Annotated in this window: 50 protein-coding genes and 1 pseudogene (2 of these 51 cut by a window edge); 23 read left to right on the forward strand and 28 right to left on the reverse strand. The window is 73.2% G+C overall.

Annotation, left to right across the window (positions count from 1 at the left end; genetic code table 11):
• On the forward strand, positions 1-1600 hold the 3' portion of the coding sequence (locus ACFYZF_RS11550; RefSeq protein ID WP_387018629.1) for a CDP-glycerol glycerophosphotransferase family protein. It extends 149 nt beyond the left edge of the window; 1600 of the gene's 1749 nt are visible here — the last part of the coding sequence; its start codon lies beyond the left edge, outside the window; it ends in the stop codon at positions 1598-1600.
• 102 nt (positions 1601-1702) lie between these two features.
• On the opposite strand, the gene ACFYZF_RS11555 is transcribed toward ACFYZF_RS11550, so the two are convergent.
• Positions 1703-2242 carry an acyltransferase gene (locus ACFYZF_RS11555; protein WP_387018632.1) on the reverse strand — a complete coding sequence of 180 codons (540 nt, stop codon included), beginning with the start codon at positions 2240-2242 and terminating at the stop codon, positions 1703-1705.
• Between the two features lie 158 nt (positions 2243-2400).
• Positions 2401-2739: a DUF952 domain-containing protein gene (locus ACFYZF_RS11560; protein WP_387018634.1), complete on the reverse strand. Its 339-nt coding sequence runs from the start codon at positions 2737-2739 to the stop codon at positions 2401-2403.
• Between the two features lie 153 nt (positions 2740-2892).
• Here ACFYZF_RS11560 and ACFYZF_RS11565 point away from each other — a divergent pair, with 153 nt between their 5' ends.
• A complete protein-coding gene (locus tag ACFYZF_RS11565) occupies positions 2893-3549 on the forward strand; it encodes a response regulator transcription factor (protein ID WP_387018637.1) in 657 nt (218 codons plus the stop codon).
• A gap of 6 nt (positions 3550-3555) precedes the next feature.
• Positions 3556-5055, forward strand: coding sequence for an ATP-binding protein (locus ACFYZF_RS11570; RefSeq protein ID WP_387018640.1), 1500 nt, complete (start codon positions 3556-3558; stop codon positions 5053-5055).
• A 4-nt stretch (positions 5056-5059) separates the two neighbouring features.
• Here ACFYZF_RS11570 and ACFYZF_RS11575 read toward each other — a convergent pair whose 3' ends face one another.
• From ACFYZF_RS11575 to ACFYZF_RS11590, 4 genes are all read right to left on the reverse strand, one after another.
• On the reverse strand, positions 5060-6013 hold the full coding sequence (locus ACFYZF_RS11575; RefSeq protein WP_387018643.1) for a TAXI family TRAP transporter solute-binding subunit: 954 nt from the start codon (positions 6011-6013) through the stop codon (positions 5060-5062).
• Between the two features lie 99 nt (positions 6014-6112).
• Complete coding sequence (locus tag ACFYZF_RS11580; RefSeq protein ID WP_387018645.1) at positions 6113-6805, reverse strand: hypothetical protein; 693 nt, start codon at positions 6803-6805, stop codon at positions 6113-6115.
• Between the two features lie 131 nt (positions 6806-6936).
• Positions 6937-7734, reverse strand: a complete 798-nt coding sequence (gene yaaA, locus ACFYZF_RS11585; protein WP_387018648.1) for a peroxide stress protein YaaA — start codon at positions 7732-7734, stop codon at positions 6937-6939.
• Positions 7735-7802: 68 nt separating this feature from the next.
• Positions 7803-9416: a hypothetical protein gene (locus tag ACFYZF_RS11590; RefSeq protein ID WP_387018651.1), complete on the reverse strand. Its 1614-nt coding sequence runs from the start codon at positions 9414-9416 to the stop codon at positions 7803-7805.
• A 131-nt stretch (positions 9417-9547) separates the two neighbouring features.
• Between ACFYZF_RS11590 and ACFYZF_RS11595 the strand changes: the two genes are divergently transcribed.
• Positions 9548-10588: a phosphatase domain-containing protein gene (locus ACFYZF_RS11595; RefSeq protein WP_350888870.1), complete on the forward strand. Its 1041-nt coding sequence runs from the start codon at positions 9548-9550 to the stop codon at positions 10586-10588.
• A 38-nt stretch (positions 10589-10626) separates the two neighbouring features.
• Here the strand turns inward: ACFYZF_RS11595 and ACFYZF_RS11600 are convergent, their stop codons facing one another.
• Genes ACFYZF_RS11600 through ACFYZF_RS11610 form a run of 3 tightly spaced genes read right to left on the reverse strand, consistent with a single transcriptional unit; the run spans position 10627 to position 12763 of the window.
• Positions 10627-11955, reverse strand: a complete 1329-nt coding sequence (locus ACFYZF_RS11600; RefSeq protein WP_387018655.1) for an RNA polymerase sigma factor — start codon at positions 11953-11955, stop codon at positions 10627-10629.
• An 11-nt stretch (positions 11956-11966) separates the two neighbouring features.
• Positions 11967-12323 carry a YciI family protein gene (locus tag ACFYZF_RS11605; protein WP_387018658.1) on the reverse strand — a complete coding sequence of 119 codons (357 nt, stop codon included), beginning with the start codon at positions 12321-12323 and terminating at the stop codon, positions 11967-11969.
• Positions 12324-12349: 26 nt separating this feature from the next.
• Positions 12350-12763, reverse strand: coding sequence for a DUF6069 family protein (locus tag ACFYZF_RS11610; RefSeq protein WP_387018660.1), 414 nt, complete (start codon positions 12761-12763; stop codon positions 12350-12352).
• 238 nt (positions 12764-13001) lie between these two features.
• Between ACFYZF_RS11610 and ACFYZF_RS11615 the strand changes: the two genes are divergently transcribed.
• Positions 13002-15026 (forward strand): family 10 glycosylhydrolase, encoded by a 2025-nt coding sequence (locus ACFYZF_RS11615; RefSeq protein WP_387018663.1) that lies wholly within the window; start codon positions 13002-13004, stop codon positions 15024-15026.
• 532 nt (positions 15027-15558) lie between these two features.
• Here ACFYZF_RS11615 and glgB read toward each other — a convergent pair.
• From glgB to ACFYZF_RS11630, 3 genes are all read right to left on the reverse strand, one after another.
• On the reverse strand, positions 15559-17661 hold the full coding sequence (gene glgB / locus ACFYZF_RS11620; RefSeq protein WP_387018664.1) for a 1,4-alpha-glucan branching protein GlgB: 2103 nt from the start codon (positions 17659-17661) through the stop codon (positions 15559-15561).
• Positions 17649-19742 (reverse strand): maltotransferase domain-containing protein, encoded by a 2094-nt coding sequence (locus ACFYZF_RS11625; RefSeq protein WP_387018666.1) that lies wholly within the window; start codon positions 19740-19742, stop codon positions 17649-17651. The genes glgB and ACFYZF_RS11625 overlap by 13 nt, the downstream gene beginning before the upstream one ends.
• 684 nt (positions 19743-20426) lie before the next feature.
• Positions 20427-20738 (reverse strand): hypothetical protein, encoded by a 312-nt coding sequence (locus ACFYZF_RS11630; RefSeq protein WP_387018668.1) that lies wholly within the window; start codon positions 20736-20738, stop codon positions 20427-20429.
• Here ACFYZF_RS11630 and ACFYZF_RS11635 point away from each other — a divergent pair.
• Complete coding sequence (locus tag ACFYZF_RS11635; protein ID WP_387018671.1) at positions 20725-23640, forward strand: RHS repeat-associated core domain-containing protein; 2916 nt, start codon at positions 20725-20727, stop codon at positions 23638-23640. The genes ACFYZF_RS11630 and ACFYZF_RS11635 overlap by 14 nt on opposite strands.
• 42 nt (positions 23641-23682) lie before the next feature.
• On the forward strand, positions 23683-23874 hold the full coding sequence (locus ACFYZF_RS11640) for a hypothetical protein (RefSeq protein ID WP_387018673.1): 192 nt from the start codon (positions 23683-23685) through the stop codon (positions 23872-23874).
• 286 nt (positions 23875-24160) lie between these two features.
• Here ACFYZF_RS11640 and ACFYZF_RS11645 read toward each other — a convergent pair whose 3' ends face one another.
• Complete coding sequence (locus ACFYZF_RS11645) at positions 24161-24367, reverse strand: winged helix-turn-helix domain-containing protein (RefSeq protein ID WP_387019308.1); 207 nt, start codon at positions 24365-24367, stop codon at positions 24161-24163.
• Between the two features lie 426 nt (positions 24368-24793).
• Here ACFYZF_RS11645 and ACFYZF_RS11650 point away from each other — a divergent pair.
• Positions 24794-24895: pseudogene (locus tag ACFYZF_RS11650) on the forward strand (IS5/IS1182 family transposase); the annotation flags it as partial.
• Positions 24896-25058: 163 nt separating this feature from the next.
• On the opposite strand, the gene ACFYZF_RS11655 reads toward ACFYZF_RS11650, so the two are convergent.
• Positions 25059-25907, reverse strand: coding sequence for an SDR family oxidoreductase (locus ACFYZF_RS11655; RefSeq protein WP_387018676.1), 849 nt, complete (start codon positions 25905-25907; stop codon positions 25059-25061).
• Between the two features lie 268 nt (positions 25908-26175).
• On the opposite strand from ACFYZF_RS11655, the gene ACFYZF_RS11660 reads away from it, so the two are divergent.
• Positions 26176-26787: a dihydrofolate reductase family protein gene (locus ACFYZF_RS11660; RefSeq protein WP_387018679.1), complete on the forward strand. Its 612-nt coding sequence runs from the start codon at positions 26176-26178 to the stop codon at positions 26785-26787.
• Between the two features lie 115 nt (positions 26788-26902).
• On the opposite strand, the gene ACFYZF_RS11665 is transcribed toward ACFYZF_RS11660, so the two are convergent.
• The 3 genes from ACFYZF_RS11665 to ACFYZF_RS11675 all read right to left on the reverse strand — a co-directional run bounded on the left by ACFYZF_RS11665 (position 26903) and on the right by ACFYZF_RS11675 (position 28067).
• Positions 26903-27130 (reverse strand): winged helix-turn-helix domain-containing protein, encoded by a 228-nt coding sequence (locus tag ACFYZF_RS11665; protein WP_387018682.1) that lies wholly within the window; start codon positions 27128-27130, stop codon positions 26903-26905.
• 117 nt (positions 27131-27247) lie between these two features.
• Positions 27248-27475, reverse strand: a complete 228-nt coding sequence (locus tag ACFYZF_RS11670; protein ID WP_387018685.1) for a GntR family transcriptional regulator — start codon at positions 27473-27475, stop codon at positions 27248-27250.
• Positions 27476-27839: 364 nt separating this feature from the next.
• Positions 27840-28067 carry a winged helix-turn-helix domain-containing protein gene (locus ACFYZF_RS11675; RefSeq protein WP_387018687.1) on the reverse strand — a complete coding sequence of 76 codons (228 nt, stop codon included), beginning with the start codon at positions 28065-28067 and terminating at the stop codon, positions 27840-27842.
• 201 nt (positions 28068-28268) lie between these two features.
• On the opposite strand from ACFYZF_RS11675, the gene ACFYZF_RS11680 reads away from it, so the two are divergent.
• Both ACFYZF_RS11680 and ACFYZF_RS11685 read left to right on the forward strand, forming a co-directional pair.
• A complete protein-coding gene (locus ACFYZF_RS11680) occupies positions 28269-28466 on the forward strand; it encodes a hypothetical protein (RefSeq protein ID WP_387018690.1) in 198 nt (65 codons plus the stop codon).
• Positions 28467-28482: 16 nt separating this feature from the next.
• Positions 28483-29634, forward strand: a complete 1152-nt coding sequence (locus ACFYZF_RS11685; RefSeq protein WP_387018693.1) for a helix-turn-helix domain-containing protein — start codon at positions 28483-28485, stop codon at positions 29632-29634.
• A 13-nt stretch (positions 29635-29647) separates the two neighbouring features.
• Here ACFYZF_RS11685 and ACFYZF_RS11690 read toward each other — a convergent pair whose 3' ends face one another.
• Positions 29648-30142, reverse strand: a complete 495-nt coding sequence (locus ACFYZF_RS11690) for a DUF3592 domain-containing protein (protein WP_387018695.1) — start codon at positions 30140-30142, stop codon at positions 29648-29650.
• 62 nt (positions 30143-30204) lie between these two features.
• Positions 30205-31419 (reverse strand): glycogen synthase, encoded by a 1215-nt coding sequence (glgA, locus tag ACFYZF_RS11695; protein ID WP_387018697.1) that lies wholly within the window; start codon positions 31417-31419, stop codon positions 30205-30207.
• 62 nt (positions 31420-31481) lie between these two features.
• Between glgA and glgC the strand changes: the two genes are divergently transcribed.
• Together glgC and pgm are read left to right on the forward strand one after the other, a co-directional pair.
• Entirely contained in the window at positions 31482-32714 is a 1233-nt protein-coding gene (gene glgC, locus ACFYZF_RS11700) for a glucose-1-phosphate adenylyltransferase (protein WP_387018700.1), read from the forward strand.
• Between the two features lie 66 nt (positions 32715-32780).
• A complete protein-coding gene (pgm, locus tag ACFYZF_RS11705; protein ID WP_387018703.1) occupies positions 32781-34424 on the forward strand; it encodes a phosphoglucomutase (alpha-D-glucose-1,6-bisphosphate-dependent) in 1644 nt (547 codons plus the stop codon).
• Here pgm and ACFYZF_RS11710 read toward each other — a convergent pair.
• From ACFYZF_RS11710 to ACFYZF_RS11725, 4 genes are all read right to left on the reverse strand, one after another.
• A complete protein-coding gene (locus tag ACFYZF_RS11710) occupies positions 34411-35169 on the reverse strand; it encodes a GNAT family N-acetyltransferase (RefSeq protein ID WP_387018705.1) in 759 nt (252 codons plus the stop codon). The two genes, pgm and ACFYZF_RS11710, sit on opposite strands and share 14 nt — an antisense overlap.
• Positions 35154-35798 (reverse strand): sugar transferase, encoded by a 645-nt coding sequence (locus ACFYZF_RS11715; RefSeq protein WP_387018706.1) that lies wholly within the window; start codon positions 35796-35798, stop codon positions 35154-35156. The genes ACFYZF_RS11710 and ACFYZF_RS11715 overlap by 16 nt, the downstream gene beginning before the upstream one ends.
• A gap of 265 nt (positions 35799-36063) precedes the next feature.
• The gene (locus ACFYZF_RS11720) at positions 36064-39174 is read right to left on the reverse strand and encodes a M14 family zinc carboxypeptidase (protein ID WP_387018709.1); all 3111 of its coding nucleotides are present in this window, start codon (positions 39172-39174) and stop codon (positions 36064-36066) included.
• A gap of 107 nt (positions 39175-39281) precedes the next feature.
• The gene (locus tag ACFYZF_RS11725; protein WP_387018712.1) at positions 39282-40559 is read right to left on the reverse strand and encodes a glycosyltransferase; all 1278 of its coding nucleotides are present in this window, start codon (positions 40557-40559) and stop codon (positions 39282-39284) included.
• 108 nt (positions 40560-40667) lie between these two features.
• On the opposite strand from ACFYZF_RS11725, the gene ACFYZF_RS11730 reads away from it, so the two are divergent.
• From ACFYZF_RS11730 to ACFYZF_RS11750, 5 genes are all read left to right on the forward strand, one after another.
• A complete protein-coding gene (locus ACFYZF_RS11730) occupies positions 40668-41795 on the forward strand; it encodes a glycosyltransferase (protein ID WP_387018714.1) in 1128 nt (375 codons plus the stop codon).
• A 3-nt stretch (positions 41796-41798) separates the two neighbouring features.
• On the forward strand, positions 41799-43133 hold the full coding sequence (locus ACFYZF_RS11735) for a glycosyltransferase (RefSeq protein ID WP_387018717.1): 1335 nt from the start codon (positions 41799-41801) through the stop codon (positions 43131-43133).
• Positions 43134-43252: 119 nt separating this feature from the next.
• Positions 43253-44209, forward strand: coding sequence for an NAD-dependent epimerase/dehydratase family protein (locus tag ACFYZF_RS11740; protein ID WP_387018720.1), 957 nt, complete (start codon positions 43253-43255; stop codon positions 44207-44209).
• Positions 44209-45618: a lipopolysaccharide biosynthesis protein gene (locus ACFYZF_RS11745; RefSeq protein WP_387018723.1), complete on the forward strand. Its 1410-nt coding sequence runs from the start codon at positions 44209-44211 to the stop codon at positions 45616-45618. Before ACFYZF_RS11740 ends, ACFYZF_RS11745 begins: the two co-directional genes overlap by 1 nt.
• Positions 45599-46999: a glycosyltransferase gene (locus ACFYZF_RS11750; protein WP_387018726.1), complete on the forward strand. Its 1401-nt coding sequence runs from the start codon at positions 45599-45601 to the stop codon at positions 46997-46999. The genes ACFYZF_RS11745 and ACFYZF_RS11750 overlap by 20 nt, the downstream gene beginning before the upstream one ends.
• A gap of 160 nt (positions 47000-47159) precedes the next feature.
• Here ACFYZF_RS11750 and ACFYZF_RS11755 read toward each other — a convergent pair whose 3' ends face one another.
• A complete protein-coding gene (locus ACFYZF_RS11755; RefSeq protein WP_387018729.1) occupies positions 47160-48479 on the reverse strand; it encodes an O-antigen ligase family protein in 1320 nt (439 codons plus the stop codon).
• A 484-nt stretch (positions 48480-48963) separates the two neighbouring features.
• On the opposite strand from ACFYZF_RS11755, the gene ACFYZF_RS11760 reads away from it, so the two are divergent.
• From ACFYZF_RS11760 to wecB, 4 genes are read left to right on the forward strand one after another with little or no spacing between them, the layout of a single operon-like run.
• Positions 48964-50004 (forward strand): SDR family NAD(P)-dependent oxidoreductase, encoded by a 1041-nt coding sequence (locus tag ACFYZF_RS11760; protein ID WP_387018732.1) that lies wholly within the window; start codon positions 48964-48966, stop codon positions 50002-50004.
• Positions 49998-51125, forward strand: a complete 1128-nt coding sequence (locus tag ACFYZF_RS11765; protein ID WP_387018735.1) for an NAD-dependent epimerase/dehydratase family protein — start codon at positions 49998-50000, stop codon at positions 51123-51125. The genes ACFYZF_RS11760 and ACFYZF_RS11765 overlap by 7 nt, the downstream gene beginning before the upstream one ends.
• Positions 51122-52360 (forward strand): glycosyltransferase family 4 protein, encoded by a 1239-nt coding sequence (locus tag ACFYZF_RS11770; RefSeq protein ID WP_387018737.1) that lies wholly within the window; start codon positions 51122-51124, stop codon positions 52358-52360. The genes ACFYZF_RS11765 and ACFYZF_RS11770 overlap by 4 nt, the downstream gene beginning before the upstream one ends.
• Positions 52357-53481, forward strand: a complete 1125-nt coding sequence (gene wecB, locus ACFYZF_RS11775; RefSeq protein WP_387018739.1) for a non-hydrolyzing UDP-N-acetylglucosamine 2-epimerase — start codon at positions 52357-52359, stop codon at positions 53479-53481. The genes ACFYZF_RS11770 and wecB overlap by 4 nt, the downstream gene beginning before the upstream one ends.
• 75 nt (positions 53482-53556) lie before the next feature.
• Here wecB and ACFYZF_RS11780 read toward each other — a convergent pair whose 3' ends face one another.
• Positions 53557-54612: a GNAT family N-acetyltransferase gene (locus tag ACFYZF_RS11780; protein ID WP_387018741.1), complete on the reverse strand. Its 1056-nt coding sequence runs from the start codon at positions 54610-54612 to the stop codon at positions 53557-53559.
• The gene (locus tag ACFYZF_RS11785; RefSeq protein WP_387018744.1) at positions 54609-55742 is read right to left on the reverse strand and encodes a DegT/DnrJ/EryC1/StrS family aminotransferase; all 1134 of its coding nucleotides are present in this window, start codon (positions 55740-55742) and stop codon (positions 54609-54611) included. The genes ACFYZF_RS11780 and ACFYZF_RS11785 overlap by 4 nt, the downstream gene beginning before the upstream one ends.
• 308 nt (positions 55743-56050) lie before the next feature.
• Between ACFYZF_RS11785 and ACFYZF_RS11790 the strand changes: the two genes are divergently transcribed.
• Positions 56051-57016: a DUF389 domain-containing protein gene (locus tag ACFYZF_RS11790; protein WP_387018747.1), complete on the forward strand. Its 966-nt coding sequence runs from the start codon at positions 56051-56053 to the stop codon at positions 57014-57016.
• A 127-nt stretch (positions 57017-57143) separates the two neighbouring features.
• Here the strand turns inward: ACFYZF_RS11790 and ACFYZF_RS11795 are convergent, their stop codons facing one another.
• Positions 57144-57575, reverse strand: a complete 432-nt coding sequence (locus tag ACFYZF_RS11795) for a hypothetical protein (RefSeq protein WP_387018750.1) — start codon at positions 57573-57575, stop codon at positions 57144-57146.
• A 41-nt stretch (positions 57576-57616) separates the two neighbouring features.
• A protein-coding gene (locus ACFYZF_RS11800) for a Tex family protein (RefSeq protein ID WP_387018753.1) crosses the window boundary here: on the reverse strand, positions 57617-57671 show its 3' end. Its footprint extends 2387 nt past the window's final position; only the last 55 of its 2442 coding nucleotides appear in the window; the start codon falls outside the window, past its right edge; the stop codon is at positions 57617-57619.

Below are 57671 nucleotides of genomic sequence, written 5' to 3' on the forward strand. Positions count from 1 at the left end.
CGCCACCCGGTTCGCCGCAGCGGGCGAGCTGCTCCAGAAGGCCGGACTCGGACCGGTCTGGCGGTGGCTCGTCCGTGACCTGTCGGTCGTGCTGCTGATCGTCAGCGCGGTCGGTCCGGCAGCCGGCGGGACCGTCGCGGTCCTGTTGCTGCCGGCCGCCCTCTGGAGCGTTGCCGTCGGCAGCGCCGCCCTCAGCGCGGTCGGCGAGCACCGCGCTTCGACCCCGGCCCTCACCCGCAACACCGACCTCGCCCGTACCGCCGGGGTGCCGGGTCCGCCAGCCTGGGCGCAGCGGATCGCGGGCCTGCGACTGCCGTTGATCAACGTGCTCCTCGTCCCGGCGGCCGTGCTGGCCGTACTGGTCGACCGGGTCGCCCCCGTGGTGGTGACCGGGCTGGTCACCTTGGCGGTGGGACTGGTCACGGTAGCCGTGCTCGCGCTGGCCGGGCGGGGTGGGCGTGGCGGGGGGCAGGGGTCGCTGTCAGCCGTGCACGCCTGGCTGGCTCGGGAACGGCCCGAGGTGGCGCTCTACTTCGCCGGCCCCGCCAAGGACGTCTACCAGGCCAACATGTGGCTTGCCCCGGTCGAGGCGGCCGGGCGCCGCGCGGTGGTGCTGCTCCGTAACGACGAGGCGTTCCGCGAGCTGGCCGACACCCGGTTGCCGGTGATCTGCGTACCGGCCGGGGTCGACTTCATGAACCTCGACCTCAGCTCGATCCGGGTCGCCCTGTACGCGGCGAACGTCGGCGCCAACATCCACATGCTGCGTGAGCCGGGAACGAGGCACGTCTTCGTCGGCCACGGTGACAGCGACAAGCAGGCCAGCGTCAACCCGTACAGCAAGGTGTACGACGAGGTCTGGGTGGCCGGGGCGGCCGGTCGGGAGCGGTACGCCCGGGCCGGGGTGGGCGTCCTCGATCGCGACATCGTGGAGGTCGGCCGCCCGCAGCTCGCCGGGGTGCACACCTTCGGCGCGGAGTTCACCGACCGCCCGTTCACCGTGCTCTACGCCCCCACCTGGGAGGGGTGGCTGGACGACGACCCGTATCACACCTCGCTGGTGCTGATGGGGGAGCGGATCGTCGCCGGGCTGCTCGCCGCCGGCGGCGTCCGGGTGGTCTACAAGCCGCACCCGCTCACCGGCAACCGGTCGAAGAAGGCCCTGGCGGTGCACGAGCGGATCGTCGCCCGGCTCCGGGCCGTCGGCGGGCAGGTCGACCCGACCTCGCTGGGCGGCACCGCGCACCTGGTGGTCACCGGCCGCACGCCGGCCCTGTTCGACTGCTTCAACGCCACCGATCTGCTGATCAGTGACGTGTCGAGCGTGGTCTCCGACTTCGTGCAGAGCGAGCGGCCGTACGTGGTGGCCAACCCGGCAGGTCTGTCCGAGGACGAGTTCCGCCGGACGTTCCCCACCGCGCGGGCGGCGTACCTGCTCTCGCTCGACTGCGGGGAGTTGGAGAAGGTCCTCGCCCTCGCCCGGGGCGGGAACGACCCGATGGCCGAGGCGCGGCGGGAACTGAAGGAGTACCTGCTCGGACCGGCCGGGTCCAACCCGATGGACCGGTTCCGGCAGGAGATCGGCCGCCTCTGCGGTTGACCTGCTCGGGTCGGAGACGAGAGCCGGGGGGGGGGGGGGGGGGGGGGGGGGGGGGCCCCCCCCCCCCCCCCCCCCCCCCCCCCCCCCCGCCCGGTCATGTCGTCAGCCGCGCTGCGGCGGGTTGTCGGCGTCGCGGGAGACGACCTCGCCGCGCTCGTCGACCCAGCCCTTGGGCCGTGCCGGGTTGCCCGCCACCAACTGGTACGGCGCGACGTCCCGGGTGACCACCGAGCCGGCGGCGATCATCGCGTACTCGCCGACCTCGATCCCGCAGACCAGGGTGGCGTTCGCGCCGATCGAGGCGCCCCGGCGGACCAGGGTCGGGGTGATGGTCCAGTCCGGGTTCTGCGCCCGGGGGCGGAAGTCGTTGGTGAAAACGGCACACGGGCCGACGAAGACCTCGTCCTCGATGGTCACGCCCTGGTAGACCGAGACGTTGTTCTGGATCTTCACGAGGTCGCCGACGGTGACGCCGGCGTCGACGTACACGTTGCGACCGATCACGCAGCCGGCGCCGACCCGGGCGCTCGACCGGATGTGGGCCAGGTGCCAGACCTTGGTGCCGTCGCCCACCTGGGCGCCCTCCTCCACGTCGGCGCTCGGGTGGACGAAGACGTCGGGTCGGTCGGTGGTGTCAGTCATCGCTGCTCGCATCGCTCGGGGCGCGCCGTCGCGCCGGCGGGTGGACGCGTCGGGACGGCGACGGGTGCCGGCCGCCCGCGCGGATCGGACTGCCACGCCCGCCGGCGGGCTGCGGTCACCCCGGCCGGCGCGCGGACTCGGGTGAGCATAGCGATCCCTCAGCGGAGCAGCCGCGCCACCGCGTCGGCGGCCGGGACGTCCGCCGGCAGCGGGTGGGCCGCGGCCACGGCGGCCACCGGCAGCGTCCCGTACAGGTGCGGGAACGGCGCCCCGCCCCGGGACGGCTCCCAGCGCAGCGCCGCACCGAGCGCCGCCGGGTCCACCGCCAGCAGGGTGAGCCCGGTGGCGCCGGCGAAGTGCCGCCGGGCCGTCTCGACGAGCTGGTCGGCGGCGGAGAGGTGGATGAACCCGTCCTGGCGGTCCACCGCCGAGCCGGCGAAGTGCCCGGCGTCCCGGGCGGCGTCCCACTCGGTCGTGGCCAGCAGCTTGTAGATCACCCCGGCAGCCTACGGCGACCGTGGCCCAGCGACCCGGGACGCGCCCCGGCCGGGCCTGCGGCCGGCGGAGAGGGTCTGACCGGCCGGCCCTCCCGTCCGGGCGGTGCTTCTGCGACCATTCGACGACCGAGGAACGAGGAACGGAGGTCCGGGGTGCGCATCCTGCTGGTCGAGGACGACCGACGGGTGGCCGCCGCCCTGTCGTCCGCCCTGACCCGCCGCGGCTACGAGGTGGAGCACGCCGCCACCGTCGCCGCCGCGCTGTCCGCCGCGCCCTGCGACCTCGTGCTGCTCGACCTGACCCTGCCTGACGGCGACGGCACCGACCTGTGCCGGGTGCTGCGCCGGCGCAGCGCCCAGCTCGGCATCATCGCGGTCACCGCCCGGGGCGAGGAACGCGACCGCGTCCTCGGCCTGCGACTGGGCGCCGACGACTACGTGGTGAAGCCGTTCTCGATGGTCGAGCTCCAGGCCCGGATCGAGGCGGTGCTGCGCCGGGCCGCGCACGCCGCCCCGGAGCGGGACGTGATCCAGGCCGGCCCGGTCCGCATCGACGTCGCCGGGCGGACGGTCACAGTCGACGGTCGGGAGGTGACCCTCACCCGCAAGGAGTTCGACATCCTGCTCTCGCTGGCCCGGCAGCTCGGGGCGGCGGTGCCCCGGGACCGGATCCTGCTCGACGTGTGGGGCACCACCTGGGCGGACCGGCACACCGTCGAGGTGCACGTCGGATCGCTGCGCGGCAAGCTGGGCGACGCCCGGCTGGTGGAGACGGTCCGTGGGGTCGGCTACCGGCTGCGTGGGGAGTGAGGGCCGGTGCGTCGTCGGCTGGTCATCAGCTACCTGCTGCTGATGGTGCTGGTGCTCATCGCGTTGGAGACGCCACTCGCCACCACCCTGGCCACCCGGGAGACCGACGAGGTGCGCGCCGACCGGCTCGCCGACGCGACCCGGTTCGCCTCGCTGGCCGGGCCGGCGCTGCGCGGCGGCGTCCCCGGCCCGATCGGGGGCGAGCTGAGCAGCTACGACGAGTTGTACGGCATCGGCGCGGCCGTGGTGGACCGGGACCGCCGCACGGTGGTGGCCTCGCGTAGCTGGCAGGTCGGGCCGGGCACCGAGGCGGCGTTGGACAACGCGCTGTCCGGGCAGCAGTTCAGCGTCCCGGAGTCGGTGTGGCCGTGGACCGGCGGGCCGGTCGTGGTGGCGGTGCCGATCAACGACGGCGGTGAGGTGCTCGGGGCGGTGCTGATCGCCGCCCCGGCGGACGGGGTCCGGCGCACCGTCACCGCGTGGTGGCTGCTGCTCGCCGCGATCGGCATCTTCGCCGTGCTGGCCTGCGTGCTGACCGCGTTCGGGCTGGCCGGTTGGGTGCTGCGTCCGGTGACCGAGCTGGACGCGGTCACCCACGAGATCGCGGAGGGGGACCGGGGGGCCCGGGTGCAGCACCGGCTGGGCCCGCCGGAGCTGCGCCGCCTGGCGGTGAGCTTCAACAACATGGCCGACGCGGTGTCGGACGTGATGGACCGGCAGCGGGCCTTCGTCGCGCACGCGAGCCACCAGCTGCGCAACCCGCTGACCGCGCTGCGGCTGCGGGTGGAGGAGTTGGGGCCGAGCCTGACCGACGAGCCGGGGCGGGCCGAGCACCGGCTGGCGCTGGAGGAGACCGACCGGCTGGCCCTGCTGCTGGACGCTCTGCTCACCCTGGCCCGCGCCGAACGCGAGGAGAACGAACGGGTCACCGTGGACGCTGCGGCGGTCGCCGCGTCCCGGGTGGCCGCCTGGCAGCCGCTGGCCCGGCACCGGGCGGTCGCCCTGCGGCTGGCCCCGGTCGCCGATCCGGTGTACGCCCGGACCGTGCCGACCGCCGTGGACCAGGCGCTGGACGCGCTGATCGACAACGCGGTCAAGTTCAGCGGCGCGGGTGGGGAGGTGACCGTGGACGTCCGGGCGGCCGACGACGGGGTCGCGCTGGAGGTCCGTGACACCGGCCCCGGCATGACCCTCGACCAGCTCGACCAGGCCACCGAGCGGTTCTGGCGGGCCCCCGAGGTGCAGAACGTCGACGGCGCCGGGCTCGGGCTGACCATCGTCGCGGTCCTGGTCGACGCGTCCGACGGCCGGCTCACCATGCGCCTGGCGCAGCCGCGTGGCCTGGTGGCCGGCCTCTGGTTCCCGGCCGCCTCCGACCCCGCGAGGGCCTCCGACCCGCCCCCGCCGGGCACCGCCGCGCCAACGGGTGGAACCGGGCCGGCCGGCGACGCCGCTTCGGCCCGGGACGCCCCGCTGGCCGACGGAACGGTGGCCCCGGCCGGCTGACGGGTCAGGGCTTGTTCGACCGGTACCAGTCGGCCGCGCCGGGATGCAGCGGCAGCGGGGTGGTGGCGATCGCCGAGCGGGGGCTCATCCGGCCCGCCGCGGGGTGCGCCGCGGCCAGCTCGGCCCGGCGTTCCATCAGCAGCCGGGTCACCTCCCGGACCAGCGGATCCGGCAGGTCGGCCCGGACGACCAGGTAGTTCGGGTTCGCCACCGTGGTGACCGGCTCGACCCCGTACACCGAGCGGGGAATGTCCCGGGAGACGTAGACCTCCCGGTAGCTGCGCCGCAGGGGCTCCGTCCAGTCGCCCAGGTCGACGATGCGAGTGGCGCCGTCGGCGGTCAGTTCCTCGACGCCGCGTACTGGGAGCCCACCGGAGAAGAAGAAGGCGTCGATCCGCCCGGCGCGCAGCGCGTCGACCGAGGCGTCCAGCCCCAGCCGCTCCCGGCGGACCGTGGCCCCGCCCAGCTGGGCGACCTCCAGCAGCCGGGTGGCGGTCACCTCCGTGCCGGAGCCGGGCGCCCCCACGGAGACCCGCCTGCCACGCAGGTCGCCCACCGAGTGGACCGGGCCGTCGGCCCTGGTGACCAGGTGCAGCAGGTCGTCGTAGACCCGGGCCACGGCCAGCACGCCCGGGCGGTCCTCCCGGCCGGTGGGGACCACGTCGGCCTGGGTGAAGCCCAGCTCGGCGTCCCCCGTGTCGAGCAACCGCATGTTCTCCGCCGACGCGGCGGTGACCACCACGCTGGCCAGCACCCCGGGCAGCTCCCGGTTCAGGACGGCGGCCAGCGACTGGCCGAACGCGTGGTAGACGGCGGTGGGGCTGCCGGTGGCGATGCGGATCTGGATCGGCTCGCTCGGCGAGTCCCGGCAGCCGGCGAGCCCGGGCGCGGCCACCAGCACCAACAGCAGCACGGCCACGCCGGCGGCGCGCGGTGGCACAGACCAGCTACGGCTCACCCGGTGCACTCTGCGCGTGCGACGCCCCCGGCGCAAGCCCACCGGCCGGCCGTGCACAGCTTTCGCCGGCCGTCCTCAGCTTTCCCGGGCCGGCCGTCCTCAGTCGACCGCGGTCACCCCCGGCCCGGTCGCCGGGTCCAGGGTCACGCTCTGCAGGATGCGGTCCCGGTCCGAGCCGTCGGCCACGCTCACCACGTAGCAGCCCGCCCCGGGCCGCAGCAGTGCCGGCACCTCCAGCAGGGCGGCACCCCGGACCAGCACGGCGGCCAACTCCCGGTCGGTCAGCCGGATCCCCAGGATGTGCCGCCGGACGTGCCGGCCGCCTGCCAGCAGCGCCGCCCGCCAGACGGCGGCGGCGAGCCGGGGACGCCACACCCGGCGGGCCGTGGACGCGCCCGCTACGGGCCCGCCGAGCAGCTCCCGGCGGCCCTGCCGCCAGCCGATCTCCACCAGCGCCGCGTACGTCGCCGCGTGCTCGCGGGGCACCTGGAGCCGGTGCAGCTCGAAGCGGCGGCGCAGGCCGCCGGTGGTCACCTCGTGCCCGACCGGGATCTCCAGCCGGGCGAGGAGCTGGCGCATCCGGTGCGCCGCGTCCTCCCGGTTGAACTCGGCGGCTTGGCCGATGCGGGCGGGGGCCGGGGGACGGCGACCCGCCCCGGCCGGGGCGGCCGGCGCGGAGGCGCAGCGCAGCAGGCAGGCGACCTCGAACGCGTCGGCGAGGGTCAGCCAGTCCAGCGGGGGCGGGGTCGTGGGAAGACGAGGCCGGTCGAGCAGCGTGGGTTCGGGGGCCACCACAGTCTCCTTGTCGGCGTCAGGTTCCCCTTACCGTGGCCTCCCGCGCGGCCCCGTGGTAGCCGTGGCCGCGAGCCTTGAGGAAATCTTGCGACAGTCGCTGTCGTTGACGCCCATCTGTGCGCGATCCGTCACAACTGGGTCACCACGACGTCCACCGCCCGGGGCCGTCCGGCGGTCACCGGCTGTTCCAGGACGGTGTACTTCAGGTCCCGGAGCGCGGTCACCAACTCGCCGGCGCGGCGCGGGCGGGCACCCGCGGTGAGCAGGTCGCGCACCAGCCGCCCCTTGGTCGCCTTGTTGAAGTGGCTGACCACCGACCGGACCGGCCCGTCGGGGGTGTTCCGCTCGTGCAGCACCCGCACCGTCACCGTCCGCCCGGCCAACTCGCCGCCCGGCGTCCAGGTCGTCGCGTACGCGCCCGAGCGCAGGTCCAGCACCGCGCCGCCGCCGGCCGCCGCCACCATCGCCGGGGCCAGCTCCCGCCGCCAGTACGCCGACAGCGCCCCCACCCCGGGCAGCCGCGCCCCGATCGGGCAGCGGTACGGCGGGATGCGGTCGGCGAGCCGCACCGCCCCCCACAGGCCTGAGCTGACCAGCACCGACCGGCGGGCCGCCCGCTGCGCCGCGGGGGGCAGCGTCGCCAGGTCGAGGGCCTCGTAGAGCACGCCGGTGTAGATCCGGCCCGCCGGGGCGGTGGCCGCCCGCTCCAGCCGGGCGTTGCGGCGCAGCTCGCCGGCCAGCCCCGGGGTCAGCCCCAGCGCGTCCAGGGCCGCCGCCTCGTCCGGCGCGGCGCAGAGGCCGACCAGTGCCGCCAGCACCTCCGCGCGGGCCGGGGCCAGCTCGGGCAGGGACAGCCGGGTCGGGTCCAGCCGCCGGCCGGTGCCGGCGTCGGCCTTCCCCTCCGAGGGCGGCAACAGGATGAGCATCTCGGTACGACTCCTCGGTGCGGCGACGCGCCGGCGCGTGGCGGTCCGGCCAGCGTACGGCCCGCCGGTCAGCGCCACGGCCGCACGGCCGTCTCCGGGTGGTACACGCGATAGCGGCCGACCTCGGCGATCAGGGCCGGGGCGGCCCCCGCCCCGAGCAGCTCCCGCAGCCGCCGGTCGGCGGGGCCGCCGGCCGCCAGTACGTACCCGGGGCGGTCGGCCCGCCCCACCTGCTGCCAGTACGGCCGGTACCGGTTCTGTCCCGGTGTCAGGTTCCCGTCGAGCACCCCGCAGACCACCGCCTCGGCGGTGTTGAAGACCAGCCGGTTGCAGGTCCAGTACTCGGCGTACACCGTGCGCAGCCCGGCCCGGCGGACCGTGTCGGCCAGCTCCCGTACCTGCCGCTCCTCCGCCCGCAGCCCGCCGGCGCCGGCCACGAACAGGCCGGTGGCGACCAGCGCGGTGGCGGCCAGCCCGGCCAGCGCGGCGGTGGCCGACGCGCCGGCCAGCCGCCCGACGACCCCCGTCGTGCCCCGCCAGACGCCCCTCGCCGCCAGCCACAGCGGCCACAACGCCACCGGCAGCGAGAGCTGGAGCACCGACAGGTAACGGGCGTTGCTCATCGGGTCGGTGGCGGCCAGCGGGCTGCGGACGTACGCCGCCAGGGTGAGGACGGCACCCGCGACCAGGGCGAGCTGCGTGGCCGGCCCGACCCGGTCGGCGGCCGTCCGGCCGGCGGCCCGCCGGTACGCGACCAGCGCGAGGACCGCGGCGCCCGCCAGCAGCACCGGGTAGAGCAGGCCGAACCACTGCTGCCAGCGGGCGCAGCCGTCGACCGGGCACAGCCCGGTGGCCAGCGGCACCCCCTCCAGCAGCCCGCCGCGCAGTCGGTCGGCCAGCGGCGGCGCCGGTCCGGCGGCGGTGCTGATCCGACGCAGGACCGACAGCGAGTCCTGCCCGGGCGGCGCGCGCAGGTTGTCGGCGATCAGCGGCGCCGCCCCGACGGCGAATCCGGCCACCAGCAGCGCCCCCGCCCAGCCCAGCAGCTCCCGGCGGAGCACCCAGGCCAACAGCAGGCCGGCCACCGCCAGGTACGGCACGATCAGCCAGTCCGACCAGACGGCCACCCCGGCGAGCAGGCCGGCCGCCCCGGCCGCCAGCCGCCGGGCCCCGATCCGCCGGTCGGCCAGCCCCAGTGCGATCAACAGCACCAGCGCCACCGCCGGTTTCACCTCGGGCCGGCCGCCCACCACGGTCAACTGGTCGCGCACCACCCGCTCCGGGCCGAGCGCGAGCAGGCCCACCACCAGCACGGCGCACCACGGCGAGCAGATCCGGCGGGTCAGCCGGTACATCAGCCACACGAAGATCGCCCAGAGCGCCAGCATCGGCAGCCGCAGCACCGGCCAGCTCGGCCCGGCGACGGCGACCAGCGGCGCCGCCAGGTACGCCTCCAGCGTGCCCATGTAGCGCTGCCCGTACAGGAAGATCGGCTGCTCCCGGCCGGCGGCGATATGCAGTGCGGCCAGGCCGAAGGTCGCCTCGTCGCTGTTCGACCCGGGCAGGGTGAGCAGCGTCAGCGCCAGCCGGTAGCCGAACCCGGCCAGCCCGAGCAACAGCGCCACCAGCGCCGGCCGGTCGGACGGGCGCCACCGCCCGCGGTGCTGCACACGTGTCGACACGACCAACCGCCCCCGTCGCCGCCCCGACCGGATTCTGTCACGCACGAGGTCCGGACCGGGGCCGATCGGGGAGAACCCCCTCGTCCCCGCCTCGCGTGGCCGTCCCCGCCGGCGTGTGGCAGGGTTGCAGCGTGCCACCCACAACCGCGGGCGAACTTGCCCTACCGAACCTGCACCGGGCCGCGCGGATCGAGGACGCCCTACACAACCTGGTGGAACGCCGGCTGCGGCGAACCGGGTGGCAGCCCAACATCATCGCGTACGCCGGATACGGCGCCCCGGGCTGGGCGCGGGTGCTGTGCCGGGTGCTGCTCGGCCGCCCCGACACCCGGTCCGGGCAGCGGCTGGACAAGGTGCGCGGCTGGCGCAGCTTCACCACCCTGCCCGCGAAGCACGTGACGGTCACCATCGAGGCCGGCGGGGTGAAGCACGAGGCTAAGGCCGACCGCAGCGGCTTCGTCGACACCGTGGTCGAGGCCGACCTGACGCCCGGCTGGTCGTCGGTGCGGCTGAGCGTCGCCGACGCCGAGCCGGTGGAGGCGCTGATCCGCGTCCTCGACCCGAACGTCCGCTTCGGCATCCTGTCCGACATCGACGACACGGTCATGGTGACGGCGCTGCCCCGGCCGTTGCTCGCCGCGTGGAACACCTTCGTGCTCGACGAGCACGCCCGCAACGCGGTGCCCGGCATGGCGGTGCTCTACGAGCGGCTGGTCACCGCCCACCCCGGGGCCCCGGTATTCTACCTGTCCACCGGCGCGTGGAACGTCGCGCCGACCCTGACCCGGTTCCTGTCCCGGCACCTCTATCCGGCCGGGCCGCTGCTGCTCACCGACTGGGGGCCGACGGCCGACCGGTGGTTCCGCAGCGGCCGGGAGCACAAGCGCGCCACCCTGGCCCGGCTGTCCCGCGAGTTCCCCGACGTGCGCTGGCTGCTGATCGGCGACGACGGCCAGCACGACCCGGAGATCTACCGGGAGTTCGCCGCGGGGCACCCGGACAACGTGGCCGGGGTGGCCATCCGCCGCCTCTCGCCCACCCAGTCGGTGCTGGCCGGCAGCCTGCCCACCCCGTCCGGCAGTTCGTCGTCCGGGCCGGTGGGGCAGAAGTGGCTCTCCGCCCCCGACGGCGCAGGGCTGTGGAAGCTGCTGCGCGAGGCCGATCTGGTCTGATCCCCTGACGGCCGGGCGCCGGCCCGGCGGTGGGGCTGTTACAGGTCAGACAAGCCTTCGGCCTGCCGGTTTGAAGTTCCTGGTAAACGGGGCCCTAGCGGTGCAGAGCGAGCTGCGAAGGCTGTCGGAGGACAGTTGTCGGACGCGTGGAGCCGGGCGGGGGCGCTAGGTCGCTGACGCAGCCCGTCATGCAGGTGAGAGCGGCGATCTCGTAGGAACGTCCGCTCGGTGTCATTGCCAGCCAGGGTGATCGCTTCGTCGTACGCGGCGCGGGCCTCGGTGGTCCGGCCGAGCCGGGCCAGCAGGTCGGCCCGCGCCGCGGGAAGCAGGTGATAGCCCGGTAGGTCGATCCCATCGAGGCTGGCCAGCGCCATTGCCGGGCCGTGCACCTCGGCGACGGCGACCGCCCGGTTGAGCGCGACGACCGGCGTCGGGCTGTGGGCGAACAGCTGGTCGTAGAGCGCCAGCACCTGGGCCCAGTCGGTGGCGGGCCCGTCGGTGTGCACGGCGTTGATGGCGGCCTGGATCTGGTAAGGGCCGGGCCGGTTGCGGCGCAGGCAGCGGCGGACCAGGGCGTGTCCTTCGGCGATCTGCTCCCGGTTCCAGAGCGACCGGTCCTGCTCGGCGAGGGTCACCAGCTCGCCGGCGGGGCCCACCCGGGCCGGGCGGCGAGCCTCGACGAGGACCAGCAGCGCGAGCAGCCCGAGAACCTCGGGCTCGTCGGGCATCAAGTCGGCGAGCTCCCTGGCCAGGCGGACGGCCTCCTGGCACAGGTCGGTGCGCACCAGCGCGCCGGCCGTCGAGGTGTAGCCCTCGTTGAAGATCAGGTACAACACGGTCAGCACCGGTGGAAGCCGGGCGGGCAGCTCGCCGGCGTTCGGCACCCGGTAGGGAATGGCGGCGTCGCGGATCTTCTTCTTGGCGCGCACGATGCGCTGCGCGATCGTTGCCTCGGGTACGAGGTGGGCCCGTGCGATCTCCGGCACCTCGAGCCCACCCAGCAACCGCAAGGTGAGCGCTGTCTGCGCCAGCGGTGCGAGTGCCGGGTGACAGCAGGTGAAGATCAGCCGCAGCTGGTCGTCGCGCACCGGTCCCACCTCCTTGGGTTCGTCGGGTTGGCGTAGCAGCACTGCCTGGGCATGGCGGGCCTCACGCGTGGATTCCCGCCGCAGCCGGTCGATGGCCCGGTTGCGGGCGGTGGTCACGATCCATGCCCCGGGATTGGGCGGCGGCACCCCCCACTTCTGCAGGGCCACCGCGAACGCGTCCTGCACGGCCTCCTCGGCGAGGCTGACGTCGCCGAGGAGGCGGGCCAGCGTGGCCACGCAGCGGCCGTACTCCGCCCGGTAGATGCTTTCCAGATCCATGTCGCCCAGCATCAACCTTCCGGCTCGTCCTCGAAGGGCCGCACCTCGACCGGCCCCATGCACGCCCGCGAGCACTTCTCGGCCCAGGCGAGCGCCTCGTCGAGATCGGCGCAGCGAATCACCCAGAACCCGCCGAGCTGTTCCTTGGTCTCGGCGAACGGCCCGTCGGTCATGGTGGTGTTCCCGCCCTCGACCCGCACGACGGTGGCACTATCCGGCGGTAGCAGGCCACCCCCGAAGACCCAGAGGTTGGCGCTGCGCAGTTCGGTGTTGACCTGGTCGACCTGGGCGAACGCCGTCTGCATCTCGTCATCGGACAGTGGCGGCGCGTCGTAGGCGTGGTGCACGGCGAGCAGGTACTGCTTCATGGTGGGCTCCTGATCAGTAGCAGGTGTCAGGCGGGCAGTCGTCGCGCGACGACGGGGATGACGATCGCCGCGGCAACCAGATGCGTCAGGATCAGTAGCACCTTGGTGCCGGCCGTGGCGTCCGCGATGACGTCGGGCACAAGCGACAGCACGGTGAGTACCACGGTGGTGCGGACGAACGTGCTGCGCGGACGCCGGGCGAAACGGCGCAGTACTGCGGCGAGCACCAGGCCGACCAGCGAGAAGATCGCGGTCAGCGAGGCGAACCCAACCACCGGGATGGGAGCCCCCGAGATGTCGAGGCTGATCCCGGCCGCGTGTCCCGCAGCGGCAACGAGCGTGGTGGCGAGGCTGGCCACGGCCGTGGCGGCGACACCAGCGACGAGCATCGAGCGCGCTCCGGTGGTGGCGCGCGGGGCGGCAGTGCGAGTGGTGGTCAATTTCGGTGCCTCCGATGCCGTGGAATCCGGCCCTGCGCCGGTCTCTCACCATGGCTACGAACTCACCCTGCCGCAATCGACAAGCCCGGCGAACCCTTTTCCAGCCGGCCGTTCCGAGAGGTCGGTCGCGGCGGGCGGGCGGCTTTCGGTCCTCACCGGAGGGTGCCGGAGTGACCCCAGCCGGTGACAGCCGTGAAGGATACTTGCGAAATAGCTCGACTACGTTGAATATATTTTCGTGCGCAGAGACTATGGTCGATTCCTTACCGGCGCGGCGCTGACGGTGGCGCTGACGCTCGGTGTGGCCGCCCCCACGGGCGCCCTCGCCTCCCCGCCCTCCGAGCCGGACCTCGTGCCGGTCACCGCCCAGGCAGCCTGCGTGACCGATCCGGCCACCCCGAAACGGCAGTTCCGGGGCATGTGGATCGCCAGCGTGGCCAACATCGACTGGCCCAGCCGCACCGGGCTCACCCCGGCCGCCCAGCAGGCGGAGTACCGGGGCTGGCTCGACCTGGCCCAGCAGCGGCGGATGAACGCCGTCGTCGTGCAGATCCGCCCCACCGCCGACGCGTTCTGGCCGTCGACCTACGAGCCCTGGTCGCACTGGCTCACCGGCACCCAGGGCGGCAACCCCGGCTACGACCCGCTGGCCTTCATGGTGGCCGAGGCGCACGCCCGCAACCTGGAGTTCCACGCCTGGTTCAACCCGTACCGGGTCGCCAACCACACCGACCTGACCAAGCTGACGGCCAGCCACCCGGCCCGCAAGAACCCGGGCTGGGCCGTCGCCTACAACGGCCAGCTCTACTACAACCCCGGCATCCCCGCCGTCCGCGCCTTCGTGCAGGACGCCATGATGGACGCCGTCCGTCGCTACGACCTCGACGCCGTGCACTGGGACGACTACTTCTACCCGTACCCGGGCAGCGGGGGTGGCTTCCCCGACCAGGCCACCTTCGCCCAGTACGGCGCCGGCTTCAGCAACATCGCCGACTGGCGGCGTAACAACGTCAACCTGCTGGTCCAGGAGATGCATGATCGGATCCGGGCGGTCAAGCCGTGGGTGAAGCTCGGCGTCAGCCCGTTCGGCATCTGGCGCAACGCCGGCACCGACCCGCTCGGCTCGCGCACCACCGGCCTCCAGTCGTACGACGCGATCTACGCCGACACCCGCCGCTGGGTTAAGCAGGGCTGGATCGACTACATCGCCCCGCAGATCTACTGGCACATCGGCCACCCCTCGGCCGACTACGCGGAGTTGGTCCGCTGGTGGTCGGAGACCGTCACCGGCACCGACGTGCAGCTCCTCGTCGGGCAGGCCACCTACCGCGCCGGGGCGACGGGGCAGGACGCGGCCTGGCAGGACCCGGCCGAGCTGACCGACCACCTCACGCTCAACCGCGCCTACCCCCGGGTCGCCGGCGACATCCACTTCAGCGCCAAGGACGTCCGCGCGGACCGGATCGGCGCCGTCTCCCGGGTGGCGACCGACCACTACCGCCGCCCGGCGCTGGCGCCCGCTGGCGTGGGTGGCACCGCGCCCGCCGCGCCGAGCCTCACCTCGGCCGTGCGCGGCACCGGCGGCGTGACCCTGACCTGGCAGCGCGGCGCCACCGGCAGCACCGCCGAGTACGCGGTGTACCGGCTGCCCGGCGACGGCACGGTCGACCCCTGCGACCTGGCCGACGCCCGTAACCTGCTCGGCGCGGTCCGCGCCTCGGGCACCACCGGCACGTTTGTCGACGCCACCGCCTCGCCCGGCTCGACGTACCGCTACCTGGTGACCGGCCTGGACCGGCTGCACCACGAGAGCCCGGCCAGCAACGCGCGGGTGGTCACCGGCACCGGCGGCACGTTCAGCGTGATCGTGGACAACGCCACCGCCGGCGGCTTCACCGCCGCGGCCACCTGGGGCACGTCGTCGTACTTCACCACCCGGTACGGCGCCAACTACCGGTTCGCCGAGCCGCAGGCGGTCAGCGACCCGGCCTGGTTCACCGCGACGCTGCCCGCCGCCGGCTCGTACCGGGTCGAGGTCTGGTACCCGTCCGACGCCGGCTACAACAGCGCCACGCCGCACCTGGTGGCGACGGCGAACGGGACCGTGACGACCAAGGTCGACCAGCGCACCGGCGGCGGGCAGTGGCGGGTGCTGGGGACCTACGACCTCGCCGCGGGGACGCGCCAGGTCGTCGGGGTCAGCCGCTGGACCAGCACGACGGGGTACGTCGTCGCCGACGCCGTCCGGATCACCCGCCTCTGAGCCGACGGAGAAACTTCTCGTACGGTCAAAGCCGTACCGGTCTGTTCGGCCGTAGGTGCCCTTCCGGGTGCCTACGGCCGTGACGGCTCACCCGCCTAGGCCGACCTGACGAGGCACTACTACGGGCCTGGCGTCCAGGCGCCGGAATGCCAGACGGGTCACGCCTGCTCGTCCCTTTGCTCTGCTGCCGTCACTGCAACACCAGCACCGCGCAGCCGCTTCACGTCGTAGGCCGACACAGACGAACGGCAGGAAGCGTCGCGCTCCGCGCGTGTTGCACCGGGGGCAGCAGAGCAAAGGAGGCGCTTGCAGGTGCCCCCGGCAGATCGGCGACGACGTCGAAGCCTGCGTCGACATCAGCGCCGATGCGGGGAATTCGCCCCGCGCGTCGTCTCACCGGTCAGCGAACGATGATGACCGGACGCCCTGCACCGCCATACGCGATCAGCTCACGGATTGGCGCGTCACGCCGCGGCGACAGGGTGGAATCGGCGGAAGCCGGCGGTGGGGCGAATCCCGACTGACGCTCGGCTCAGTCGCGGCGCAGCCAGAGCGCGCCGAGCGGTGGCACCCGTAGTGCCACAGATGCCGGCAGGCCGTGCCAGGGCACGTCCTGCGCGTGCACCTCGCCCAGGTTGCCCACCCCCGACCCGCCGTAGTGGTGGGCGTCGGTGTTGAGCACCTCCGTCCACGTGCCGGCGGCGGGCAGCCCGATCCGGTAGTCCTCCAGCGGCAGGGCGGAGAAGTTCGCCACACAGACCAGGGTCGCGCCGTCGGGGGCGATCCGGATGAACGCCACCGTGTTGTGGGTGACGTCGTCGCCGGCGATCCAGCGGAAACCGGCCGGTACGGTGTCCTGCGCCCACAGCGCCGGGGTGTCCCGGTAGACCCGGTTCAGGTCGCCGACGAGGCGCTGCACGCCGGCCCGCGCCGGGTCGTGCAGCAGGTACCAGTCGAGGCCGCGTTCCTCGCTCCACTCACGGTCGTCGCCCAGCTCGCAGCCCATGAAGAGGAGCTGCTTGCCCGGGTGCGCCCACATGTACGCCAGCAGCACCCGCACGTTGGCCAGCCGCTGCCAGGCATCCCCGGGCATCTTGGCGGCGAGCGAGCCCTTGCCGTGCACCACCTCGTCATGGCTGATCGGCAGCACGAAGTTCTCGCTCCAGGCGTACGCGAGGGAGAAGGTGAGCTGATGGTGGTGGTGCTGCCGGTGAATCGGGTCCTTCGAGGTGTAGAGCAGGGTGTCGTGCATCCAGCCCATGTTCCACTTGAACCCGAAGCCGAGCCCGCCGTCGGCGGTCGGCCGGGTCACCCCCGGCCAGGAGGTGGACTCCTCGGCGATCATCACCACCCCGGCGTGGTGCTTGTAGACGGTGGCGTTGACCTCCTGCATCAGGGCGATCGCCTCCAGGTTCTCCCGGCCGCCGTGCTCGTTGGGCAGCCACTGCCCCTCGGGGCGGGAGTAGTCCAGGTAGAGCATCGAGGCGACGGCGTCGACCCGCAGCCCGTCGACGTGGAACTCGTCGCACCAGTACAGCGCGTTGGCGACCAGGAAGTTGCGCACCTCGCGGCGGCCGAAGTCGAACACGTACGTGCCCCAGTCGGGGTGCTCGCCGCGGCGCGGGTCGGGGTGCTCGTACAGCGGGGTGCCGTCGAACCGGCCCAGGGCCCACTCGTCCTTGGGGAAGTGCGCCGGCACCCAGTCCAGGAGCACCCCGATCCCGGCGGCGTGCAGGGCGTCGACGAGGTGCCGGAAGTCGTCGGGGTCGCCGAACCGGGACGTCGGCGCGTAGTAGCCGGTCACCTGGTAGCCCCAGGATCCGCCGAACGGGTGCTCCATCACCGGCATGAACTCCACGTGGGTGAAGCCCAGCTCGGTGACGTACGCGGTGAGCTGCTCGGCCAACTCCCGGTAGTCGAGGCCGGGCCGCCACGAGCCGAGGTGCACCTCGTACACGCTCATCGGCTCCTGGTGCGGCTGCCGCCGCGCGCGTCGCGCCAGCCAGTCGGCGTCGTGCCACTCGTACGTCGAGCGGTGCACCACCGACGCGGTGGCCGGCGGCACCTCCGCGTACGCGGCCAGGGGGTCGGCCTTGTCCCGCCAGTGCCCGTCGGCGCCCAGCACCCGGTACTTGTACCGGGCCCCCTCGGGCGCGTCGGGGACGAAGATCTCCCACACCCCGCTGGAGCCGAGGGAACGCATCGGCCAGCCGTCGTCGGGGCCCCAGCCGGTGAAGTCGCCGATCACCCGCACGCCGCGCGCGTTGGGCGCCCACACGGCGAACGCCACGCCCCCGTCGCGGACCCGGGCCCCGAGGGCCTCCCACAGCCGCTCGTGCCGCCCCTCGCCGATCAGGTGCAGGTCCAGCTCGCCGAGGGTGGGCGGGTGACGGTACGGGTCGTCGTGCACCGCGCCGTCGACCTCGACCCGGTAGTCGAGCACCTCACCCGCCACGACGGCCTCGAAGACGCCCGCGTCGTGCACCCGGGTCGCCGGGTGCCGCTCGTCGCCGACGAGCACGCTCACCGCCTGGGCGCCCCGGCGCAGGGTGCGGACGGTGGTGCGCCCGTCGGCGGGGTGCGCGCCGAGCACGGCGTGCGGGTCGTGCGCCACGCCGGCGATCAGCTCGTCCATCGTGCGTCGTCCTTGTCAGCCGCAGCGGTGGGGGCGGTGCCCCCGGAGAGTTCGGAGGGCACGTCCTGCACGGTCAGGTCGGGCGCGGCCGGCGCGGCCGGTTCCACCGGTGGCGGGACCGGCCGGCGCACCGTGAACACGTGCGCGGGTTGCAGGTACGGGTCGAGCCGTACCGCGTTGTGCTGCCCCCAGTCGTAGCTGGCGCCGGTCAGCTCGTCGTGCACGGTGAACCGCTCGTGCCAGTCGAGCCCCAGCGCCGGCATGTCGAGGGTGGTGTTGCCCCACTGCACGGCCTGCGAGTCGAACGAGCAGACCACGATCACCGCGTTGCCGGTGTCCGGGTCGTGTTTGGACCAGCACAGCAGCGCCGGGTTGTCGATGTCGTGGAAGACCAGGTTGCGCAGCCGGTGCAGGGCCGGGTTGTCGCGCCGGACCCGGTTGAGGGTGGCGACGAACGGGGCCAGCGAGCGCCCCTGCGCCTGCGCGTCCGCCCAGTCCCGGGGGCGCAGCTCGAACTTCTCGTTGTCCAGGTACTCCTCCGCGCCGGGGCGGGCGGTGTGCTCGAACAGCTCGAAGCCGGCGTACATGCCCCAGGAGGGGGAGAGCAGCGCGGCCAGCACCGCCCTGATCTTGAACATCGGCGGCCCGCCGTGCTGCAACGTCTCGTGCAGGATGTCCGGGGTGTTCGGCCAGAAGTTCGGCCGCATGTGGTCGGCCGAGGCGACCAGCTCCTCGCAGTACTCCCGCATCTCGGCCGGCGTCGTGCGCCAGGTGAAGTACGTGTACGACTGGGTGAAGCCGATCTTGCCGAGCCCGTGCATGATCGCCGGCCGGGTGAACGCCTCGGCGAGGAACAGCACGTCCGGTTCGACCTTCTTGACCTCGGGGATCAGCCAGTGCCAGAAATCCAACGGCTTGGTGTGCGGGTTGTCCACCCGGAAGATCCGGATCCCCTCGCCGATCCAGTGCAGCACCACCCGCAGGATCTCCGCCCGGATGCCCTCCGGGTCGTTGTCGAAGTTCACCGGGTAGATGTCCTGGTACTTCTTCGGCGGGTTCTCCGCGTACGCGATGCTGCCGTCGGCCCGGGTGGTGAACCACTCCGGGTGCTCGGTCACCCACGGGTGGTCGGGGGCGCACTGCAACGCCAGGTCCAGCGCCACCTCCAGGCCCTGCTCGGTGGCTGCGGCGACGAAGTCGCGGAAGTCCGCCGGCGTACCCAGGTCGGGGTGGATGGCGTCGTGGCCGCCCTCGGCCGCGCCGATCGCCCACGGCGAGCCCACGTCGTCGGGGCCGGCGGTGAGCGTGTTGTTGGGGCCCTTGCGGTTGACCCGGCCGATCGGGTGGATCGGCGGTAGGTAGAGCACGTCGAAGCCCATCGCCGCCACCCCGGGCAGCCGGTCCCTCGCCGTGACGAACGTGCCGGAGCGGGCCGGGGCGTCGACCGTGGCCGGGACCGCCCCCTCCGAGCGGGGGAAGAACTCGTACCAGGCGGAGAACAGCGCCCGGGGGCGGTCCACCCAGAGCCGGTGCTCCTCGCCGGTGGTGACCAGCTCGCGCACCGGATGCGCCCAGAGCAGGTCGGCCAGGTCGAGGGCCGGGGCGACCCGCCGGGGCAGGTCCAGCCGTTCGTCGCGCAGCGCCGCCACCGCCGCCGTCACCCGGTCGGCGTCGCCGGCCGGCACGAGGTCCACGGCCGCGGTCAGCACCCGCGCGCCCTCGGCCAGGTCGTTGGCCAGCTCCGCCGGGCCCTGGCCGGCGGCGACCTTCTTGGTGACCGCGTTCTGCCAGGTCAGGTACGGATCCTGGAACGCCTCGACGGCGAAGGCCCACGCGCCGACGGCGTCGGGGCGGATGGTGGCGTGCCAGCGGTCCTGGCCGGGCTCGCCGGGGCGCATCCGGGTGAACGGCCGGGCCTTGCCGTCGGGGCCGAGCCAGACCACGTTGCAGCCCAGCGCGTCGTGCCCCTCCCGGTAGGCGCGGGCCGACACGGGCACCGCCTCGCCGACCACCGCCTTGGCCGGGTAGCGACCGCAGGAGACGACGGGGGAGACGTCTTCGATCGGGAACCGTCCAGTCACTCCGCCAACCTACTGTGCGAGATCGTCACGCGCGCGGCCAAGCGGCCACCGGCACCCGCCCCGGCTCACCCGGCCTGCACTGGAAGCATCCGAGGGGCGATGACGGATACCCGCAGCTCCGGTTCGGGCACCGAGCGTGATCACGCAGCGCTACTGGCTGGCTCTGATTTGTGCGCCTGTGCGGCTTTGATCCTTTCTGTTTGTAATCGTCATTGACCTGCCGCCTGGCCGGCGGATAGCTTGGGCCAAGGCAATGATTGATGGATGGCAATCAGCTGCATATACGGGGGATACATGAGTCAGGACGAAAGTCGAAATCTATCCAGCTCGCAGTGTCGACGATGCGCATTGTTGTGCTCTCCTGCGGGCTGACGGTCGCGGCGTGACTTGTTCCGTTGTTCGCGGAGGCGGCGTCCCGCGTGAATCGGGATCTGGAATCTCTGGCGGAGGTCGGGCCGACGTGTGAGGCGGTTGCTTGCCAGCCGCGCGCCGGCGACTGACCGCGCACCAACCTTCCGAGACAATTCTCTTTCATTACTTTCTTGGCGCCCGCATATCCGGGGTGCCGTTTCAGCCTGCGCCGGTTCGGCTTTGTGTCGTGCCGAGTGCGGTGAGGTGTGTCCAATTTCCGGTGGAAACAGGTCCGCCGGTCTATCCATTGTCAGGAGTGTCCATGGTCCAACGTCATACGGCTGTAGGGGTGGCGTCCGCGTTGCTGGCCGCGTCGGTGCTGGCGGTTCCGCCGGCCGTGTCCGCCGCGCCTGCGGCGGCGAAGGAGACGGCATCGGCGCCGCAGGTGTCGCCGCGGTCGTCGTCGAAGGTGTGGTTGTTCGACAGTCCGCGTGCGGCGCTGCCGGTGTCGGCCGCGGGGGCGGCGCCGTCGGTGCCGAAGGGCACCGGGCCGGTGCGCAGCGGCACGCAGGTGTCGTTCTCGCTGACCGACCGCCTCGAGGCGAAGGTCAACGTCGGGTCCGGGAACCTGATGCTGCTCAGCACCGACCTGACGCTGCCGGGGATCGCGGGGAACGTGACGCTCGGTGCGGCGTTCAACAGCCTGATGCTGGGCAGCGACCTGGCGGTCGGGGCGCACGGTGCGGGGTGGCGGACCCGCTCCGGGCAGGACGTGAAGCTGTACCCGGCCGACGACGGTTCGGTGACCTACGCGGCCGCCGACGGGGTGGTGGGCAAGTTCACCGCCTCCGGTTCTGCCTACACCTCGCCCGGGGAGTTCAAGGCCACCCTCGCGCACAACGGCACGGGGTGGAAGCTGACGGAGCACAACAGCGGCAAGGAGTTGTTCTTCACCTCCGACGGTCTGCTGGACAAGACCGAGGACCGCAACGACAACGTCACCGACTACGTCTACAGCGGCGGGCAACTCACCCAGGTGACGTCGGACCGGGGTGGCGCGTACGCCCGTAAGGCGACCGCCACCTTTGCCAGCGGCCGGCTGACGAAGTACCAGCAGAGCGACGGATACGACGTGCTGCGGGAGGTGACCTACGAGTACGACACCAACAACCGGCTCACGGCCATCCAGACCCCGTCCTCGTCGCGGCGGTGGGCGTTCGAGTACGACACCGCCGGTGACCTGGTGAAGATCTGGACCAAGGACGACACCTACAGCACCGTCACCTACGACGGTCAGCACCGGGTCACCTCGTTCACCCAGGTCACCAACAACGCCACCGGTCAGGGCGCGACGACCCGGTTCGCCTACCCCACCTCGTCGCAGACCAAGGTCGCCGATCCCCGGCAGGACCTGTCGCAGCCGGTGGCGTCGGTGCCGCACACCACCTACGACCTCAACAGCGACAAGCGGGTCACCAAGACCACCGACCCCGCCGGCAACGAACGCTCCAAGACCTACACCCCGTTCAGCGACGTCGCCACCGACGTCAGCCCCGAGGGCGGCACCGTCACCAACACCTACGGCGCCAACGCCGGGTCGTCGCTGACGAAGTCGGCCTCGCCGTCCGGGGCCAGCGCCTCGGCGGCGTACGCCAACGCGGCGACCTCGACGAACCCGACGGCGAACTTCCAGCCGTCCTCGTCGATCGACACCCAGAGCAACTCCTCCACCTACACCTACAACGGGGCCGGTAACCGCACCTCCACCGCCGACGCCCTGGCCGCCAAGGCCGACGTCGACTACAACACCAACGGCACCGTCAAGTCCTCCACCGACCCGGCGAACACCGGCAACCCCACCACCTACACCTACGACAGCGACAAGCAGATCACCACGCTGACCCCGCCCACCGGCAACGGCCTGGCGGTCAAGACGTTCACCTACGACGTCCTCGGCCGGATCGCCACCGTCACCCAGGGCGGGTGCACCACCACGAACGAGTGGAGCAAGGACGACCGGGTCCAGAAGACCAGCTACTCCGGCTGCGGGACCCTGTCGGACGTGACCTTCGAGTACGGCCGCGCCGGCAACCTGGTCAGCCGTACCGACTCCACCGGCGTCACCACCTGGGAGCACGACCAGCTCAACCGCCTGCACAAGCGCACCAACCCCGGCACCGCCGCGTTCGTCTACGAGCACGACCTCGCCGGCAACCTCACCGAGCTGACCGACGGCCGCGGCACCACCACGCACTACTACAACACCCGTAACTGGCTGGTCCGCACCGACACCGCCAGCGCCACCCGCTACAACTACTCCTACGACAAGGACGGCAACCGCCTCAACACCTGGTTCGCCACCGACGCGACCAACAGCGTCTACGCCCTGCGTGTCAAGACGGTCTACGACAAGTCCGACCGGCCCACCCGCATCACCGCCACCCGCAACTCGGCCGCCCCGGCAACGGTCTTCGACGTCACCTACTGCTACGCCGAGTACACCTCCGGGCAGCCCTGCTCCACCGCCACCGCCGACGACACCGGCCTGCGCCAGTGGCAGAAAGACGAGGTGTCCAGCGCGATCAGCCAGTTCACCTACGACCAGGCCAACCGGCTGACCAAGGCCACCAACTACAACAGCAAGACCTACGAGTACGCCTACAACAGCAACGGCAACCGCACCAGCGTCAAGGTCGACGGCACCACCACCCAGACCCTGACCTACAACACCGCCAACCAGATCACCACCACCTACAACACCTACGACAACCGCGGCAACCAGACCCGCGCCAGCAGCCCCACCGTCAACCCCATGACCTACAACGGCGCCAACCAGATGACCGCCGCCAACACCGGCACCTACGCCTACGCCGGCACCGACCAGGTCGAACTCACCCGTGCCGGCACCACCACCCTCCAGCACGGCTACGAAGACCAACACGGCATGCCCTGGCTCCAGTCCTGGACCGCCAGCGGCACCACCGTCTACGTCGAACGCGACGCCATCGGCACCCCCCTCGGCCTGCGCATCGGCACCACCGACACCGCCTTCGTCCTCGACGGACTCGGCACCCCCGTCGCCGCCGTCAAGGCCAACGGCACCCAAGCCGCCACCTACAAGTACGACCCCTACGGCAACGCCACCACCACCGACGAAACCAACCTCGGCACCAGCAGCCTCATCCGCTACACCGGCGGCACCTACGACCAGGCCACCGGCCTCACCAAGTTCGGCCAGCGCTGGTACAACCCCCAACAGGGCCGCTTCACCCAACAGGACAACCTCAGCTTCATCGGCAACCCTGAACACGGCAACCGCTACGCCTATGCCGGTGGCAATCCAGTCAACTACCTCGATCCGACCGGACGTGCCTTTTGGGCTAAGTTCATGGGAGGTATCACTACAGGTGCGATCGGCGGCTCGTGCACGATGTTGATTACTGCGGCGACTGGAGGCGTGGGAGCCGTCGGTACTGCCGGGTGCTTCACGCTCGGCGTGGCCGCAGGTGCCTACGTCGAGACGGAATCAGAAGCGGATGGCTACTAGGATCCGCTACTAACTGCAACGCCCATCCAGCGAGGAGAGTATATGAGCAACCAAACCGCTAAAATTGTGCTGGGGATTGCCGTGGCATGGATTCCCGCAGCCTTAATTTACTGCCTCATTACTGGCAATCCTTTGTGGATGGGAATCGTTGCCGGACTCCCCGCGCTGTTCGCAGTTGGTCTTGCCGCTACCGCGATGTCCAAGAAGTCGCCGGGTCCGAGCGGGAAGATCTGAATTGCGCCTATACGGAAGCCTGGGCCCGGTTTCGGCTTGTGTCATATTGGGCTCCTGCCCATAGCCTGCGGCGTGGCCTAGCCTAGCCTAGCCTGGAATGATTCACCGCCCTCCGTATCAGCGAGCACGCGCTGATACGGAGGGTTTGGTGATCGGTATGGGATTAACCGGTGCTCACCGTTGCGCAGCACATCCAGGTCAACTCGTGCCCGCAGCAGCCCGATTTCTAAGCAGGTGGGTTTGGTGCCGCGAAAGAGCCCTTGCCGTGGTGCACCTCGATCCAGCCTCACTCATCGAGGATCCTGAGGGCCAGCTTGATCGGCGTCGGGCTGGCGTTGTACTGCTTGCACAGTTCGGCGATGGACGGCAGCTTGTCGCCAGGCTGGAGTGTCCCCGATTGAATCGACGCCACTACGTCGGTGATGACTCGGTCGTACAGGGGTTGTCTCGGCATGGCAATGCCACCTCTCGTCAGCCCTCCGAGTGCCTTCATCACGGGCTGCGTGGGTAAGGTCGTTGAGACTTGGTTGGGCAACCAGTGACGAACGCTAGGAGGGATATGGCCAAGCCGCCGATTAGCCGCTGGTATGCATTGGTCCTTCTGCTACCCGCCCTCGGAGCCATGCTCGCCTCGTCCTGGCTAGGTGACGACGTAGGTGGAAATGGGAAGCTGTGGCTGAGCATTGCCGCAGGAATTCTTGTAGGGCTAGCAATAGCAACATTTTTCGTCATTAGTAAACGCAGAGGGTGATTGAAGGTGGGGGTAACTAGTGATCGCCGCTGGTGTAGTTAGCCGATCTTCCGGCAAGTAGAATGGGTGCGAAGGTCGGTCGCAGTTTTCGAGCGTCAACCGCACCCCTTGAACAATCTCCCGCAGTCGGAAGGTCAGGCCACGAGCCTTTTTGTGTACCATCTGACCGCTGTTCGTGCTCACGGCATCATCGATACTCTGCCCAGCGCAGAAATAATGACTTTCGCCGACAAGGGATACCAGGGGGCCCGGGGTAGCGTGCGCACGCCGTCCGGCGTGCTGGTGCGGCCGGTTCGCCCTGATCCATGCCTCGACCGCATCCCGGTCCCAGATTTGCATCCGGCCGTTGCCAGGTTCGTCCGCGGTTCGGCGACCGGGCCCTCACCCCACGACGAGGACCCGGTTGCTTCAGGCGTGTTCGCCGTCGGCCGGGTCAGTGCCGGGTGGCCCGCCAGGCCTTGGCCCGCCGCAGGTAGCGGATCACTCCGGCCGGGCCGGTGGAGGCGGGCCAGTCGTCGGTGCGGAAGTAGGCGTCGGAGCCGCCGTCCAGGAAGATCACCGAGCCGCAGAGGAAGTCGGCGGCCGGCGACAGCATGAACGCCACCCATTCGCCGACGTCCGCCGGCTTGCCGCGTCCGCCGATCGGCACGGCCAACTGCTCGACCGACTCCTTCTCGCCCCGGGCGATCTGCTCGTCGAGCAGCGGGGTGGCGATGATGCCGGGGGCGAGGACGTTGACCCGGATGCCGGCGCCGGCCCACTGCGGCGAGATCGCGCTGCGCCGCGCCCACCGCGTCACCGCCATCTTCGAGCTGGCGTACGCGAAGGGCGCCGAGCGCTTGCCGAAGCGCCGCAATACGCGCATGGCCCTGTCGGGGTTCCGGGCGAGCAGGGCCCGCACGGCGCCCTCCGGCACCATCGGGGTGAGCGTGACGGAGTTCGAGCCGAACACCACGACCTTGCTGTTGCCGGCTGCGGCCAGCACGGGCCGCCACGCCTCGAGCAGATCCACGACGCCGAAGAAATTGACCTGCTGCACGATGCGGTCCCGCCCGGGGATGCCGCCGAGTCCGGCCGCGCAGACCGCGCCGTCGAGCCGGCCGCCGACGCGCTCCAGCACCTCGGCCGCCGCCGCCGCGCGCCCCGTCGGCGTGGACAGGTCGGCGATGACCTCGACGTCCCGCAGGTCCACGCCGACGACGGTGTGCCCGTCACGGCGCAGCCGCTCGGCTGTCGCCCTGCCCATGCCCGAGGCGGCGCCCGTCACCGCGTACGTACCCATGTCGGTTCCTTCCCGTCCGCCGGCAGCCGGTCGAGCCCGGCCAGTTCAGTCTCGCCGGATGCTGGCGCGTGTTGGTCGCTTCGGCCCGAAAGCCGGCCTGCGGCGTGACGCCGGCCGGCGAGACTGTCGGACGGGTGCGCGAGGATGCGGCCACGTCGTACCCGGACGTGGTACGGCTGGACCGTCCACCGCGACGATCTGCTCGCGGGGCGCTTCGACCGCGTCCGGCACACCTGTCACTGCTGACATACTCGAAAGGATCATGGTGATGGCCAAGGTTGTCTCCACGCTGTTCATCTCGGCCGACGGGGTAGCCGAGATCGACCCCGACTGGCACCTGCCGTACTTCGACGAGAACATGGGCCGCGCCGTCGGCGAGGACTATGACACCGCCGACGTGCTGCTCATCGGCCGCGAGACCTACGACAGCTTCGCCGGAGCCTGGCCCGACCGCGAGGCTGCGGGCGGGGACGACGCGGCGTTCGCCAAGCAGCTCGGAGACACGCGCAAGGTGGTCGTCTCGCGCCAGCCGCTGGAGTTCTCCTGGCGGAACTCCGAGCTGATCCAGGGCGATCTCGTCGACGCCGTCACCGTCCTCAAGGCCGACACCGGCATCAGGGGCATCGTCATCCCCGGGTCGATCTCCGTGGTGCAGCAACTGCTCGCCGCAGAGCTGGTCGACGAGCTGCGGCTGCTGGTGCATCCGGTGGCGGCGCGTAAGGGACGCAAGCTGTTCGACGACGGTGACGTGCCGTACCACCTGAGGGTGGTGGCGACGGAGGCGTTCCCGACGGGCGTGATCCGCGTGAACTACTCGCCGACCGCCGCACCCGCGCAGGTCGGCTACGACGACATCAAGGACCAGGTGCCCGCTGGGTAGCCGCCACGCCCTCGCGCTTGAGCGTCCCGCCATGATCGTCTGCTGATAACCGGCACGACACGCCGGCAGAGTTGTCCGTGACCCGCAGACGATCATGGGCAGCCTGCGGCGGGCCTCAGGCGGGCGGTTCCGGTGCCACGAACGAGCCCGTGCCTTGGTGCACCTCGATCCAGCCCCGCTCGTCGAGAATCCAGAGGGCCCGCTTGATCGGGTTGTCGGACGAACTGTACTGGCGGGCGAGTTCGGCGGTCGTCGGTAGCTTGTCGCCGGGCCTGAGTGTGCCGCTTCGGATCGACGCGGTGACATCATCGATGAGCTGTTCGTACACAGGCTTGCGCGGCATGGTCGACCACCTCTCGTCAGCCTGGCCAGAATCGCACCGAGCGCCACGCGGCGTGGCCCCGTGCCGATGTGTTGGCTGGACAGCGGGCATCGGCGGGGACGATGTTGTTGAGCCGGTCTAGGCGGGCGGTGCCGCCGCGACGAAGAGGCCGGCGCCCTGCACGCCGACGATGATGCCCTGGGCCTGGAGCAGCATCACCGCCCGCTGGACGGTGGTGACACTCGCGGAGTAGAGCTGGGCCAGTTCGGCGTACGTGGGCAGCCTCGTCTCCGGTGGGTACTCGCCCTGTTGGATGCGGGCGTGCAGGTCGGCGGCGATCTTCCGGTAGCCCATCGGGATGGTCATGGGTGCTGTCTGCGTTCGGCAGCCCGATTCGACCACGCCACCTCATCGCCCGGCTTCCCGCGACCCCGCAAATCCGAGGAGCCACGATTCGTGAGCTTCCTGGTGAGGACATGCCCTTCGGCCCCTATGGAGCTGCCCCGTCTATGCTCCCGCTTCCTCGATAGCACAAACGGGGCAGCTCCATAGGGGCCGCAAGAGGGTGGGTCGACCCGGCGGAGGTCGACCGACAGGGGGGTGATGACGTCGGTAGGCGGGGGCATTCCCCCGGGGCCTGCGACGGCCAGGCGGTGCCCAGCTCGGCGACCGGCTTTGGCCCGGCGGTTGGCGGAGCGGCCCAGCAATCAGCAGTCAGCCCGGATCGGATCTAGGCGGGCGGGTTCGGGGCCACGAAAGATCCCTTGCCCTGGTGGACCTCGATCCAGCCCCGCTCGTCCAGGATCCGTAGGGCCAGCCTGATCGGCGTTGCGCTGGCCCTGTACTGCTCGCATAGCTCCGCGATGGACGGCAACTTTGCTCCGGGGCGCAGTGCCCCAGACTGTATTGATGCGATCACATCGGTGATGACCTGCTCGTACACGGGTTGTCTGGGCATGGCAATGGGCCGCCTCTCGTCAGCCCATTGAGCATGCCACCCGACACGACATGCTGTGAATGTTGTGTTGACTCTGCACTCACTGCACTCTAGGTTGCGATGTAGGAGGTCCTCTCGTCAGCAGCGGAGCGCCTCTGCCCCGGGCGGGGTGGCTCCTCCCGCCACCCCGCCCTCCGCCCCTGCAACCCTGAGGAGGCAGAGATGCACGAGCGTCCGCATGACGGGCCGTTGCCGGCGGCGTACCCGGTTGCGGGTGCCCCGCCGCCGCAGCCCGACGGAGATCGGGTGCCCTGCCCGCCCCGCCCGGACCGCGCGACCCTCACCCGGCGGCAGTACGCCTACGGCCTCACGGTCGCGCTGGCCGTACTCGTGCTGCTCCTGCTCGGGGTCTTCGGGTGAGCGGGACGGGCCGGCGGTGAACGAGCTGCCGGTGGGCCGGCGGGTCGCCCAGTGGCGGTTGCGGCGGAACATGACGCAGCAGCAGTTCGCCGATCGCCTCGGCAAGTCGAAGAGCTGGGTGGACAAGGTCGAGCGCGGGGTGCGCCGGCTGGAACGGGTCTCCAACCTGCGGGAGATCGCCGAGGCGCTCCGCATCGACCTGGAGGTCCTGCTGGCGGAGCACCCCGGGCAGCCGGACCCGGCAGCCGCCGGGCTGGAGGGGGTGCGGGCCGCCCTGGCCCGGTACCACGTCGAGGCTGCGACCCTGCCGCCCGACGTCGCGGAGTTGCGCGCCCGCCTCGACCACGCGGAGCTGACCTACCGGCACGCCCGGTACCCGGAGCTGCTCGCCCGGCTGCCCGGCCTGCTCGACGCCACCCGTGCGGCGCGGGCCGCCCGCCCCGGCCGGGCGGCCGACGACGCACTGATCGACGTGTACGGACTGGTCGCCCTGGTGCTCGTGAAGGTCGACCAGGGGGAGCTGGCCTGGCTGGCCGCCGACCGGGGGATGGCCGCCGCCGTGGCCACGCACGACCCGTGGGCGGTCGCCGTCGCCACCGTGCCGCTGGCCCAGGCCCTCCGGTACGGCGGCCGGCGACAGCCCGCGATGCAGGCCGCCGTCGTCGCCGCGTACCGCATCACGCCGCCCCGGACCGTTGACGCTCCCTCGGGCGACCCGTCACTGCGCGGGACGCTGCTGCTCCAGGCCGCCCTCGCCGCCGCCGGCCGGGGCAACGAGAGCGTCGCCCGGGAGTTGCTCGACCGGGCCGAGGGAGTTGCGGACGAGGGCTTCGGCCGGGCGGCGGTCGAGGCCGCGCGGGTGGTGGTCGAGTCCGCCCTCGGGGACGTCGCGGCGGCGACGGCACGGCACGAGCGGCTGACAGCCGGCGACGAGTGGCGGTGGCTGCCGCCCGAGCACCGGGCCGCGTACCTCGTCGACGCTGCCCGCACGTACGCGCAGACGGGCGACATGCTCCGGGCGGGCCGGGCGCTGCTCGACGCGGAACGCACCGCCCACGGCGAGGTGCACGACCGGCCACCGGTACGGGACCTCGTGGCCGTCGTGGCACGGTCCGTCGCCGCCCCGTCCGGCCTGGTCCGGCTCGCCGCCACCCTGCACGTCACCTGATCCCAGCCTGCCGTCAGGCGAAGTGGCACCCGGACCGCCAGTCCTCGGCGTTCTCGCGCCACATCGACCAGGTGCGCCACAGGAACACGCCACCGCCCGATCCCAACGCCACAACCAGGCCGACGCCAACCCACGCCGTGAGGTAGTCGTCGCCGATGCGCACGTCGCGCACGATCGCGTCGGGCGAGGCGGGGTCGTAGAGCACGGTGGCCGCATCGCCCACCCGAGGCCGTGGATTCCAGTAGTAGTCGGTGATCTGCGTGACGTGGTGGTGGCCGTCGGCGGTGGTGAACGCGGCCACCACGTACGAGTCCCGCTGAAGGCCGTGCACTTCCAGCACCGTCGCCGAGGCGCGCACGCCGTACGTGTTCAACCGGTGCGTGCGGTATGCCGAGTCGATTCCGAGCAGCAGGAACGCCACGGATCCGAGCAGCAGGACCACGAGGCTGAGCAGGGGGTGGCGCAGCCAGTACCCGGGCAGCCAACGGCTGCGCAGCCGGTTTGGCACACGTCTTCTTCGCCGACCCACGCCGCCATCCTGCCGGCCGTCGGCAAGAGGGGCTTGCTGCCTCACCCCAACAGCGAGCGGTAGAGGTCGAGGGTGCGGGCGGCGATGGCGTCCCAGGAGAAGTGCGCGACGGCGCGACGCCGCCCGGCCCGGCCGAACTCCGCGGTGCGTGCCGGGTCGGCGAGCAGGGTGTTGATCGCCGCCGCCAAATCGGCCACGAAACGGTCCGGGTCCAGCGGGCGGCCGGAGCCGTCGGTGGCCTGCTCGATGGGTACGAGCAGCCCGGTCTCGCCGTCGGCGACGACCTCGGGGATGCCGCCGGTGGCGGTGGCCACCACTGCGGTCTCGCAGGCCATCGCCTCCAGGTTGACGATGCCCATCGGCTCGTAGACCGAGGGGCAGGCGAAGACCGTGGCGTGGGTGAGCACCTGGATCACCTCGGGCTTGGGCAGCATCTCGGCCACCCAGACCACCCCGGACCGGTTGGCCCGCAGCTCGGCCACCAGGCCCTCCACCTCGGCGGCGATGTCGGGGGTGTCGGGGGCCCCGGCGAGCAGCACGAGCTGGGTGTCGGCCGGCAACTCGCGGGCCGCCCGCAGCAGGTAGGGCAGCCCCTTCTGCCGGGTGATCCGCCCCACGTACACGACGCTCGGGCGGGTCGGGTCGATGCCGAGCCGGTCCATCACGTCGGTGCCGGTGTCCGGGGCGTACTGGACGGTGTCGATGCCGTTGTGGACCACCCGCACCCGGTCCGGGTCCACCGTCGGGTACGCCGCCAGCACGTCCGCGCGCATCCCCGCGCTCACCGCGACGATCGCGTCGGCCGACTCGTACGCCGTGCGCTCGCACCAGGAGGACAGCGCGTAGCCGCCGCCGAGTTGCTCGGCCTTCCACGGCCGCAGCGGCTCCAGGCTGTGCGCGGTGACCACGTGCGGGACGCCGTGCAGCAGCTTCGCGGTGTGCCCGGCGAGGTTGGCGTACCAGGTGTGGCTGTGCACCACGTCCGCCCCGGCGCAGCCGGCGGCCATCTCCAGGTCGACGCCCATGGTGCGCAGCGCGGCGTTCGCGCCGGCCAGGCCGGCCGGCTCGGCGTACGCGGTGACGCCCGGCTCGGTGCGCGGCGCGCCGAAGCAGTGCACCCGCACGTCGGCGAGTCCGCGCAGCTCCCGGGCGAGGTACTCGACGTGCACCCCGGCGCCGCCGTACACCTCCGGCGGGTACTCGCGGGTGAGCAGATCGACGCGGAGTGTTCCGGTGGCCGGGGAGGAGTCGGTCATGCCCGCACCCTAGTGCAGCCGTCCGAGTGGTGAAGTGGCACGCGGGTGGTTAGCGTCTGTTCATGGCTGACAAGGTGCTCGCGATCGTCCTGGCCGGTGGGGAAGGCAAGCGCCTTATGCCGCTCACCACGGACCGGGCCAAACCGGCCGTTCCGTTCGGCGGGATGTACCGCATGGTCGACTTCGTCCTGTCCAATCTCGCCAACGCCGGCTTCCTCAAGATCGTTGTGCTGACCCAGTACAAGTCCCACTCGCTGGACCGGCACATCACCAAGACGTGGCGGATGTCGACCCTGCTCGGCAACTACGTCACGCCGGTGCCGGCGCAGCAGCGGCGCGGGCCGTGGTGGTTCGCCGGGTCGGCCGACGCCATCTACCAGAGCTTCAACCTGGTCCACGACGAGCAGCCGGACTACGTGATCGTCTTCGGCGCCGACCACATCTACCGGATGGACCCCCGGCAGATGGTGGACAACCACATCGCCTCGGGCGCGGGGGTGACGGTCGCGGGCATCCGCCAGCCGCTGTCGACGGCCGACCAGTTCGGCGTGATCGAGGTCGGCGAGGACGGCCGGCGCATCCGGGCGTTCCGCGAGAAGCCCACCGACGCGGCCGGGCTGCCCGACGCGCCGGACCAGATCTACGCCTCGATGGGCAACTACGTGTTCACCACGAAGGTTCTCCTGGAGGCCGTCGAGCGGGACGCGGAGGACAAGACCAGCAAGCACGACATGGGCGGCAGCATCATCCCGATGCTGGTCGAACGGGGCGAGGCGAACGTCTACGACTTCCGCGACAACGAGGTGCCCGGCAGCACCGACCGCGATCTCGGCTACTGGCGGGACGTGGGGACGCTCGACTCGTTCTACGACGCGCACATGGACCTGATCAACGTGCACCCGGTGTTCAACCTCTACAACTTCGAGTGGCCCATCTACACCGAGCAGCCGCCGTACCCGCCGGCGAAGTTCGTCCACCAGTGGGGCGAGCGGGTCGGCCGGGCCGTGGCGTCGATGGTCTCGCCCGGCGCGGTGATCTCCGGCGGCCTGGTGGAGAACTCGATCGTCTCGCCGAAGGTCAAGGTGCACTCCTGGGCGCACGTCGACGGCGCGGTGCTGATGGAGGGGGTCGAGATCGGCCGACACGCCGTGGTCCGGCGCGCCATCCTGGACAAGAACGTCGTCGTCCCCGAGGGGGCCGAGATCGGTGTCGACCTGGAGAAGGACCGGCAGCGCTACACCGTCTCGGACAACGGCATCGTGGTGATCGGCAAGGGTCAGCGGGTCGAACCCTGAGTCACGTGTGACCCCGGCCGTCTCCGGGAAAGAGTCAGCGTCCGTCCCGTCCCTGGAGGTTGCGCAGTGGCCCACCCCCGTGCCGGTCAGCCCGCCGAGCCCGCCGACCTGGTCGACGTGCCCCGGCTGGTCACCGCCTACTACGCAGAGCACCCCGATCCGGACGACCCGACGCAGCAGGTGTCCTTCGGCACCTCCGGGCACCGGGGGTCGAGCCTGCGCAACGCGTTCAACTCCGACCACATCCTCGCCGTCACCCAGGCGCTCTGCGACTACCGCCGGGAGCAGGGCCTCGACGGCCCGCTCTTCCTCGGCCGGGACACCCACGCGCTGTCCGCCCCGGCGGCCGTCGACGCGCTGGAGGTGCTCGCCGCCAACGGGGTCACCGTGCTGCTGGACAGCCGCGACGGCTACACCCCCACCCCGGCGGTGTCGCACGCCATTCTCGCCCACAACCGGGGCCGCGCCTCCGGCCTGGCCGACGGGATCGTGATCACCCCGTCGCACAACCCGCCCGACGACGGCGGGTTCAAGTACAACCCGACCAACGGCGGCCCGGCGGACACGGACGTCACGAAGCGGATCCAGGACCGGGCGAACGCGATCCTCGCCGCCGGGCTCAAGGAGGTGAAGCGCATCCCGTACGCGCGGGCCCGCGCCGCCGACACCACCGGCGAGTACGACTTCCTCGCCCGCTACGTCGACGACCTGCCCGCCGTGGTCGACCTCGACGCCGTCCGGGACGCCGGGGTGCGCATCGGCGCCGACCCGCTCGGCGGGGCCAGCGTGGCGTACTGGGGGGAGATCGCGCAGCGGCACCGCCTCGACCTCACGGTGATCAACCCGACGGTCGACCCGACGTGGCGGTTCATGACCCTCGACGGCGACGGCAAGATCAGGATGGACTGCTCGTCGCCGAACGCGATGGCGTCCCTGATCGCCGCCCGCGCCGACTACCAGGTCTCCACCGGCAACGACGCCGACGCCGACCGGCACGGCATCGTCACCCCCGACGGCGGCCTGATGAACCCCAACCACTTCCTGGCGGTGGCGATCGGCCACCTCTTCCGCACCCGGTCGGACTGGGGCCCGAACGCCGCCGTCGGCAAGACCCTGGTCTCCTCCTCGATGATCGACCGGGTCGCCGCCGACCTGGGCCGGCCGCTGCTGGAGGTGCCGGTCGGGTTCAAGTGGTTCGTGCCGGGCCTGCTCGACGGGACCGTCGGCTTCGGCGGCGAGGAGAGCGCGGGGGCGTCGTTCCTGCGTCGTGACGGGAGCACCTGGACCACCGACAAGGACGGCATCCTGCTCTGCCTGCTCGCCTCGGAGATCATCGCGACCACGCAGAAGTCGCCCAGCCAGCACTGGACGGAGCTGGCCGAGCGGTTCGGCGCCCCCGCGTACGCCCGGATCGACGCCCCGGCGAGCCGGCAGGAGAAGGCGGTGCTCGCCAAGCTCTCCCCGGACCAGGTGACCGCGACCGAGCTGGCCGGCGAGCCGATCACCGCGACGCTGACCACCGCCCCGGGCAACGGCGCGGCGATCGGCGGGCTCAAGGTGACCACCGCGTCCGGCTGGTTCGCCGCCCGCCCCTCCGGCACCGAAGACGTCTACAAGATCTACGCCGAGTCCTTCCAGGGCCCCGACCACCTGGCCCGGATCCAGCAGGAGGCGCGGGAGCTGGTGTCGGCGGTGCTCAGCCGGGCGTGACGGGCCGCAGCATCCTGGTGAACCGGGCGAAGCCCCCGGCGTCCCACCCGTCCCGGACGGCCCAGGCCCGGGTGGCGCCGAGCGGCCCGGCGAGCGCCGTGGCGAGCCCGCCGGCCTCCGGGCCGGCGGGCACCCGCAGCGTCGTGCCGACCGCCCGGACGGTCACCGGGCCGGCGGCGGTGAGCACCCGCAGGTCGCCGAAGCCGTAGGCGGCGCGGTGGGCGGCGAAGGCCGGCCAGTCGGCGAAGCGGAGCCCGGGGCTGGCTCCCGCGGCGATCGGCACCTCGGTCCAGGAACTGTGCGACCGGCCGGCGAACCCGAAGCGCCGGTACAGCCGCCGGGCATCGGCGTTGTCGCGCGACACGTCCAGCGCCAGGGCGGCGCACCGCAGCCGGCGGGCCAGCCGCAGGCCGTCGGCCAGCAGCGCACCGCCCAGGCCCGAGCCCCGCACCCCCTGGGCCACCGCGACCCCGTTGAGCAGCAACTGCCGCCCGAGCCACCGCCAGTCCGCCACGGCCAGCACGTCCGCGCCGTCGCGCACGCAGCGCAGCAGGACGGTGCGGGAGCCGGCCGGAGGGGCCAGCGCGGCGGACAGGAACGCGGTGTACCCGGGCGCGTGGTACGGCACCAGCCCCGCGCAGTCGGCCGGGATCGCCTCGGCCAGCAGCCGGGTGACCGGGCCCAGCGCCGGGTCGGTGGGCCCGTCGAGGGCGGTGACCCCGGCGGCGGTCAGGACGGCAGGCACGTGAGCTGCCGCTCCTGGTCGAGGTCCAGCATGTGCGCGGACGGGTCGAGGACGACGCCGGTGCCCCGCAGCACCTTCCCGACCGTGCGGACCAGGATCCACAGGTCCAGCCGCAGCGACCACTCGTCGACGTAGCGGGTGTCCAGGGCGAGCCGGTCGTCCCAGGCGAGGGTGTTGCGCCCGCCGATCTGTTGCAGGCCGGTCAGCCCGGGCGGCATGAGGAAGCGTCGCCGCTCCCGGTCGGTGTACCAGGGGTCGTAGCGGGGCAGCAGGGGCCGCGGGCCGACCAGGCTGAGGTCCCCGCGCAGCACGTTCCAGAGCTGGGGCAGCTCGTCGATGCTGAGTCGACGCAGGACGGGACCGACCCCCCGGCAGCGGACCCCGTCGGGCAGCAGGACGCCGTCGGCGTCGCGCTCGTCGGACATCGTCCGCAGCTTGTAGATCCGGAACCGCCGCCCGTGCCGGCCGGTCCGGACCTGGCTGAAGCACACGGGCGGGCCGAACTGGGCCAGCACGAGCAGCGCGGCGACCGCCACGACCGGCGCGGTGAGCACCAGCATGGCCAGCGCCAGCAGCACGTCGACGGCGCGCTTGACCCGCAGTTGGGCGGGCGAGGGACGCCCGCTCACCGGGCGGTTCCCGATCCCCGTGGTGTCGCCAGCTCCCGGCGAACGTTCACGTTCCGACCTCCCAGGACTCGGCGGTGAATAGACCGAATCGTGTTTCTACCAGCCTTGGGAGGCTTTTGTATGATGTTTCCGATTTCTTCTCTCGCGCCGTTTCCCGGGGCGGCGTGTCGACCCCCGGCACGCCGGGCGACGCACGGGTGCGCCGGCGGCATCCCACCACCGGCGCACCCGTCACCCGGTCAGCGGCGCCCCGCGCCGCGCGACGTCACCGGCGGGAACCGCCGAGCAGGTGGGTCAACGACCGGGCCACCAGATCGTTGCGGGCGGCCGGGGCCAGCCCCTCCAGGCCGAAGCCGAGGTAGACGGTGTCCGGGGTGACCACCGCCGCCCCCTCCTCGAAGGCCTGCTGGCTGCGCGACCAGTCGTTCGCCCCCGGCGCGGAGCCGGGCGGCGGGCCGGCCACCGTCCAGCCACCCAGGTCGGCGGCCTCGAACGAGGTCTCGCTGACCGTGGCGCCGTCGACGATCACCCGGGCGTCGTCGAGGAAGACGCCGAGCCCCTGGGTGCCCCAGTCGGAGACGTACGAGATGGAGACCTCGACCTTCTTGCCCGCGTACGCCGACAGGTCGACCGCGAACTCCTGCCAGCCGCCGGAGGCGCCGGTGGCCGCGTGCCAACTCCCGGTGCTGCCGGTGGGGGAGCAGTCGGTGCCCTGGTAGTGGGCCAGGAACGGGTGCAGCTCGTTCGCCCAGCCGGCCTCGCAGCTCTCGCCGGTGGCGGCGCCGGTGTGCCCGTTGGCGTCCGGCAGGGTGGTCCAGTCGTCGCTGCCCACCTCGTGCGCCTCGACGGTCAGGAAGTCCCAGTTCTCCTCGATGTCGTAGGAGGTGAAGAAGCGGAGCTGGGCGCTCCCGGCCGAGGTCAGGTCGACGGTCCGGGTGAGCCGCTTGTACGACTCGTCGGCCCGGCCGCTGTACAGGTACCACTCGCCGGTGCGCGGGTCGAACGGCGCGCTGCCCGGGCGGACCCAGTCCACCGTGGCCGCCCCGCCGAACTGCGGGAACTCGTCCGGCGGCAGGAAGCTCGACGTGGTCAGGAACGACGCGGTGTGGTCCTGGTTGCCGGCCGAACCGTCGGCGTTGAGCCGGCCGGCGAACCCGGCGAAGGCCCCGGCGGACCCCTGGACCGGGTACGGCGTCCCGGCGGCGTCGCCGCCCCCGCCGCTGACGTACGTGTACGCCCCCAGCCAGTACTGCTGGAAGTCGTTGAGCACCGGCAGGCAGGTGACGTCGTCGGGGTCGGTGCACTCCGGCGGGGCGTCCGGCCGGTACAGGTACGAGCCGTTCGCGGCCTGGGCGAACAGCGCGTACTTGCCGCTGACCAGCACCTTGCCGCCCTCGTTGAGGTAGTCGCGCACCGCCAGTTCGGTGGTGAGCGCGGCCTCGGCCGTGGTGCCGCCCACCTGGCCGGGGGCGCGCAGGATCACGTCGTCGCCGGTCTCCCAGACCACCGCCCGGTAGTGCGACAGCACGCCCAGCGGGTGCGGCGCGCGGCGGCCCATCGCGTCGAAGTCGTACACGTCGCTGCTGCGCCCGGCGGCGCTCAGCGCGGCGGCGACCTCGTCGGCGTACTTCGCGGTGGTGGCGTCCTGGACGGGGCTCAGCCCGGTGACGTCCTCCATCGCGAGGACCAGCACGTCCCCGCCGACGTCGGTGTGCACCCGGTACGTGAACCGCTCACTGGCCACCGGGCCCTTGCGCGGCTTGACCCCGGTGAACCAGACCTCGACCCGGTCACCGGGTCTCGTGCCGGTCACCGTGCCGCGCTGCTCGGCGTACCAGACGTTGTTGGTGTCCCCGTACCGCTCGCCGCCGCGCCACTCGCGGACCTTGACCGTCCTGGGCCGGCCGCCGTTGACCACGTAGTGCATCCGCACGTCGCGCAGCGCCCGGCGGGCGACCGTGGCCACCTGCTGGGTCCGCCCGTACGAGGTGTCGAAGGCGTCCACCACGAAGTCCGGGGTGCTGCGGCCGACCACCGACACCGGCTCGTCCGGATCGGCCGCCGACTTCGCCACGGCGAGGGCGAACGGCAGGTTCTTGGCCACCTCGGCGGAGATCAGCTTCTCGTCGTCGGGGAAGACGAAGCCGCTGACGCAGTCCTCCGGCCGCCACTGGTCGTCCGGGTCGACGGCGGAGGCCGTCTCGCAGGTGGACATCTCCGGGGTGAAGCCGAGCGTGCCGTAGCGGACCTGGGCGTGCGAGTCGGTGTCGCCGTTGGTGGTGTACAGCTCGGCGGACAGGTCCGGGTCGTAGCCGGGCACCGCCGGGTTCGCGTCGTCGCCGGCCATCGCCTGATAGATCACGTCGTCGGGGGTGGGGGTGCTCACCTGCCAGCCGACGCCGTAGAGCAGCAGCTGGGCCGCCGAGTGGTAGTTGACGAAGAACTCGAAGCCGACCCGCCGGAACAGCCGGTCCAGCGCCTTCGTCTCCGGCTCCGAGCCGGGGGCGGTGCCCCGGTAGGTGTCGCTGTTCGGCTCCGGCGAGGAGCCCTCGTTGTCGTACCCCCACCGGTAGCCGAAGTTGCGGTTCAGGTCGACGCCGTCGGCGGTGGTGATCCGCCCGTCGCCGTCGTTGTCCCGCAGGTTCTTGCGCCACAGCCGGTTGCCGGGGGTGAACGTGTGGTCGTAGCCGTCGGGGTTGACCACCGGCAGGAACCACAGCTCGGTGGTGTTGAGCAGCCGGGTGATCCCGGCGTCCGTGCCGTAGTTGTCGAGCACGTGGTGCAGCAGCCGGCGGGTCATCTCCGGGGTGATCCACTCCCGGGCGTGCTGGCTGCTGGCGTACAGCACCGCCGGGCGCTTCCCGTCCGGCACCGTCCGGGCGTCCCGGGTGACCTTGACCGCGAGGATCGGCTTGCCCTGCACCGTGCGGCCGATGGTCTCCACCTTGGCCAGCTTCGGGAAGCGGGCGGCGGTGGCGGTCAGCTCGTCCCGGATGCCGCCGGCCTCGCTGTACGACCGGAACGCCGACCACCCGGCGGCGGCCTGCTCGCGCAGGGCCTGGGAGGCATCCCGGCCGTGCACCCGCTTCACGGTCAGCCGGACGCCCTGGCCGGCGAGCCGGTCCGCCTGCCGCCGGCTCAGCACCGTCTCCACGCGGGTCGCCCCGGCTCCGTCGGTGCCGCGCTGGTCGTGGCCGAGGTCGACCCCGGCCGCCCGCACCTTCTCCCGCTGCTCCGGCGTGACCGTGCCGACGTACACCTCCAGGCCGTCGCGGCCGGCGAGGTCCGACGGTGGCCGGGCGCCCGCCGGCGGGGTCAGCGCCAGCGCGCCGACCAGTGTCAACACGCCGGCGATCGCCAGCCGTGTCTTCTTCATCCGCGCTCCTCGGTGTGCAGGGACCTGTAGCGCGAGCCTTCTGCGACACGGCACATATGTCAATGGCTCGATGTGCTGTCGGGTTGGCGTGGTGATGACCCGCCCGATCAGCGGTTGACGCCGGCCGCGCTGGCCGCGCTGGCGGACCTCGCCGGTGCCCCGTCGGGGGCGCCCCCCGGGCCGGCGACGAACGCGCTGACGACCGGGGCCCACAACCGGTAGTCGAAGGATCCGGCCCGTTCCCGGGCGGCCCGGCTCATCGCCCGCCAGGCGGCGTCGTCGAGGGCCAGGGCGCGGACCAGCCCGTCCCGGACGTCGTCGGCCGTGGGGCCGGCGAGCACCAGCCCCTCCCGGCCGTCCACGACGTACCGTCCCAGGTCGCTGGTGGGGTTCAGCAGCACCGGGCAGCCGGCGGCGAGGCTCTCCGGCACCTTCGAGGGGAAGCCCGCCTGCGCGTACCCGGCCAGGGGCCGCACCAGCAGGGAGAAGTGCGACCGGCGCAGCTCCGCCAGCACCCGGTCGCGGGGCACCCGGCCGAGGAAGGTGATCCGGTCGGCCAGCTCCGTGACCAGGCCCTCGTCGAGGTCCGACAGGCTCGCGGCCCGGTCCCGGTCGAAGCCGGCGATCACCAGGTGGACCCGGTCCCGCTCGGCCCGGGGCAGCCCTCGGATGCCCGCCAGCACCACCGACAGCAGGTCCTTCGGCCCGGCCGAGCCGGCGTAGAGCAGCCGGACCCCCTCGGCGATCGGGGGAGGCGTCGCCGACGCGGTGTGCTCGGCGAGGTCGACCTGCGGCGGTACGACCAGGGTCGGCAGTCCACGCCGGACGAAGTGCCCGGCGATCGTCTCGGACACGGCGATCACCCGGTCGGCGAGCCGGCCGGCCAGGAACAGGCTCCACCGGTGCCGCAGGAAGTAGGGGGCGAGCCGGCCCCGGGGGAACTGCTCCGGGTCGTGGCGTTCGAGTACGTCCACCGTCACCGGGCAGCGCGTCGCGGCGCGCAGCACCGCCCAGGTGGTGAGGTCCCACAGGTTCACCGGCAGGTAGACGCCGGTCAGGTCGCGGGGCCGAACCCCGGCGCGCCGCAGCTCGGCCAGCACCCGCAGCGGCCGGGCACGCCGGCGCAGCCAGCGCGCCAGTAGCCCGTGGGCGCCGCCGCCGAGGCAGATCAGCCGTACGCCCGGAGGCAGGGACGGGTCGGCGGGCGGCCGGGTCCCGTCGTCCGGCCAGTCGTTGACCACCAGGGTGGGCGTGCCGGGCGGGGTGGCGGACCGGGCGAGCTGGAGCAGCCGGTTGGACATCGCGTCGCCGTGCGGGAACCGGAAGGCGGCCAGTGCGAGCAGTCGTGGCGGCGGGGCGGTGTCCACTTCAGATGATGTCGGCATATTCCCCATCTTTGCGTGTCTGCAACTTGTGCCCGATAGATCGGTTTAGTGTAGGCACTCCGGCGGGGCAGGGCCCGCCTCCTGCCTGGCGCGTCGATAGGAGCGGGTGTGGATCTGAGCACTGACCTCGCCGGTGCCCGGCGCGCGGGGCCCGGGACCCGCACCCGCCCCGTGGTGGTGCAGCACTCGGCCGGTACGCCGGGCGCGAACGGGCCGCTCACCGCCGTCGAACGGGTGCTCGCCTCCCGGCTGGCCGACCGGTACGACTTCGTCCGGATGCACCAGACCAGCGGCAACGGCGCGCTCAACGTCGGCCTGCTGCGGGACTGGGTCGCCCTGCTGCGCCGGGTCCGACCCGACCTGGTGCACGTGCGCGGCCTCCAGAACGAGGGGTTCCACGGCGTCCTCGCCGCCCGGCTGGCCGGCTGCCGGCGGGTCCTGGTCACCGTGCACGGGACCGTGCGGGACCTGCGCCGCACCGACCGCCCGGTGCGCCGCGCGCTGCTGGTGCGCGGCGCCGAGCCGCTGACCCTGCGGGCGGCCAGCCACGTCGCGACCGTGTGCGAGTACGCCGCCGGCCGGGACTTCCTGCGCGGCTGCGCCGACCGGTTCCTCGGCGTCATCCCGAACGGGGTGCCCGTGCCGGCGCGGCCGGACGCGGCCCGGGACCGGGTCCGCGCCGATCTCGGGCTGCGCCCCGACGACCTGGCGATGATCGTGGTGGCCCGGCTGACCTGGGAGAAGGGCTTCGGCGTGCTGGCCGAGGCGCTGCGCCGGCTACCGCCGGCCCCGAACCGCCCGGTGCTGCTGGTGGCCGGCGACGGCCCGGCCCGCGCCGACGTCGAGGCGGCCCTGCGGGGCGCCGGCGCGGCGCGGGTACGGATGCTCGGCAACCGCGCCGACGTGCCGGACCTGCTCTCCGCCGCCGACCTGTTCGTCTTCCCCACCCTGCACGAGAACCTGTCCAACGCCCTGCTGGAGGCGATGGCTCACGGGCTGCCGGTGGTGGCCTCGGCGGTGGGCGGCAACGTGGAGGTGCTGCGCGACGGCGGCGGGCGGTTGGTGCCGGCCGGCGACCCGACCGCGTTGGCCGACGCGCTCGCCGCGCTGCTGGGCGACGCCCTGACCCGGGCGCGACTCGGCGCGCGGGCCCGCCGCACGGTCGTCGACCGGTACAGCCTGGACGCGATGCTCGGGGCGCTGGACACGGCGTACCAGCGGATCCTGGCGGGCTGAGCGGTGCCGGCCGGCGACGCGCGTGACCGGGAGATGCCGCCCCGGGTCGTCCTGCTCGGCTTCACGCTGTCCGACGAGGCGCTGGACCGGGTGATGGCCGGGGACGCCGTCCACTCCACCCAGACCCACGCCTTCGCCTGGGGGCTGGTGAGGGCGTTGCGCGACGCCGGCTGCCCGGTCCGGCTGCTGTCCGCCGCCCCGGTCTCCACCTACCCCCGCAACCCCCGGATCCGGTACCGGGCCGCCCGGTTCCGCCACGCCGGGGTGGACGGCCAACTCCTCGGCTTCGTCAACCTGCTCGGCCTCAAGCACCTGACCCGGTTCGCCGCGGCCTGCCGGCGGGGCTCCCGGATGCTGCGGGAACAGCCCGCCGACGTGCTGCTGGTCCACGGGGTGCACACGCCGTTCCTCTGGGCCGGCCTGGTGCTGGGCCGGCTGCGCGGGGTCCGGGTCGTGCCGGTGCTGACCGACCCGCCGGGGGTGCCGCTGCCGCACGAGAGCCGGCTGGTCCGGCTGCTGCGGTCCGTGGACGTCGCGCTGGTCCGGGCCGCCCTGCGCCGGTGCGCCGGCGTGGTCGCCCTGACCGGCCCGCTCGCCGAGGACTTCGCGCCCGGCCGTCCCCGGCTGGTGCTGGAGGGGATCTGCGCCCCGCCGGTCGCGGTCCGGCCCCGGGTCGCCGTCGCCGCCACCCGGCAGATCGTGTACGCCGGCGGGCTCAGTCGCGCCTACGGCGTGGACCGCCTGGTCGAGGCGTTCCGCGGGCTGCCGGGGCCGGACCTGCGGCTGTGCGTCTTCGGCCGGGGCGAGTTGGAAGGGTGGCTGCACGAGCAGGCCGCGCTCGACCCGCGCGTCGTGCCACCGCGGCTGCTGGACCGCGGCGACCTGGCCGGGTGGCTCGCCGGGGCGGCGGTGCTGGTCAACCCCCGGCCGGTCGACCAGCACTTCGTGCCGTACTCGTTCCCGTCCAAGCTCATCGAGTACCTCTCGGCGGGGGTGCCGGTGGTGACCACCCGGCTGCCCGGCATCCCCGCCGACTACGACCCCCACCTGGTGTACGCCGACGACGACAGCGCCGCCGGGCTCCGGAACTCGATCCGGCGCGTGCTGGAACTGCCCCCGGCGACGGCCGCCGCGCTCGGCGCGGCGGGACGGTCCTTCGTCGCCGAGACCAGGAACCCGGTTGCGCAGGGCCGCCGGCTGCGGGCGTTCCTCGGCGCGCTCGGTGCCGCCGCCGGCCGGACCGACGCCGGCGGGCACCGGGCCGGGAGTGCCCGGCAGCCGGCCGGCGGGCGTGGGGCGGAGCGGCAGCCGCTGGCCGCGCCCGAGCCGCGACCGTGAGCCGGACCGGAGGACCGAACTCTCCTCCGTCCCTTTTGCAGTAACTTGCCGGATCGGCGGTCGTTGTTCAGCGGGTGGCCCGGCTACGCGCCGGCTGCCGCTGTGGAGACCGACCAGTGGTGGGGGAGATCGTGAAGGTAGTGGTGACCGGAGGCGCGGGTTTCATCGGCGCCAACCTGGTCCGGGCGCTGTGCGAGGCCCCGCAGGTGACCGACGTGGTGGCGGTCGACGACCTCTCCACCGGTGCGGTGGAGAACCTGCTCGACGTGCCGGTCCGGCTGGCGCGGGGCACCGTCCTCGACCCCGACCTGCTCGACGAGGCCTTCGTCGGCGCGCAGAGCGTGGTGCACCTGGGCGCGCTGGGCTCGGTGCCCCGCTCCATCGACCGGCCGCTGCCCAGCCACCACGCGAACGCCACCGGCACCCTGATGGTGCTGGAGGCCGCCCGGCGGCACGAGGTGCCCCAGGTCGTCCTCGCGTCGTCCTCCTCGGTGTACGGGGCGAACCCCGTCCTGCCCCGGCGGGAGACGCTGCGTCCGATGCCGGTCAGCCCGTACGCCGTGTCCAAGCTGGCCGCCGAGGCGTACGCCCTGTCCTACGCGTCCTGCTACGGGCTGTCCGTGCTGCCGTTCCGCTTCTTCAACGTGTTCGGCCCCCGGCAGGCGGCACACCACGCGTACGCCGCCGTGGTGCCCCGCTTCGTCGCCGCCGCGCTCGCCGGCCGGCCGCTGCGGGTGCACGGCGACGGCCGGCAGACCCGCGACTTCACCTACGTGGGCAGCGTGACGGCGGTGATCGTGGAGGCGGTGCTGCGCCGGGTGGCGGCGCCCGACGCGGTCAACCTGGCGTTCGGGGCCCGGGTGTCGCTGCTCGACCTCGTCTCCGAACTGGAGGACGTGCTCGGCCGCCGGCTGCCGGTGGTGCACGAGCCGCCCCGCCCCGGCGACGTGCGCGACTCGCAGGCCGACTGCGGCCGGCTGCGGGAGCTGTTCCCCACGGCCCGCCCGGTGCCGCTGCGCGTCGGTCTGGAGGAGACCGTGGCCTGGATGGCCGGCCACGTGCTCGCCGGACACTAGTGCCGAGCGTCCCGGCCGGACTCGTCGAGCGGGAGAGACCCCCGCCCGGGGCCCACCGGCGCGCGCCCGACCGCACCCGCCGGCTCGTCACCGGCGTCTGCACCGCCGTGCTCAGCCGGCTGGCCGGGTTCGTGGTCCCGATCGTGCTGGTCCCGGTGACGCTGCCCTACCTCGGCACCGACCTGTACGGCCTCTGGATGGCCGTGGCCGCGCTCGCCGGGATGGCCGCCTTCGCCGACCTCGGCCTGGGCAGCGGCCTGATGACCAAGCTGGCGCCCTGCCAGGCGGCCGGCGACCACGAGCTGGCCCGCCGCTACGTCTCCAGCGCCTACCTGACGCTGTCCGTGTTGGCGGTCGCCCTCTGCGGCGTGCTCTGGCTGATCGCCGACGCGGTGCCCTGGGCGTCGGTGTTCAACACCACCGGTCAGATCACGCCCGGTCAGGCGCAGACGATCGCCCTGACCTGCCTCACCGCGTTCGTGCTCAACGTGCCGCTGTCGCTGATCGTCCGGGTCCAGTACGCCTGCCAGCAGGTCGGCCGGAGCAACCTCTGGCAGGCCGGGGCGGGCCTGGTCGGGCTGCTGGTGGTGCTCGGCATCGTCCGGGCCGGGCTGCCCCCGGTGACGATCATCGTGGCCTCGGCCGTCGCGCCGCTGGTGGTCAACCTGCTCAACAGCCTCTGGTTCTTCTGGCGCGACGGCTCCCGGATCCGGCCCCGGCTGCGCTGCGTCGACCCGCGCGCCGCCCGCGAGCTGCTGAGCCTCAGCGGGCTGTTCTTCGTGGTGACCGTGGTGACATCCGTCGCGACCAGCGTGGACACGCTGATCGTCGCCCACGCCCTCGGCCTGTCCGCCGTCGCCGCCTACGTGGTGCCGGCGAAGCTGCTCGCCCAACTCGGCCAGCTCGTGGTGCTGGTGAACGTGCCGCTCTGGCCGGCCAACGGGGACGCCCTGGCCCGGGGTCAACTGGCCTGGGTGCGGCGGATCACCCGCCGGATGACAGTCGTCTCGGTGCTGGCCACCCTGCTGCCCACGGTCGTCCTGACGTTCGCCGGGCAGCGGCTCCTCGACGTCTGGCTGCCCGTGCCGATCGGGGCCGACCCGTGGCTGCTGGCCGGGCTGGGCGCCTGGTGGGTGGTGCAGGCGGCGCTCTCGCCGCGCTTCATGGTGCAGAACGCCGCCGGCGTGGTCACCCCGCAACTGGTCGGCTGGGCGGTGTTCGCCGTCCTGTCGCTGGTCGGCAAGTGGTACGGAGCCTCCTGGTTCGGGCTCTGGGCGGTCCCCTGGGTCGCGGTGGCCGGGTTCGCGCTCACCGTCGTCCCCGCCGCCCTGTACGGCTACCGCAAGGCGCTGCGCCGGGCCGGGCGTCCGGCGCCGGAATGGAGATCCGATGGACAGTTGGTCGGCTGAGGAACATCCCCGGGTGCTGGTCGTCGGCGCGGCGGTGTTCGGCCGCGCCTCGGGCACCGGGATCACCCTGTCCAACCTCTTCGCCGGCTGGCCGCGACAGCGGCTGGCCCAGCTCTACGCCGAGGACCGGGAACCCGACACGGACGTGTGCCAACGGTTCCTGCGGCTCGACCCGCGCTCCGCGCCCGTGGAGTACCACCTGTTCCGCTGGCGGGCCCGCACCACCCGGGGGACGTCGTCGGGCGCGCGGAACGGATCGGCCGACGGCGGGGCCGGTGGGCCCGGCGGGGCGGGCGTCGAGCCCGGGCCGCTGCGGACCCGGATGCGGGCCGAACTGCGGGCGTTCGTCGACCTCAGCCCGCTGCGGGTGCCCGCCGACGCGCGCCGGTGGCTGCGGGAACAGCGCCCGCAGGTGGTCTACGCGATGCTGGGCAGCATCCGGCAGATGCGGCTGGCGGTGCTCGCGGCCCGGGAATGCGGGGCACCGCTGGTGCCGCACTTCATGGACGACTGGCCCAGCACCCTGTACACCGACCGGCAGACGCTCGGCGTCGCCCGGCGCGTGCTGCTCGCCGGGGTCCGGGAGGTGGTCCGGCACTCGTCGTACGGCCTGGGGATCAGCGAGCCGATGGCGCGGGAGTACCAGCGCCGCTACGGATTGCCCTTCGCGGCCTTCGGCAACTGCGTCGACGCGGCGGACTTCGCCGACCGGCCCGGCCCCGCCCGGCCTGCCGGGGCGGTGCTGGACCTCGTCTACGTCGGCGGGCTGCACCTGGACCGTTGGCGGTCGCTGCGCCGGGTCGGCGAGGCCCTCGGCCGGCTCGCCGCCGACGGCCTGCGGGCGCGGCTGACCGTGCACGCGCCCCCACCGGACCTGGACCGGTACGGCGAGCGGCTCGGGCTGCCCGGCGTCCGGCTGGGCCGGTCGCTGGCCAGCGACGAGGTCGCCACGGTGCTGCGCCACGCCGACGTGCTGGTGCACGTCGAGTCGTTCGCCGAGGAGCACCGCCACTACACCCGGTACTCGCTGTCCACCAAGATCCCCCAGTATCTCGCCGCCGGCCGCCCGGTGCTCGGCTTCGGCCCGGGGGAACTGGCCTCGATGGCCCACCTGGACGCGTCCGGGGCCGGCGCGGTGGTCGGCGTCGACGATCCCGACCGGCTGGCCCGGGAGGTCGCCCGGCTCTGCGCGGATCCCGCGCTGCGCGAGCGGCTGGGCCGGCAGGGGCTGGACTTCGCCGTCCGCCACCACCGGGCGGACCGAGTGGCTGCCCGGTTCGCCGAGACCCTGGGGCGGGCCGCCCGGCGGCCGGTCGGTCCCGCGCCGGAGCAGCCCCGGCGCGACCCGGCCGGGCTGACCCCGGGCGCCGAGCGCCGCTGAGCGCCCCCACCCCCCGCCCCGCCCCAGGCCCCGCCGGCCAGTCGGCCCGAAGCCGGGCGACCGTCCGGGGCGAGGTTCGGGCGGAGCCCGACCGGCCGTCCGCCCGGGTCGGCCCGGGGCAAGGGCCAGGCGGGGCCCGGACCACGCGTTCCGCCCGGGCTCACCCGGTGGCGGGCACCTGGGCTGGCGGCCGAGGCCCCGCGCTCGGGGCCTGCGGTGTCGCCGGGGCACGCAGGGTGGGCAGCACGGTCAGCATGGCCAGGACCAGCCAGGCGGCCGGCGACGCCTCCCACTGGCCGGTGAGCCAGATCGGCAGCATCAGCGCGGTGAAGCCGCAGGCCAGCAGGCGGCCGACCGGCGCGGCCCGGGCGGCCGCCACCAGGGCGGCGGCGAGCGTGCCGAAGTAGAGCAGCACGCCGATCAGTCCCAGGTCGTTGCCGACGGTCAACAGCAGGTTGTGCGGGCCGACGCCGTACGGGTTGGTCGCCATGAGCACCCCCGGCCCGGAGCCGGTGAGCAGGTGCTCCGACCAGGTGGTGACGGCGTAGGGCCAGAGCCACAGCCGCCCGGAGATGTCGCCGGTCGCCCGGCCGTACATGCCGTCGAGCCAGGCCAACGTCCAACTCGGGGTCTTGCCCAGCGGTACCAGGAAGAGCAGCGCGGGCGCGAGCACGCCGAGGCCGAGCATCGTCGGACGGGGCCAGAACCGGGCCGCCAGCATGGCGAGCACGCCGAGCAGCACCCCGATCGCCGCGCCCCGGGAGCCGGTGAGCAGCACGGCCCAGAGCAACAGCGCCCCGGCGGCCGGCGGCACGAGGCGCCACCGCCGGTGACGTGCCACGGCCGCGGTCAGGATCGCGGCGCCCACGATCCCGGCGACCAGCGTGTAGGCGGTGAGATTCACCTCCCGGCCCTCGACGCCGAACCGGTGGGCAACGTCGAGCACCTGCCCCCGCGAACGGAGGTCCTCGGCCGCTCCGGTGACCACCTCCTGGGCGACGACCACGCAGCCGGCGAGGAACGTCCCGCCCACCAGCAGCAGGTCCCGCCGGGTGCGCAGCACGTGCCGGCAGGTCACGAAGAGCAGGCAGACCGTCGCGTACCGGTAGGCGCCCATCGCCGTGAGGTCCGGCCGGTCCGCCCAGAGGGTGGTGTTGTACGCCCAGCCCGCGGTCGCCGCCGCCAGGGCGTCCGCCCAGCGCGGCCGGGGAAGCCGGCCGCTGAGCAGCAGCGCCACCACGGCCATCGGGGCCAGCCAGTTGAACGACCACCACGGCGGGCGGGCCGCCCAGAACGCGATCCAGCAGAGCAGGACGACGCTGGGCAGGCCCGTCGGCCAGGCGCGGAGCAGCCATGCGGCGGGCCCGTCCGCCCGACGGCGCCGCCGCCCCGGGCCGGACGGGACCGGGCCCGCCGGACGGTCCGCTGTCCGCGCCCCGGTGGGGGTACGCGGGCCGAGTCGAGGTGACGAGGTGGTCATCGGAGCGCGCACCGCCCGGGGTCGGCCACGGTCGGGCTCGCGCCTGCCGGACGGCACCGGGCCGGGTGCGGTGGTCGAACTGGCGACATGGTGCTCCTTCGCTGACGGACCGCGCCGCCGCCCCGGTCGACCACTCCGCTGTGGAGCGTGACGGGACCGGTCGGGACCGCTGGTCCGCGCCCTTTGTACCAGTTGTGGCGTGCCGAGGTGGGTGAATCGGCGCGAACCGCTCTCGGTGGGCCCGCCACGGCAGGCCTGCCAACGAGACTCCGGGAGGGTAATTTCCCCCTGTCTTATCCGCTTGAGAGCGATTCGAGGATATAACCCGAAACGCGTATCTGCGGGTGCGGGGCCGTCGTTGACCCGGGTGCCGCACCGGAGCCAGGTCGGGTCCGGTCGGTCGCCCGCGCGGCCGGCGGATCGGTGCGGCACGGGCGGGCGGAACGGGAAGGCCGTCCGCCGGCCGTGACGAACGGGAGAGGCTATGGCTTTCACGACCTCGGGCCGCCGGGTGCTCATCACCGGCGGCACCGGCTCCTTCGGACAGACCATGACGCGCCGCCTGCTGTCCCAGGACGTGGGCGAGGTGCGCATCCTCAGCCGCGACGAGGCCAAACAGGACGCGATGCGCCGGACCCTCGGCGACGAGCGGGTCCGCTACCACGTCGGCGACGTCCGGGACCGGGACACGGTCGAACGGGCGACCCGCGAGGTCGACTTCGTCTTCCACGCGGCGGCGTTGAAGCAGGTGCCGTCCTGCGAGTTCTTCCCGCTGGAGGCGGTGCGCACCAACGTTCTCGGCAGCGCCAACGTGGTCGAGGCCGCCGCGCGCAACGGCGTCGGCTCCGTGGTGGTGCTCAGCACCGACAAGGCGGTCTACCCGGTCAACGCGATGGGCATGAGCAAGGCCCTGATGGAGAAGGTGGCCCAGGCCCACGCCCGCAACGACCCGCGCAGCGCCACCACGGTCTCCTGCGTGCGGTACGGCAACGTGATGTACTCGCGCGGCTCGGTGATCCCGCTCTTCGTCGAGCAGGTCAAGGCCGGCCGGCCGCTGACCGTCACCGACCCGACGATGACCCGGTTCCTGATGTCGCTGGCCGACTCGGTCGACCTGGTCGAGCACGCCTTCCACCACGCGCAGCCCGGCGACGTCTTCATCCGCAAGGCAGCCGCCGGGACCATCGCGGACCTCGCCGAGGCCGTCTGCCGGCTGTTCGATGTGCCGTGCAAGCTCGACGTCATCGGCGTGCGGCACAGCGAGAAGTGGCACGAGACGCTGGCCAGCCGGGAGGAACTGGCCCAGGCCGACGACTTCGGGGAGTTCTTCCGGGTGCCGATCGACGGGCGGGACCTGAACTACGCGCTGTACGTCTCCGAGGGCGAGCTGGGTGAGGTGCCCCGGGAGGACTTCAACTCGGCCAACGCGCCCCGGCTCGGCGTACCGGAGATCATGGAGCTGCTACGCGGCCTGCCGGAGATCCGCGCGGAGCTGGCCCTGCGGGATCCGGTGCCGGCGTGCTGAGGCTGGCCGTCACCGGCGCCGGTGGCTTCCTCGGCTGGCACGTCCGGACGCTGCTGCGCGCCCTGGGCCGACCGGAGCCCGTCGTCGTCACCCGGGCGGACCTGACCGACCCGGACGCCGTCGCCGCGAAGCTCTCCGGGGTCGACCGGGTGCTGCACCTGGCCGGCGTGAACCGGGGCGACCCCGCCCAGGTGGCCGCGGGGAACGTCCAGCTCGCCGCGCAGCTCGCGCACGGGCTGCGGCGCTGCACCGACCCGCCGGGGGTGGTCTTCGCCAACTCGGTCCAGGCCGGCAACGGCACCCCGTACGGCGACGCGAAGGCCACCGCGGCGGAGATCCTGGCCGGCACCGGGGCCGCCCTCGACGACGTGTTGCTGCCCAACCTGTACGGCGAGCACGGCCGGCCCTTCTACAACTCCGTGGTCGCGACCTTCTGCCGGCTGCTCGCCTCCGGGGACACGCCGCAGGTGCAGCTCGACCGGGACATGGAGCTGGTGCACGTCACCGACGCCGCCGCCCGGCTCGTCGGCGTGCCGGCCGGCGGGTCCTGGGACCCGGACATGCCGGCGCTGCGGATCGGGGTGGGTGAGCTGGCCCACCGGCTGACCGGCTTCGCCGACGCCTACCGCCGGGCGGAGGTCCCGCCGCTGCGGGACCGGCACGCCGTGCGGCTGTTCAACACCTACCGTTCGCACGTCTTCCCGTCCGGCGTCCCGATGCCGCTGCCCCGGCGCTCGGACGCCCGGGGTGAGCTGGTGGAGACGGTCAAGGTGCATGACGGCGGCGGCCAGAGCTTCTGCTCGGGCACCCACCCCGGGGTGACCCGGGGGGAGCACTTCCACCTCGCCAAGATCGAGCGCTTCGTCGTGCTGCGCGGCTCGGCGGAGATCGCCCTGCGCCAGGTCGGCCACGCCGACGTCGTCCGGTTCGCGGTCGCCGGCAACGAGCCGGTCGCCGTGGACATGCCGACGATGTGGGCGCACCGGATCACCAACACCGGGCCCGGTGAGCTGGTCACCCTGTTCTGGACCAACGAGATCTTCGACCCGGACCGGCCCGACACGTACCCCGAGCCGGTCGACCTGCCGGCCCTGGTGTCGAGCGCGGTGGTCGCCGGATGAGGATCGGCCTGGTCAGCCAGTGGTATCCGCCGGAGGGCGCCTTCATCCAGGACAACCTCGCCGCGGAACTCGTCGCGCGCGGGCACGAGGTGAAGGTGCTGACCTCCTTTCCGAGCTATCCGTACGGCCGCGTCTATCCCGGCTACCGGCAGCGGTGGCACGACTGCGTCCGCACCGGAGGGCTGACCGTGCGCCGGGTGCCGGCGTACCCCAGCCACGACCGGTCGCCGGTGCGCCGGGCGGCCAGCTACCTGTCCTTCGCGGCGACGAGCGCGGTCGCCGGGGCGCGCTACCTCGCCGACGTCGACGTGACGTACGTCTACCACCCGCCGCCGACGTCCGTCGCCGCGGCCGTCGTCGGCCGGCTGCTGCGCGGCACGCCGGCCGTCCTGCACGTACAGGATCCGTGGCCGGAGTCGGTGCTGCACTCCGGGATGGCGCCGCAGGGGCGCGCGGGCCGGCTGCTCGACGGGGCGATCGCCGGGGCCATGCGCCGGATCTACCGGTCGGTCACGGCCATCGCGGTGATCTCGCCGACGATGGCCGAACTCGTCATCGAACGGGGCGCGGACCCGGACCAGGTGCGGGTGGTCTGGAACTGGACCGACGACCGGCTGTTCCGGCCGGTGCCGGCCACCGACGCCGCCCGCGCCGCCATCGGCCACACCGGACGCTGCACGATCATGTTCGCCGGGAACCTGGGGCTGCTCCAGGGGATCGAGACGGCGGTCCGGGCCGCCGCCGCGACCCGGGACCTCGTCGACCTGGTGCTGGTCGGATCGGGGGTGCAGGAGGAGAGCGCCCGCCGGCTCGCCGCCGACCTCGGCGCCCACAACGTCCGGTTCCTCGGCCGCCGCCCGCCGGAGCGGATGGCCGAGCTGTACGCCGCGGCCGAGTACCAGCTCATCTGCCTGCGGGACGCCGCCGGCCTGCGGGGGACCGTCCCGTCGAAGCTCCAGGCGGCGCTGGCCTGTGGCCGTCCGGTGATCGTCTCGGCGGGCGGCGACACCGCCCGGCTGGTCCGCTCGGCCCGGGTCGGACTCACCTGCCCGCCGGAGGACTGGCGGGCGCTCGCCGACCGGTTCGCAACCGCGGCGGCCCAGCCCGTCGCCGAGCGGCGGGCGACGGCCGACCGCGCCCGCCAGGTGTATCTGGACCGCATGTCGCTGCGGGTGGGAGTCGACCAGTTGGAGGACATCATGATCAAGGCCGCGGACCGGGGGAGGCGTCGATGACGCGCGTCATGACGGTGGTCGGGACCCGACCCGAGATCATCCGGCTGTCCCGGGTCATCGCCCGGCTCGACCGGACGGTCGACCACGTGCTGGTGCACACCGGGCAGAACTGGGACCCGACCCTGTCGGACGTCTTCTTCACCGAGCTGCGGCTGCGCCAGCCCGACCGCTACCTTGGGGTGGACACCACCTCGCTGGGCAGCGTGCTCGGCGGCGTGCTGACCGGGGTGGAACGGGCGATCGAGGACCTGCGGCCGGACGCCCTGCTGGTGCTCGGCGACACGAACAGCTGCATCGCCGCGCTGATCGCCCGGCGGATGCGGGTGCCCGTCTACCACATGGAGGCCGGGAACCGCTGCTTCGACCTGAACGTGCCGGAGGAGACGAACCGGCGGGTGGTCGACCACGTGGCCGACTTCAACCTGGTCTACACCGAGCACGCCCGGCGCAACCTGCTGGCCGAAGGGCTGCACCCCCGTCGGATCCTGCACACCGGGTCGCCGATGCGGGAGGTGCTGGAGCACTACCGCGCCGAGATCGACAAGTCCGGCATCCTGGAGCAGCTCGGGCTGACCCCCGGCGGCTACTTCCTGGTCAGCGCCCACCGGGAGGAGAACGTCGACGACGCCCCCCGGCTGGCCCGGCTCCTGGACTGCCTGCGGGCGGTCCGGGAGCACTGGGACCTGCCGGTGCTCGTCTCCACCCACCCCCGTACCCGCAAGCGACTGGCCGAGTTGGCGCCCGACCCGGCCGACCTGGCCGGCATCACGTTCCACGAGCCGTTCGGCCTGTTCGACTACGTACGCCTGCAGGCGCAGGCCCGCTGCACCCTGTCCGACAGCGGCACGATCAGCGAGGAGGCGGCGATCGTCGGCTTCCCCGCGGTGACGCTGCGAAACTCGATCGAACGCCCGGAGGCCCTGGACAGCGCCGGCATCCTGCTGACCGAGCTCGACCCGGACGCGGTCCGCGAGGCGGTGACGGTCGCCGTCGCCCAGGTGGCGTCCGCAGGCGTGCCCTGCCCGGCGGACTACCAGGTCACCGACACCTCCCGCCGGGTCGTCAGCTTCGTCCTCTCCACGGTGCGGCTGCACCACGGTTGGGCCGGCATCCGGCGCTGACCGGCCCCTGGGCCGGCATCCGGCGCTGACCGGCGGCGCTGACCGGCCCCGGTCGGGCCGGGCCGGGGGCGCGGGTCAGCGCCCGCCGGCCCGGTAGGCGGGGAAGAACCCGCCGTCGCGCAGGTCGGTGACCGGGCAGCCCAGGCGGTGGGCGCGGGCGGCGGTCAGCGCCGCGTACCGGTCCCGGTCGAGCACCACCGTGCCCGTCCACCAGGGGACGAGGGCGCCGCCGAACGACGTCTTGAAGCGGAGCAGCCCGTCGTCGCCGCGCACCCCGCCGCCGAGGTGCACCCGGGCGCAGCCGGTCTCGGCGGCCCACTCCAGGATGCGCCAGACCAGCAGGTTGTTGGCGCCGTCGCGGGCGGCGGCCGGCTCCGAGCCGGCGAGGTGGTAGTGCGCCCGGTCCCGGTGCCGCAGCACGAGCGCCGCCGCGACGACCTCCCCGTCGGGGTCGCGTACCGAGGCGAGCAGCAGGTCCTTGTCCAGTCCCGACGACAGCAGCCGGTAGTAGCCGTCGGGAAACAGGTAGCGCTCGGCGCTGCCGATGCGGCGCATGGTCCGCTCGTACACCCGCCGGAACGGCGCGGCGGCGGTGAGGTCGAGGGCCGTGGCCGGCCGCAACTCGGCCGTCAGCCCCGCGTTCCCCGCCTTGCGGACGGCGGTGCGGGCCCGGCCCGCCATCGCCTCCCACACCCGGCGGGGGCCCGCGTCCACGGCGACGGCCACGGTCTCGCCGTGCTGCGCCAGCCGCACCGTCCTGAGTGCCCGGACGGCCGCCACCGGCGCGGGATCCAGCGGCGAGAAACGGAGGAAGAGGCTCACCATGCCCTGGTCGCGCCAGCACGCCACGGCCCGGGCCCAGAACCGGGCCAGGTCGTCGGGCGGGCAGCCGGGTTCGACGTGCAGGCCGCAGTAGCCGTACGGGCTGACCCCGTCGGTCACCCCGTCGGCGACGGCCCGAAGCACGTACGGGAGCTGGATCCGCCGCCCCAGCCGGGCGCTGTGCCAGGCGCCGCCCAGCGCCGCCGCGTCCGCCGTACCGTAGCCGGCGGTGAAGTAGACGTCGGGACAGTCGGCGTCGAGCCGGCCGGCCTGCGGGCCCGGTCCGGTCAGGGCGAAGTTGCCCGTCACCGGCGGTCCAGGAACCGTTCGACGGCCCCGCACACGCGGTCGACCTGCCGCTCGTCGAGCGCGGACCCGCTGGGCAGGATGAGACCGGTGTCGAAGAGGCGCTCGGCGACGCCGGTGACCGACGCGGGCGCGTCGGCGTAGACCGGTTGCAGGTGCATCGGCTTGAACACCGGCCGGGTCTCGATCTCGTCGAGGGCGAGCGCGGCGGCGAGGTCCGCCGCCCGCCAGCCCGCCCGGTCCGGGTCCACGACCACGGTGGACATCCAGCAGTTGCCGCCGCCGTCGTCGTCGCCGAGCAGGCGTACGCCGGGCACGGTGGCGAAGAGCTTCGCGTACCGCTCCCGCAGCAGCCGCCGCCGGGCCAGCATGCCGTCCAGGCGGTGCAGCTGACCGCGACCGAGCGCGGCGAGCAGGTTGCTGGGGCGGTAGTTGTACCCGACCTCGGTGTGTTCGTAGTGCACCACCGGCTGGCGGGCCTGCGCGGCCAGGTACCGGCAGCGCGCGACGAACGCCTCGTCGTCGGAGAGCAGCATCCCGCCGCTCGACGTGGTCATGATCTTGTTGTGCTGGAAGGAGAGGACGGCCGCGCGGCCGAACGAGCCGGCGGGGCGGCCCCGGTGGGTCGCGCCCAGGGACTCGGCCGCGTCCTCGATCACGGGCACCCCGGCGGCGGCGCACACCGGCAGCAGCGAGGTGTAGTCCGCGCAGGTGCCGAAGAGGTCCACGGACATGACCGCCCCGACCGGCGTCCCCGCCGCCCGCAGGCGGGCCAGCAGGGCGGCCAGCAGCGGCACGTCGAGGTTCCCGGTCTCCTCGTCGCAGTCCACGAAGACCGGCCGGGCACCGGTGTACGTGACGGCGTTCGCGGTGGCCGCGAAGGTCAGCGTCGGGACGATCACCACCTGCCCGGGGCCGACGCCGAGGCCGAGCATGGCCAGGTGCAGGGCGGCCGTTCCGGAGCTGGTCGCCAGCGCGGCCCGGGTGCCGGCCCGCTCGGCGGTCGCGTGTTCGAGGGCGGTGATGTCCGGGCCGAACGGGCCGACCTGCCGGGCCCGGAACGCGGCCAGCAGGTAGGCCTCCTCCACCGGCCCGAGGTCGGGCGGGGAGAGGTAGACCGGGTCGGCGGTCATGACGCCACGAACCCCGTGCTGGGCGGAAGGTCGGTGCCGATCTGCGGAACACGGGAGGAATCCATGTTTTCTCCGTCTCTCGCCTGGACCACGTCACATCGGTCAGAACCGTTCTACCAAACGGCGGGCCGACGACCGTCGCTTTCACGTTTGGGGCGTGGTCGCGCGGGTCGGGCCCGGCGAGCCTGGAGGGCGGGCCGGCAGACAGGCGGACGGGCCGCTGTCGGGCGGGCCGGGGATGGGCAGGCGGGCGGTAGAGTGCTGCCGGCCGCGCCGGGCGGTCCGGGTTGGACATGAGGGGACGGGCCGTGTTGCACCTCAGGGTGATCGCCCCGCCGGACCAGTCGTCGGCGGTGACCGACCTGCTCGCCGCCGATCCCGGCGTCACCCACCTGGCGGTGCTCCCCGGGGCGGCCAGGCAGCCGGAGGGTGACCTCATTCTCTGCGACGTGGTCCGCGAGCGGGCCGACAACGTGCTGCGCGGGTTGCAGGAGTTGGGCGTCGAGGCGCGCGGCGGGATCGCCGCCGACGACGTGGAGCTGACGGTGTCCAGCGCAGCCGACCGGGCCGCTGCGGAGGCTCCCGGCAGCGGGGCGGACGCGGTGGTCTGGGACGAGGTGGCCGCGAAGACCGGCGAGCAGACCGAGCTGTCCGCCACCTACCTGGTGCTCATCGTGGTGGCCACCATGATCGCCGGGATCGGGGTGCTGCTCGACCAGCCCATCCTGATCGTCGGCGCGATGGTGGTCGGGCCGGAGTTCGGCCCGCTGGCCGCCCTCTGCGTGGCCCTGCTGCGCCGTCGGCCGGCCGTCGTCGGCCGCTCCGTGCAGGCCCTGGTGGTGGGCTTCCTGGCCGCCATGCTCGCCACCGTGCTCAGCACCTGGGCGCTGACCCTGGCCGGCCTGGTCGACCGGGACATGCTGCTCGCCGACCGGCCGCTGACCGACTTCATCTGGCGGCCGGACGCGCTGTCCTGGGTCGTCGGCCTGCTCGCCGGGATCGCTGGGATGCTCTCGCTGACCTCGAAGAAGTCCGGCTCCCTGGTGGGTGTCCTGATCTCGGTCACCACCGTGCCGGCCGCCGCCAACGTCTCCGTCGCCGCCGCGTACGGGGTGTGGCACGAGGCGGCCGGCTCGGCGCTGCAACTGGTGATCAATCTGTGCGCGATCGTGCTCGCCGGGCTGGCCACCCTGGGTGTGCAGCAGGCCTGGTGGTGGCACGTGGCCCGGCGGGTCCGCCGCCGCACGGCCCGGTCCCGGCCGGCCGGCGGCTGACGGGATCCCACCCGGACGGATCGCCGCCCGGCGGTCCCGCCGGGATGCCGGCTCCCTGGGCGGTCCCGCCCGGCCCGGGGTCCGATCCCGGCCGACTGCTTCCCGGCCCCGGGTCGCCCCGGGCCGGTCACCAGTCGTCGCCGGCGGCCAGCCGCCGGGTGAGCAGGTCACGCAGCGGGACCGACTCGCCGTCCCGGCCACCCTCGCCGACGATCAGGGGCGCGGGGACGGGCTGCGGGTCGGCGCCGAGGAGCCGGGCCCGCAGGCCCGCCGGGACGGTCAGCAGGTACCACCGGCCGGCGGTGTCCACCGCGCGGGAACGGGACCGGTCGACGTACCAACCGGTGAGCCGGGTGCGGTACCGACCCTGGCCCGCGTACGGCACGGCGGCCAGCCGGGTGGGCCGCAACCCGCGCCGGGTCGCCTCGGCCGTGAACCAGGCCACGATCTGTGCCGCCTCGGCGCGTTCGGCCGCCCGCCGCCGCTCGTCCGCCTCGGCGTGTGCGCGCACCGCCCGCCGTTGCCGCTCTCGCCACTGGACGTCGTCGTCGCCACCCATGCCGGCGACGGTACGCGCCACGCCCGCCCCACCGCGACCGGTCAGGCCAGGCCGGCCCGGCGCAGCGCCTCGGCCATCGGCCCGTCGGCGGGCGGG

This window comes from Micromonospora sp. NPDC001898 (assembly GCF_042891255.1).
GTDB lineage: Bacteria > Actinomycetota > Actinomycetes > Mycobacteriales > Micromonosporaceae > Micromonospora.

Bases quoted from the DNA above. Each gene is read 5' to 3' on its own strand.
- ACFYZF_RS11555 (WP_387018632.1), bottom strand. From the start codon at position 2,242: ATGACTGACACCACCGACCGACCCGACGTCTTCGTCCACCCGAGCGCC.
- yaaA (WP_387018648.1), bottom strand. From the start codon at position 7,734: ATGCTCATCCTGTTGCCGCCCTCGGAGGGGAAGGCCGACGCCGGCACC.
- ACFYZF_RS11600 (WP_387018655.1), bottom strand. From the start codon at position 11,955: ATGGATCTGGAAAGCATCTACCGGGCGGAGTACGGCCGCTGCGTGGCC.
- ACFYZF_RS11605 (WP_387018658.1), bottom strand. From the start codon at position 12,323: ATGAAGCAGTACCTGCTCGCCGTGCACCACGCCTACGACGCGCCGCCA.
- glgB (WP_387018664.1), bottom strand. From the start codon at position 17,661: ATGGACGAGCTGATCGCCGGCGTGGCGCACGACCCGCACGCCGTGCTC.
- ACFYZF_RS11635 (WP_387018671.1), top strand. From the start codon at position 20,725: ATGCTGCTCAGCACCGACCTGACGCTGCCGGGGATCGCGGGGAACGTG.
- ACFYZF_RS11640 (WP_387018673.1), top strand. From the start codon at position 23,683: ATGAGCAACCAAACCGCTAAAATTGTGCTGGGGATTGCCGTGGCATGG.
- ACFYZF_RS11645 (WP_387019308.1), bottom strand. From the start codon at position 24,367: ATGAAGGCACTCGGAGGGCTGACGAGAGGTGGCATTGCCATGCCGAGA.
- ACFYZF_RS11655 (WP_387018676.1), bottom strand. From the start codon at position 25,907: ATGGGTACGTACGCGGTGACGGGCGCCGCCTCGGGCATGGGCAGGGCG.
- ACFYZF_RS11660 (WP_387018679.1), top strand. From the start codon at position 26,176: ATGGCCAAGGTTGTCTCCACGCTGTTCATCTCGGCCGACGGGGTAGCC.
- ACFYZF_RS11665 (WP_387018682.1), bottom strand. From the start codon at position 27,130: ATGCCGCGCAAGCCTGTGTACGAACAGCTCATCGATGATGTCACCGCG.
- ACFYZF_RS11670 (WP_387018685.1), bottom strand. From the start codon at position 27,475: ATGACCATCCCGATGGGCTACCGGAAGATCGCCGCCGACCTGCACGCC.
- ACFYZF_RS11675 (WP_387018687.1), bottom strand. From the start codon at position 28,067: ATGCCCAGACAACCCGTGTACGAGCAGGTCATCACCGATGTGATCGCA.
- ACFYZF_RS11680 (WP_387018690.1), top strand. From the start codon at position 28,269: ATGCACGAGCGTCCGCATGACGGGCCGTTGCCGGCGGCGTACCCGGTT.
- glgA (WP_387018697.1), bottom strand. From the start codon at position 31,419: ATGACCGACTCCTCCCCGGCCACCGGAACACTCCGCGTCGATCTGCTC.
- glgC (WP_387018700.1), top strand. From the start codon at position 31,482: ATGGCTGACAAGGTGCTCGCGATCGTCCTGGCCGGTGGGGAAGGCAAG.
- ACFYZF_RS11720 (WP_387018709.1), bottom strand. From the start codon at position 39,174: ATGAAGAAGACACGGCTGGCGATCGCCGGCGTGTTGACACTGGTCGGC.
- ACFYZF_RS11725 (WP_387018712.1), bottom strand. From the start codon at position 40,559: ATGCCGACATCATCTGAAGTGGACACCGCCCCGCCGCCACGACTGCTC.
- ACFYZF_RS11750 (WP_387018726.1), top strand. From the start codon at position 45,599: ATGGACAGTTGGTCGGCTGAGGAACATCCCCGGGTGCTGGTCGTCGGC.
- ACFYZF_RS11755 (WP_387018729.1), bottom strand. From the start codon at position 48,479: ATGACCACCTCGTCACCTCGACTCGGCCCGCGTACCCCCACCGGGGCG.
- ACFYZF_RS11760 (WP_387018732.1), top strand. From the start codon at position 48,964: ATGGCTTTCACGACCTCGGGCCGCCGGGTGCTCATCACCGGCGGCACC.
- ACFYZF_RS11770 (WP_387018737.1), top strand. From the start codon at position 51,122: ATGAGGATCGGCCTGGTCAGCCAGTGGTATCCGCCGGAGGGCGCCTTC.
- wecB (WP_387018739.1), top strand. From the start codon at position 52,357: ATGACGCGCGTCATGACGGTGGTCGGGACCCGACCCGAGATCATCCGG.
- ACFYZF_RS11785 (WP_387018744.1), bottom strand. From the start codon at position 55,742: ATGACCGCCGACCCGGTCTACCTCTCCCCGCCCGACCTCGGGCCGGTG.
- ACFYZF_RS11795 (WP_387018750.1), bottom strand. From the start codon at position 57,575: ATGGGTGGCGACGACGACGTCCAGTGGCGAGAGCGGCAACGGCGGGCG.